Origin of the sequence: Marinobacter sp. EN3 (assembly GCF_000475315.1) — a bacterium.
GTDB classification, from domain to species: domain Bacteria; phylum Pseudomonadota; class Gammaproteobacteria; order Pseudomonadales; family Oleiphilaceae; genus Marinobacter; species Marinobacter nauticus.
In genome coordinates this window covers 1-57,671 of record NZ_AXCC01000012.1, presented here as the reverse complement: position 1 = coordinate 57,671, position 57,671 = coordinate 1, and the positions used below count along the sequence as shown (strand labels likewise).

The 57,671-nt window shown below is 58.5% G+C and carries 49 protein-coding genes (1 of these 49 running past the window's edge); 22 read left to right on the top strand and 27 right to left on the bottom strand.

The window, feature by feature from the left end; translation table 11 throughout:
- A protein-coding gene (locus Q675_RS24210) for an acyl-CoA synthetase (RefSeq protein ID WP_014420961.1) crosses the window boundary here: on the bottom strand, positions 1–427 show its 5' portion. It extends 1,202 nt beyond the left edge of the window; the window shows 427 of its 1,629 coding nt (coding positions 1–427); its start codon is at positions 425–427; its stop codon lies off the left edge, out of view.
- Positions 428–575: 148 nt separating this feature from the next.
- Here Q675_RS24210 and Q675_RS24205 point away from each other — a divergent pair, with 148 nt between their 5' ends.
- Together Q675_RS24205 and Q675_RS24200 are read left to right on the top strand one after the other, a co-directional pair.
- Entirely contained in the window at positions 576–2,087 is a 1,512-nt protein-coding gene (locus Q675_RS24205) for a PAS domain S-box protein (RefSeq protein WP_023010769.1), read from the top strand.
- Positions 2,087–2,737: a response regulator transcription factor gene (locus tag Q675_RS24200; RefSeq protein WP_023010768.1), complete on the top strand. Its 651-nt coding sequence runs from the start codon at positions 2,087–2,089 to the stop codon at positions 2,735–2,737. Before Q675_RS24205 ends, Q675_RS24200 begins: the two co-directional genes overlap by 1 nt.
- Here the strand turns inward: Q675_RS24200 and Q675_RS24195 are convergent.
- Complete coding sequence (locus Q675_RS24195) at positions 2,725–4,140, bottom strand: PLP-dependent aminotransferase family protein (protein WP_023010767.1); 1,416 nt, start codon at positions 4,138–4,140, stop codon at positions 2,725–2,727. The two genes, Q675_RS24200 and Q675_RS24195, sit on opposite strands and share 13 nt — an antisense overlap.
- Positions 4,141–4,345: 205 nt before the next feature.
- Here Q675_RS24195 and Q675_RS24190 point away from each other — a divergent pair, with 205 nt between their 5' ends.
- From Q675_RS24190 to Q675_RS24180, 3 genes are read left to right on the top strand one after another with little or no spacing between them, the layout of a single operon-like run.
- The gene (locus Q675_RS24190) at positions 4,346–4,651 is read left to right on the top strand and encodes a hypothetical protein (RefSeq protein ID WP_023010766.1); all 306 of its coding nucleotides are present in this window, start codon (positions 4,346–4,348) and stop codon (positions 4,649–4,651) included.
- Positions 4,648–5,457: a PhzF family phenazine biosynthesis protein gene (locus tag Q675_RS24185; protein ID WP_023010765.1), complete on the top strand. Its 810-nt coding sequence runs from the start codon at positions 4,648–4,650 to the stop codon at positions 5,455–5,457. The genes Q675_RS24190 and Q675_RS24185 overlap by 4 nt, the downstream gene beginning before the upstream one ends.
- A gap of 45 nt (positions 5,458–5,502) precedes the next feature.
- Complete coding sequence (locus Q675_RS24180; RefSeq protein WP_023010764.1) at positions 5,503–6,693, top strand: NAD(P)/FAD-dependent oxidoreductase; 1,191 nt, start codon at positions 5,503–5,505, stop codon at positions 6,691–6,693.
- 6 nt (positions 6,694–6,699) lie between these two features.
- Here Q675_RS24180 and Q675_RS24175 read toward each other — a convergent pair whose 3' ends face one another.
- From Q675_RS24175 to Q675_RS24165, 3 genes are all read right to left on the bottom strand, one after another.
- Positions 6,700–8,151 (bottom strand): phospholipase D family protein, encoded by a 1,452-nt coding sequence (locus Q675_RS24175; RefSeq protein ID WP_023009338.1) that lies wholly within the window; start codon positions 8,149–8,151, stop codon positions 6,700–6,702.
- A gap of 109 nt (positions 8,152–8,260) precedes the next feature.
- Positions 8,261–9,199: a universal stress protein gene (locus tag Q675_RS24170; protein WP_023009339.1), complete on the bottom strand. Its 939-nt coding sequence runs from the start codon at positions 9,197–9,199 to the stop codon at positions 8,261–8,263.
- 1 nt (position 9,200) lies between these two features.
- Positions 9,201–10,688: a SulP family inorganic anion transporter gene (locus Q675_RS24165; protein ID WP_011785574.1), complete on the bottom strand. Its 1,488-nt coding sequence runs from the start codon at positions 10,686–10,688 to the stop codon at positions 9,201–9,203.
- Between the two features lie 169 nt (positions 10,689–10,857).
- On the opposite strand from Q675_RS24165, the gene Q675_RS24160 reads away from it, so the two are divergent.
- Positions 10,858–12,138 carry an MgtC/SapB family protein gene (locus Q675_RS24160; RefSeq protein WP_022990968.1) on the top strand — a complete coding sequence of 427 codons (1,281 nt, stop codon included), beginning with the start codon at positions 10,858–10,860 and terminating at the stop codon, positions 12,136–12,138.
- Between the two features lie 4 nt (positions 12,139–12,142).
- Here the strand turns inward: Q675_RS24160 and alkB are convergent, their stop codons facing one another.
- The gene (gene alkB / locus Q675_RS24155; protein WP_023010763.1) at positions 12,143–12,793 is read right to left on the bottom strand and encodes a DNA oxidative demethylase AlkB; all 651 of its coding nucleotides are present in this window, start codon (positions 12,791–12,793) and stop codon (positions 12,143–12,145) included.
- 90 nt (positions 12,794–12,883) lie between these two features.
- Between alkB and Q675_RS24150 the strand changes: the two genes are divergently transcribed.
- Both Q675_RS24150 and djlA read left to right on the top strand, forming a co-directional pair.
- Positions 12,884–15,700, top strand: coding sequence for an HD domain-containing phosphohydrolase (locus tag Q675_RS24150; RefSeq protein ID WP_031211107.1), 2,817 nt, complete (start codon positions 12,884–12,886; stop codon positions 15,698–15,700).
- A 49-nt stretch (positions 15,701–15,749) separates the two neighbouring features.
- Positions 15,750–16,532, top strand: a complete 783-nt coding sequence (djlA, locus tag Q675_RS24145; RefSeq protein ID WP_023010761.1) for a co-chaperone DjlA — start codon at positions 15,750–15,752, stop codon at positions 16,530–16,532.
- A 9-nt stretch (positions 16,533–16,541) separates the two neighbouring features.
- Here the strand turns inward: djlA and Q675_RS24140 are convergent, their stop codons facing one another.
- A complete protein-coding gene (locus Q675_RS24140) occupies positions 16,542–17,150 on the bottom strand; it encodes a methyltransferase family protein (RefSeq protein ID WP_023010760.1) in 609 nt (202 codons plus the stop codon).
- A gap of 188 nt (positions 17,151–17,338) precedes the next feature.
- Between Q675_RS24140 and Q675_RS24135 the strand changes: the two genes are divergently transcribed.
- The gene (locus Q675_RS24135; protein ID WP_023010759.1) at positions 17,339–18,784 is read left to right on the top strand and encodes an amidase; all 1,446 of its coding nucleotides are present in this window, start codon (positions 17,339–17,341) and stop codon (positions 18,782–18,784) included.
- On the opposite strand, the gene Q675_RS24130 is transcribed toward Q675_RS24135, so the two are convergent.
- Positions 18,775–20,649, bottom strand: a complete 1,875-nt coding sequence (locus Q675_RS24130; protein ID WP_023010758.1) for a diguanylate cyclase — start codon at positions 20,647–20,649, stop codon at positions 18,775–18,777. The genes Q675_RS24135 and Q675_RS24130 overlap by 10 nt on opposite strands.
- A 151-nt stretch (positions 20,650–20,800) precedes the next feature.
- Positions 20,801–21,529 (bottom strand): pseudouridine synthase, encoded by a 729-nt coding sequence (locus tag Q675_RS24125; protein WP_023010757.1) that lies wholly within the window; start codon positions 21,527–21,529, stop codon positions 20,801–20,803.
- Positions 21,530–21,621: 92 nt separating this feature from the next.
- Between Q675_RS24125 and Q675_RS24120 the strand changes: the two genes are divergently transcribed.
- Positions 21,622–23,247, top strand: coding sequence for a methyl-accepting chemotaxis protein (locus Q675_RS24120; RefSeq protein WP_023010756.1), 1,626 nt, complete (start codon positions 21,622–21,624; stop codon positions 23,245–23,247).
- Here Q675_RS24120 and Q675_RS24115 read toward each other — a convergent pair.
- Entirely contained in the window at positions 23,241–26,330 is a 3,090-nt protein-coding gene (locus Q675_RS24115; protein ID WP_023010755.1) for an efflux RND transporter permease subunit, read from the bottom strand. The genes Q675_RS24120 and Q675_RS24115 overlap by 7 nt on opposite strands.
- Positions 26,331–26,335: 5 nt before the next feature.
- Positions 26,336–27,418, bottom strand: a complete 1,083-nt coding sequence (locus Q675_RS24110; RefSeq protein ID WP_031211103.1) for an efflux RND transporter periplasmic adaptor subunit — start codon at positions 27,416–27,418, stop codon at positions 26,336–26,338.
- 332 nt (positions 27,419–27,750) lie between these two features.
- On the opposite strand from Q675_RS24110, the gene ilvG reads away from it, so the two are divergent.
- From ilvG to ilvD, 3 genes are read left to right on the top strand one after another with little or no spacing between them, the layout of a single operon-like run.
- Positions 27,751–29,448 carry an acetolactate synthase 2 catalytic subunit gene (gene ilvG, locus Q675_RS24105; protein WP_023010753.1) on the top strand — a complete coding sequence of 566 codons (1,698 nt, stop codon included), beginning with the start codon at positions 27,751–27,753 and terminating at the stop codon, positions 29,446–29,448.
- Positions 29,445–29,723 (top strand): ACT domain-containing protein, encoded by a 279-nt coding sequence (locus tag Q675_RS24100; RefSeq protein ID WP_011785586.1) that lies wholly within the window; start codon positions 29,445–29,447, stop codon positions 29,721–29,723. The genes ilvG and Q675_RS24100 overlap by 4 nt, the downstream gene beginning before the upstream one ends.
- 21 nt (positions 29,724–29,744) lie before the next feature.
- Positions 29,745–31,421, top strand: coding sequence for a dihydroxy-acid dehydratase (gene ilvD, locus Q675_RS24095; RefSeq protein ID WP_023009351.1), 1,677 nt, complete (start codon positions 29,745–29,747; stop codon positions 31,419–31,421).
- 135 nt (positions 31,422–31,556) lie between these two features.
- On the opposite strand, the gene cynS is transcribed toward ilvD, so the two are convergent.
- From cynS to Q675_RS24075, 4 genes are read right to left on the bottom strand one after another with little or no spacing between them, the layout of a single operon-like run.
- Positions 31,557–32,000 carry a cyanase gene (gene cynS, locus Q675_RS24090; protein WP_023010752.1) on the bottom strand — a complete coding sequence of 148 codons (444 nt, stop codon included), beginning with the start codon at positions 31,998–32,000 and terminating at the stop codon, positions 31,557–31,559.
- Positions 32,001–32,027: 27 nt separating this feature from the next.
- Positions 32,028–32,936, bottom strand: coding sequence for an ABC transporter ATP-binding protein (locus tag Q675_RS24085; protein ID WP_023010751.1), 909 nt, complete (start codon positions 32,934–32,936; stop codon positions 32,028–32,030).
- Between the two features lie 55 nt (positions 32,937–32,991).
- Positions 32,992–33,819, bottom strand: coding sequence for a nitrate ABC transporter permease (ntrB, locus tag Q675_RS24080; RefSeq protein ID WP_014420936.1), 828 nt, complete (start codon positions 33,817–33,819; stop codon positions 32,992–32,994).
- A 2-nt stretch (positions 33,820–33,821) separates the two neighbouring features.
- Positions 33,822–35,243 carry an ABC transporter substrate-binding protein gene (locus Q675_RS24075; RefSeq protein WP_023010750.1) on the bottom strand — a complete coding sequence of 474 codons (1,422 nt, stop codon included), beginning with the start codon at positions 35,241–35,243 and terminating at the stop codon, positions 33,822–33,824.
- 301 nt (positions 35,244–35,544) lie between these two features.
- Between Q675_RS24075 and Q675_RS24070 the strand changes: the two genes are divergently transcribed.
- Positions 35,545–37,461, top strand: a complete 1,917-nt coding sequence (locus Q675_RS24070; RefSeq protein ID WP_023010749.1) for a sigma 54-interacting transcriptional regulator — start codon at positions 35,545–35,547, stop codon at positions 37,459–37,461.
- A 56-nt stretch (positions 37,462–37,517) separates the two neighbouring features.
- Here Q675_RS24070 and Q675_RS24065 read toward each other — a convergent pair whose 3' ends face one another.
- From Q675_RS24065 to Q675_RS24055, 3 genes are all read right to left on the bottom strand, one after another.
- The gene (locus tag Q675_RS24065; RefSeq protein ID WP_023010748.1) at positions 37,518–38,699 is read right to left on the bottom strand and encodes a thiolase family protein; all 1,182 of its coding nucleotides are present in this window, start codon (positions 38,697–38,699) and stop codon (positions 37,518–37,520) included.
- Positions 38,700–38,891: 192 nt separating this feature from the next.
- Complete coding sequence (locus Q675_RS24060) at positions 38,892–40,040, bottom strand: acyl-CoA dehydrogenase family protein (RefSeq protein ID WP_023010747.1); 1,149 nt, start codon at positions 40,038–40,040, stop codon at positions 38,892–38,894.
- Positions 40,041–40,117: 77 nt separating this feature from the next.
- A complete protein-coding gene (locus Q675_RS24055) occupies positions 40,118–40,879 on the bottom strand; it encodes a 3-hydroxyacyl-CoA dehydrogenase (protein ID WP_023010746.1) in 762 nt (253 codons plus the stop codon).
- Positions 40,880–40,996: 117 nt separating this feature from the next.
- Between Q675_RS24055 and Q675_RS24050 the strand changes: the two genes are divergently transcribed.
- The 7 genes from Q675_RS24050 (at position 40,997) to Q675_RS24020 (ending at position 49,880) form a co-directional block, all read left to right on the top strand.
- Positions 40,997–41,440 (top strand): MerR family transcriptional regulator, encoded by a 444-nt coding sequence (locus tag Q675_RS24050; protein WP_023010745.1) that lies wholly within the window; start codon positions 40,997–40,999, stop codon positions 41,438–41,440.
- Between the two features lie 51 nt (positions 41,441–41,491).
- Complete coding sequence (locus Q675_RS24045) at positions 41,492–42,658, top strand: isovaleryl-CoA dehydrogenase (RefSeq protein ID WP_014420930.1); 1,167 nt, start codon at positions 41,492–41,494, stop codon at positions 42,656–42,658.
- Positions 42,659–42,828: 170 nt separating this feature from the next.
- Positions 42,829–44,436, top strand: a complete 1,608-nt coding sequence (locus Q675_RS24040) for a carboxyl transferase domain-containing protein (protein ID WP_023010744.1) — start codon at positions 42,829–42,831, stop codon at positions 44,434–44,436.
- A gap of 12 nt (positions 44,437–44,448) precedes the next feature.
- Positions 44,449–45,255, top strand: coding sequence for an enoyl-CoA hydratase-related protein (locus tag Q675_RS24035; protein WP_023010743.1), 807 nt, complete (start codon positions 44,449–44,451; stop codon positions 45,253–45,255).
- A complete protein-coding gene (locus Q675_RS24030) occupies positions 45,255–47,243 on the top strand; it encodes an acetyl/propionyl/methylcrotonyl-CoA carboxylase subunit alpha (protein WP_023010742.1) in 1,989 nt (662 codons plus the stop codon). The genes Q675_RS24035 and Q675_RS24030 overlap by 1 nt, the downstream gene beginning before the upstream one ends.
- Positions 47,243–48,151, top strand: a complete 909-nt coding sequence (locus tag Q675_RS24025) for a hydroxymethylglutaryl-CoA lyase (RefSeq protein WP_022990984.1) — start codon at positions 47,243–47,245, stop codon at positions 48,149–48,151. The genes Q675_RS24030 and Q675_RS24025 overlap by 1 nt, the downstream gene beginning before the upstream one ends.
- 40 nt (positions 48,152–48,191) lie before the next feature.
- On the top strand, positions 48,192–49,880 hold the full coding sequence (locus tag Q675_RS24020) for an AMP-binding protein (protein WP_023010741.1): 1,689 nt from the start codon (positions 48,192–48,194) through the stop codon (positions 49,878–49,880).
- Between the two features lie 60 nt (positions 49,881–49,940).
- Here Q675_RS24020 and Q675_RS24015 read toward each other — a convergent pair whose 3' ends face one another.
- On the bottom strand, positions 49,941–51,206 hold the full coding sequence (locus tag Q675_RS24015; protein WP_023010740.1) for an MFS transporter: 1,266 nt from the start codon (positions 51,204–51,206) through the stop codon (positions 49,941–49,943).
- A 239-nt stretch (positions 51,207–51,445) separates the two neighbouring features.
- Between Q675_RS24015 and Q675_RS24010 the strand changes: the two genes are divergently transcribed.
- Entirely contained in the window at positions 51,446–51,928 is a 483-nt protein-coding gene (locus Q675_RS24010) for a VOC family protein (protein ID WP_022990988.1), read from the top strand.
- A 72-nt stretch (positions 51,929–52,000) separates the two neighbouring features.
- Here Q675_RS24010 and Q675_RS24005 read toward each other — a convergent pair whose 3' ends face one another.
- The 8 genes from Q675_RS24005 to Q675_RS23975 all read right to left on the bottom strand — a co-directional run bounded on the left by Q675_RS24005 (position 52,001) and on the right by Q675_RS23975 (position 57,286).
- Positions 52,001–52,297 carry an antibiotic biosynthesis monooxygenase family protein gene (locus Q675_RS24005; RefSeq protein WP_014420910.1) on the bottom strand — a complete coding sequence of 99 codons (297 nt, stop codon included), beginning with the start codon at positions 52,295–52,297 and terminating at the stop codon, positions 52,001–52,003.
- A gap of 103 nt (positions 52,298–52,400) precedes the next feature.
- Positions 52,401–52,898, bottom strand: a complete 498-nt coding sequence (locus Q675_RS24000) for a PH domain-containing protein (protein WP_023010739.1) — start codon at positions 52,896–52,898, stop codon at positions 52,401–52,403.
- Between the two features lie 195 nt (positions 52,899–53,093).
- Positions 53,094–53,513: a GFA family protein gene (locus Q675_RS38595; protein WP_081698837.1), complete on the bottom strand. Its 420-nt coding sequence runs from the start codon at positions 53,511–53,513 to the stop codon at positions 53,094–53,096.
- A 3-nt stretch (positions 53,514–53,516) separates the two neighbouring features.
- Positions 53,517–53,915, bottom strand: coding sequence for a hypothetical protein (locus Q675_RS23995; RefSeq protein ID WP_227499506.1), 399 nt, complete (start codon positions 53,913–53,915; stop codon positions 53,517–53,519).
- Between the two features lie 47 nt (positions 53,916–53,962).
- A complete protein-coding gene (locus Q675_RS23990; RefSeq protein ID WP_023010736.1) occupies positions 53,963–54,631 on the bottom strand; it encodes a class I SAM-dependent methyltransferase in 669 nt (222 codons plus the stop codon).
- Positions 54,632–54,672: 41 nt separating this feature from the next.
- Positions 54,673–55,581: an alpha/beta fold hydrolase gene (locus tag Q675_RS23985; protein ID WP_227499505.1), complete on the bottom strand. Its 909-nt coding sequence runs from the start codon at positions 55,579–55,581 to the stop codon at positions 54,673–54,675.
- A 69-nt stretch (positions 55,582–55,650) separates the two neighbouring features.
- Complete coding sequence (locus Q675_RS23980) at positions 55,651–56,247, bottom strand: glutathione S-transferase family protein (RefSeq protein WP_023010734.1); 597 nt, start codon at positions 56,245–56,247, stop codon at positions 55,651–55,653.
- A gap of 409 nt (positions 56,248–56,656) precedes the next feature.
- The gene (locus Q675_RS23975) at positions 56,657–57,286 is read right to left on the bottom strand and encodes a LysE family translocator (RefSeq protein ID WP_023010733.1); all 630 of its coding nucleotides are present in this window, start codon (positions 57,284–57,286) and stop codon (positions 56,657–56,659) included.
- Positions 57,287–57,671: the final 385 nt, after the last annotated feature.

Below are 57,671 nucleotides of genomic sequence, written 5' to 3'. Positions count from 1 at the left end.
CCAGCGGCTTATGCTCCAGATGGCGCACCGCATCCTTGATCACCTGACCGAACTCACGGTCGGCAATGACCACCTTGGCCTCGCCATGCTCCAGCATGAAGGCGATGGCTTCGGCATCCAGGCGAACGTTCAGGGTATTGAGCACGGCACCGATCATAGGGATGCCAAAATGGCACTCCACCATGGCCGGAATGTTCGGCAGCATCACGGCAACGGTATCGCCCCGGCCGATTCCACGGCCCTTCAGGGCAGATGCCAGGCGCAGACAACGGTCGTAGGTTTCAGCCCAGGTGCGGCGAATAGCACCGTGAATGATGGCCGGGTAATCCGGATACACACTGGCCGTGCGCTCGATAAAATCTATGGGGGATTGAACAGCGTAGTTCGCGTCCCGGGGCTCTAGGCCCTGGTCAAAAATCGACGTCATTGGCGTGGTCCTCTAACTCGAATGTTGTTCTTATGGCGTATTCAGAAGAATCGCTAAAGCAGCTATACTCAGCATTGCCGAAAATGGTAGACCACAGCAAAATTACTAGAAACTCTACCATGGTATTATGGGAATACTTCTATAATATATGACAAATCCCAACAATCCTCGACAAATCAGTCTCCTGCTGGACAGCGACCCGCAACCCACGCTGATTCTGGCGGCCGACGCAACGGTATCCGACTGTAACCGGGCCACCCGTGAGTTGCTCACTATCAGTAAAGCACCTTCACCGGATACTTTGTTGCCGGTAAACACTCCGGCGCTGGTGCAGGCGGCCATCAGCCAGGGCCGGGCCATTGAAGAGGTGGAGTCACGGTTCAGTGACCGAATCGTCCTGTGGAGCTTTATTCCCTTGCAGGAGGGCACGCAGGTTCTGGTGCGCGGGCGCGATGCCACCAACGACATTCTGGATCAGGAGCGGGCGGTGCGCTCCAACCGGCTTTACCGCCTGATCACCGAAAACACCACCGACCTGATCTCTCGCCATGCCCCGGATGGCCGTTTTATCGACGCCACGCCTGCCTCCTGGCGGCTACTGGGATACTGGCCCGAAGAGCTGCGCGGCAAGGCCCTGGAAGACGTCTTCCAGGGGGAGAATCTGGCCGAGGAGCTGGCACAGACCCGCCACCGGCTGCGGGAAGACGGCTACGCCACTCTCACCCTTGAACTCCATCACCGGGATGGCAGCCGCCGCTGGTTCGAGATTGCCAGCCGGGCCATTCGCGAGACGTACACCGGTGCCGTAGTCGAAGTGATCAGCGTCTCCCGCGATATTACGGCCCGGGTAGAATCGGAAGAGCAGAACCGCCGTCTGGCAGACGAACTGGCCCACACCGCTCGCCTGGCCACCCTGGGCGAGCTCGCCTCGAGCATTGCCCATGAGATGAACCAGCCGCTGGCCTCAATCGTCAATTTCGCCAGCGCCAGTCAGCGTTTTCTCAAGGAAGCCGACAAGCATCCGGACCGTCTCCTGAAAGTGGACGACGGTCTGCAGAAGATCGTGCATCACGCCAACCGGGCCTCGGAGGTCATCAAACGGCTGCGAGCTTTCCTGCGCAAGGGCCAGAAGCGCATGGCACCGGTCTCGCTCAACGCCGTCATCAGCGACGTGGTAAAGCTGTGCCAGTGGGAAGCGGAAAAAAACGGGGTACGGTTGCAGGAGTATCTGGCCGCCGATTCTCCCGTGATTACCGCAGACCCGGTTCTGCTGGAGCAGGTGTTGATCAACCTGATTCGTAACGGCATAGAAGCCAATGTCGAAGCCCGCGGCGAAACCGGTCGGCTGTCCCATATCGTGGTGACCACCTGCATCAACGATCAGCGCGAAACCCTGATCCAGGTCACCGACGAGGGTACGGGCCTGGATGACGAAGGCATACGCCAGATGTTCCAGCCGTTTTTCACCAGCAAACCCAAAGGCCTGGGGCTCGGGCTTTCCATGAGCCGTTCCATTATCGAAGGTTTTGGCGGCTTTCTCGACGCCATACCCGCCGAAACCGGCGGGCTGTCATTGATCTGCCGGTTCCCGCCCAACCATCACCGGCTCGCCCCAAATCGCACCGCAGATTTCGCACATCCGCCAGGAGAAAAACCCTGATGCCAGACACGCACAACACGGTCTACGTGGTCGACGACGACGCCGGCATGCTTGAATCCACCCAGTGGCTACTGGAGTCAGTGGGACTGAAAGTGAAAGCCTACAGCGATGGCCGCCAGTTTCTGGATGCGGTGGAGGACCAGCGGCCTGGCTGCGTGGTTCTGGATATCCGTATGCCGGGGCTGGGAGGATTGAACGTACAGGAAGAGTTGCAGAAACGAGGCCTGGACGTGCCGATCATCTTTGTTTCCGGCCACGCCGACGTGCCCATTGTGGTACGGGCCTTCAAGTCCGGGGCTTTTGACTTCATCGAAAAACCATTCAACGAACAATTGTTGCTGGACAGTGTGCAACAGGCCCTTCAGGACGCCGACGATCCCGCACCAAACGCAACGCCTGCTGCCGGTACCGAAGCATTGATTGCCAGTATGACCCGCCGGGAGAAGGATGTATTCCTGCCCCTGGCCCAGGGTTACACCAGCAAGGAAATTGCCGAGCAACTGGATGTCAGCGTCAAGACCATCGACCTGTACCGGGCCCGGGTAATGAAGCGCCTTGGTGCAGAGCGCCTGCCAGACGTGACCGGCCTGGCCATTGCCGCGGGTCTGTTGAACCCGCTCGAACTCAGGCAGCCCGCTCAGCCGGACTGACGCTGGACTTCGTGGGCCAGGGAGCCAAGTCGTATCACCGCGGTCTCCAGCCGATCCGTCCAGGGATTGCCGCCGTTCAGCCTCAGGCAGTTCTCGAACTTGTTGGTGGTTGAGAACATCAGCCCCGGCGCCACGTTGATGTTTTCGGCCCGGGCTCGCCGATACACTTCGGTACCCGATACGCCATCCGGCAGCTGCACCCAGAGCACAAACCCACCCTGGGGTCGGCTGACCGCCGTACCCTCCGGGAACGACCGGGCCACGGACGATCGCAGCCGCTCGGTTGCCTCCCGGAAGTGTTGCCGGGCACCGCGCAAATATCGGTCGTAACCGCCCTGCTCCAGAAAATGCGCCACCGCCAGCTGTGGTATGGACGAGGTTGCCAGATTCACAAAATATTTGTGCTGGCGGGCACTGGCCATGTGCCGGCCGGGAATCATCCAGCCCAGTCTCAGGCCCGGTGAAATGGTTTTGGAAAAGGAGCTACAGTAGATCACGTTGTCTGCGCGATCAAAGGCCTTGGCAGGCCGCGGTCGTTCACCGGTGTGGTAAAGGTCGCCATAGATATCGTCTTCAATCAACGGCACATTGGCAGCCGCCATCATGGCCACCAGCTGCTGCTTGCGCTCGTCCGTCATCCGGGCACCCATGGGATTACTGTGATTCGGCACCACCACACAGGCTTTCAGCGGCCACTGTTCCAGGGCCAGCTGCAGGCCCTCCAGACTGATGCCATCAGACGGATGGGTTGGAATCTCAATTACCCGGAGCCCCACCACCTCCAGCGCCTGCAGGATTCCCGGAAAGGAAGGCGACTCCACCGCCACAATGTCACCGGGCTGGGTCACAGCCCGCAGGGCCAGAATGATGGCTTCCTGGGCACCGTTGGTGGCGAGCACATCGTCTGGCGAGATCGGCACGCCGAGGGTGGCCATGCGCTGGGCAATCTGCCGGCGGAAGGATTCCTTGCCGGGGAAGGCATAATCCAGGGTTTCCAGGCCCCGCCTGGCAGCCCACAGGGTGCTCTGCTGGATCTGCCGCAACGGCAGGTAATCCGGGTGTGGTATGGCGGTTGCCAACGGCACCATGCGCTTCTGCTCGTCCGCGCACAGATCCAGTGTCATTTCCCGGGCAGACACCGGCAGCGGCTGGCTGCGTTGTTCCGACATTCTGGGTTCCGGCACGTCCCTGGCAGGCAACCTTACGAAATAGCCACTACGCTCCCTGGCCTGCAGATAGCCACGGGCTTCCAGCGTCTGGTGGGCCTGAAGCACTGTGGAAATGCTGACACCAAACTGACGGCTGAGCACCCGAACCCCGGGCAAACGCTCACCCTCCCGGTAAACGCCATCACGGATCAGCCCCTGCAGCTGATCTGCTACCTGGTTATAAAGCACACCCATGGTCTTCTCCCTGTTTGCAGTGGCCAATCGAGGTCTATTGCAGCAGATCCGGCGCCAATTCAAGCAGTACAGATTGGCTACTTTTCGGCCAGCACAGTTCAGATTATAGATCATCTGTACCGATTCAATGCCTGGTTAACTGAATCTGTTATGGCAACACGGATAGGCGAACAATAGAGCCATCCACTGAAGAAGGAGTTTCACCATGGCACAGGTACAGAAAACCCACGAGCGCTTTAATCAACAACCGGACAGATCCAGAGCCAGTCAGAAAGACCTGTTCAACCTTGTCGGAGCAGACGCTACCACAGGCAACGGCCTTCACCTGAAAACCATACAAGGCCTGGCCCGGGAGGGCATCCGGGTAATCCCGGCCGGCCACAACCACTGGATTCTCACCGGCAACCGCCCGCTGCCGGAAGTCCACTGCTACAGTGAGCAGGAATTACAGCGCTTCGCCCATTCGCGAGCCAGACATTATCTGACCAACCCCAACAGGGAGAGCCTATGAACACCACACCGATTTATCAGATCGATGCCTTTACCAACACCCTGTTCGGCGGTAATCCGGCAGCCGTTATGCCGCTGGACCAATGGCTGCCAGACGAGCGGATGCAGGCAATAGCACTGGAGAACAACCTGTCGGAAACCGCGTTTCTGGTGCCGTTGCCAGAGTCTGACCCAGCGGATTTCCACATCCGCTGGTTCACCCCTGCGGTGGAAGTACCGCTGTGCGGCCATGCCACACTGGCCTCGGCGTGGGTGGTGTTCAACCGCCTGAACTGGCCGGCCGACACCGTACGTTTTCACTCCAAAAGTGGTCCATTGGCCGTTACCCGCCGGGCAGAAGGCTGGCTGGAACTGGATTTCCCTAATCTGCCTTTCGAGCACAGGCCAACGCCGGCGCTGATTCTGGAGGCTTTGCCCGGGGCGCCGGCCGAGTCTTTCTACGTGCCTAACGACACCAATTACATGGTGGTGCTGGGCTCCGAAGACGAGGTGCGGACCGCAACTCCGGATAACCGCAAACTGGCCGAGCTGGGCAACCAGGGCCTGATTGTGACCGCCCCGGGAACGGACTGCGATTTTGTCAGCCGCTATTTCGCTCCCGGCGCCGGTATCGACGAGGACCCCGTGACCGGCTCCATCCACAGTGTGTTGGTGCCCTACTGGGCTGAGAAGCTTGGTAAAACCGAACTCAGGGCTCGCCAGGTTTCTGCCCGCGGCGGCGAACTGCGCTGCGAGCTCCGGGGCGAGCGGGTGGCCATTTCTGGCCAGGCAGCCTTCTACATGGAAGGCTCCGTTCACCTGCCGTGAGGCTGGTATACTGCCCGGCGTTCTTCACCAACGGCGGGTAGTATAATGGCAGGTTCATCCTCAGCGTATGACGTAATCATCATCGGCGCTGGCGCAGCAGGGCTGATGTGTGCGGCAACCGCCGGCTACCGGGGCCGGCGTGTGCTGGTACTGGACCATGCCAACAAACCGGGCAAGAAGATCCTGATGTCCGGCGGCGGGCGCTGCAATTTCACCAACCTGAACAGCACACCCACCAACTTCCTCTCGGATAATCCCCATTACTGTATCTCGGCGTTGAAGCGGTACACGCCCCAGGATTTCCTCGAACTGGTGGATCGACACGGCGTCGAGTACGAGGAGAAAGCGCCCGGTCAGTTGTTCTGCCGGGACAGCGCCAGAGACGTCCTCAATGTTCTGCTGACCGAATGTGAATGGGCGGGCGCGGAGATCCGGCTGAAGACCCAGATTCAGAAGGTACGGGAAGCGAACGGTGGCTATCAGGTTATGACTGGCAGCGGCGTGCTGAGCTGCGAATCTCTTGTGGTTGCCTGCGGCGGCCTGTCCATTCCCACCATGGGCGCGACCGGATTCGGCTATGAGCTTGCCAGAACATTCGGGTTGAACATTCTGCCGACCCGGGCCGGGCTGGTGCCCTTTACCCTGCAACCGGAGCTGAAACAGCAACTGGCACCACTCTCGGGCATCAGTTGCCCGGTGGATGCCCACTGCCACAACCAGCACTTCCGCGAGCCCATGCTGGTGACGCACCGGGGACTGAGTGGCCCGGCCATGTTACAGGTGTCCAGCTACTGGCGGCCGGGGGAGGAGGTGCACATCAACCTGTTACCGGGCCAGCCAATTCGGGAGGACCTGCTGGCACTTCGCAAGCAAAAGCCGCAATCCACTCCGGCGCAGTATCTCAACCAGCATCTGCCCAAACGTTTTGCCCAGGCATTTAATGAACTTCAGGGCTGGCATGGCCCACTGCAGGGCTGCAGCAATCAGGACATCGAACAGATTGCCGACACTCTGGGCAACTGGACGGTGAAACCGGCCGGCACCGAGGGTTATCGAACCGCAGAAGTGACCTTGGGCGGAGTTGATACACGCCAACTCTCTTCCAAAACCATGGCGGTTCTGGATCGGCCGAATCTGTTCTTTATTGGCGAAGTGGTGGACGTGACCGGGCACCTGGGTGGTCACAATTTCCAGTGGGCCTGGGCGTCTGGTGTCGCTGCCGGCAACGAGGCCTGAGCGCCGCTACAGGTACTTCTCGATAGGCAGCCAAGACAGCATCCGCGACATGGCCCGGCGCCAGAAACCCACCTCCGGCTCGTGCTGCACCTCCTGCCCCTCTGACCGCCAGACCAGTTCATCCTGGCCATTCAGCTCAACCCGCCAGCTGTTCCGGGGCTCCATGGCGTAACGGATATCGTCCGCCACGGCACCGGCGAGCTCCGGGCTTTTGATCACCAGCACCGTCTCACCATTGAGATAAATGGAACGCAGATTCACGTTAAAGGAACCGATAAACAGGGTTTCCCGATCAAACACCACCGCTTTGGAATGAAGGCTTACCTCACCGCCGTCACAGGCCGCGCTCGCGGCCACCCAACGTTGGCAGGCAGGGGCATCCGGTCGCAATTCGTGCAGCTCAATACCCTGTTCCAGCATCGCCCGGCGCCAGCGGGCATAACCCGAATGATTGGTCACCAGATCATTCGTCGCCAGGGAGTTGGTCAGTGCAGCGACCTCCAGGCGACCGTTGCCAATTCCGTCAACCGCTTTCAGCTGGTTGTCGGTGAGGATCAGATACGCCGATTCAATCAAAATCTCGGAGCGAGCGTCCTCTACCAGTTCATACAGGGTTTGTGCGGTTCGCTGGGGAGCCTCTGCGGGTGCATCCGGGTCTTCGGGAGGCGGATCAAACACCAGTTCGGCGGGTGCAGAAACGGTGTTGGCAAACAAAGTCTCCAGATAGCTTCTTGCCGTTTGCCGGTTTCCTGGTGGCTCGATCTGGTAATGCCGCGAGGCGGCAGATTTAATCAGGACGCTGAGCTTCGGTTGTGCCTGTTCAGGCTTGGGATAAAGCTCTACCAGCGGCAAAGTCCAGGGACTGTCCCAGTAGGCCTCGAAATTGACGGTCATGTCCCCCGCCAACGGCCCCAGCACCAGAACATCGCGATCCCGGAAGTTCAGTGTCGGATGCTGATCGAAGTACTCATCCCCGATGTTCCTGCCCCCGGCAATACCCACAAGACCGTCCACCACAAAGGTTTTGTTGTGCATGCGCCGGTTGATGCGATCAAAGTCAGTGATAAACGAGAGCCAGCGGCCAAAGCCATCCCGGGACCGGGATGGGTTGAAAATACGCACGCGGATATTGGCATGGGCATCCAGGAGGGCGAACAGGGATTCCTTGCCAGCGACGTTTATATCGTCCAGCAGCAGGCGAATCACCACTCCGCGATCCGCGGCCGCAACCAAGCGGCTGGCCAGGTAGCGGCCGCTGTCATCGTCGTTCCAGATGTAATACTGGGCGTCGATGCGCTGGCTGGCAGTCTCGATCAGTGCGGCCCGGGCCAGAAAGGCATCCTGGCCTGTGTTCAGCAGTTTTACCGCCGGCAACCCGGCGCCGACCCGCTCTTCGCTCTGTGCCTGCAGAAAAGCGTCTGGCTCCGAGGCGACCGGTATTGCCAGCCCGTGTTCCATCGGCTTGATCCCTCCTGCACAGCCAGCAAGGACAACCAGGGATATCAGGGGCAATAACCTTCTGATCATCGGCTTCCCCTCTCGGCTGCCTGTGAGCAATGGTTGCTCCTTATCTGAGAATAACCAGCGGCTTGTGCGCGGTTTTCAGCATGGTGGTTGTTGTACTGCCCACCAGAAACTGGCGGATTCGCGAGTGGCCGTAAGCGCCCATCACCAGAATGTCGATGCTGTGCTCTTCCTGATAGGCGTGCAGCGTGGGCTCCACATCGCCAGCGCGGATAGCCAGCGTGATCTCAACACCGAGGCCTTCCAGCATTTTTTCCGCTTTTTTCAGTTGCTCCCAACGATCGGCCGTGTCGGCTCCAACCATCACCAGGTGCAAAGGCATGCCCCGTAACACCGGGCTGGCCGCAATCATCTCAATGCCCTTGAAGGCGGTCGCGGAACCATCAAAGGCCACCATGGCACTTTTCGGCTCGCTGTATTCATCTGGCACCAGTAGAATCGGACGATGCACACTACGGATCACGGTCTCAAGCTGGCTACCGATGTGCACATCGCGATCGGAACTGCTTTCACCGTGCAACCCCATCACAAATAGCCGGGTTTCTTTTTCCAGCGCGGTCAGGGCCTCGGCCAGGTTGTCATGGCGCTGGCGCTTGACCGTCTCGCCAATACCCGCAGTTTTTACCCTGGCCTCTGCTTCGTCCAGCATGTGGTGGCCATGCTCCAGGGCAAGCTTGGAGCGCTTACGGTCCAGCTCCGCCAGCTCATCCAGCAAATGCTCGCGGCTGCCAAGGCCGATGCTGCCAGCCAGATCCGGCTCGGCCGGATACCGTTCTTCATCCAGAACATGCAGCAGCATCAGCGGCGTGTCCATGTGGCGGCTGGCCCAGGAGGCAAAGTCGCACACTGCAGGGGCGGCCCGGGAACCGTCAATACACGCCACAATTCTCAACTTGTCTGCCGTCATAGCTGCCTCGCCTTGCGCCTGATTCTGGCTGTTATTATTGCTGCGAATGTCAGAGTTTTCTTTGGTCTGAGTCATATCAGTGCCCCATCAGCTGGTCAACGGCGTCGGGCTTGTCGTGCACCCCGAAGCGGTCAACGATGGTGGCACTGGCCTCATTCAGGCCAATCACTTCCACATCCGCACCCTCACGGCGGAATTTGATCACTGCCTTGTCCAACGCGCCAACGGCGGTAATGTCCCAGAAGTGCGCGCGGCTGAGGTCTATCACAACATTGTCCACCGCTTCCTTGAAGTCAAAGGATTCCAGGAATTTTTCCGAGGAACTGAAAAACACCTGGCCCACCACGGTATAGCGACGGGTGTCTGTTGCCTCGTCCAGCTCGGAGGTCACCAGCATGTAATGGCCAACCTTGTTGGCGAAGAACAGGGCCGCCAGCAGGACACCGGCCAGCACGCCGAAAGCCAGGTTGTGGGTGGCGACGACCACAATGACCGTAACCAGCATCACGATATTGGTGGACAATGGATGCTCCCTGAGATTACGGATGGAATCCCAGCTAAAGGTACCGATGGAGACCATAATCATCACGGCCACCAGGGCGGCCATCGGAATCTGCACCAGCCACTTGTCGAGCACCAGAACCAGAATCAGCAGAAAGACACCGGCCGTGAGCGTGGATAAACGTGTGCGACCACCGGATTTCACGTTGATGATGGACTGACCGATCATCGCGCAGCCGGCCATGCCGCCCAGTAAGCCGGAACCGATATTGGCAATACCCTGGCCCTTGCACTCGCGGTTACGGTCGCTGGTCGTGTCCGTAAGATCATCGACAATCGTCGCCGTCATCAAGGATTCCAGCAGCCCTACCACGGCAAGACCGAGTGAATAAGGCAGGATGATCATCAGGGTTTCCAGCGTCAGCGGTACGTCTGGCCACAGAAAAATCGGCAAGGTATCCGGCAATTCACCCATATCGCCTACGGTACGAATATCCAGCCCCATAACCATGGAGACAATGGTCAAACCGACGATGCAAACCAGCGGAGACGGAATCAACTTGCCCACAGTGGGTATCAGCGGGAAGAGATAGATAATAGCCAGCCCAGCGGCGGTCATGGCGTAGACATGCCAGGTCACATTGGTGAGTTCCGGCAACTGGGCCATAAAAATCAGGATGGCCAGAGCATTCACGAAACCGGTCACCACTGAACGGGATACAAACCGCATCAAGCCGCCCAGTTTCAGGTAGCCGGCGGCAATCTGGATCACACCGGTCAGCAGGGTTGCCGCCAGCAGGTATTGCAGCCCATGCTCTTTCACCAGCGTCACCATCAGCAGCGCCATGGCGCCGGTGGCCGCCGAGATCATTCCCGGGCGGCCACCTACAAAGGCAATAATCACGGCAATACAGAAGGAGGCATACAAGCCCACTTTCGGGTCAACCCCGGCAATGATAGAGAAGGCAATCGCCTCCGGAATCAGTGCCAGCGCAACCACGGTTCCGGCGAGTAAGTCGCCACGGATGTTCGAAAACCAGTTCTGCTTGAGTGCGTTTGTCATGGTCAGGGGTGTCGCTTTCAATTCCTGGGGATATCAGATCGGGGCCGCGAAGGGTACCAGAAACCGTCCTGAAAGTATGGCCAGACTGGCCATCCAGACAGACCGGGGGTGCCGCCGGGGCCGCTAATTGCCTAGAATGCGTTTAAATAATCTTTGTGGTGACAAGTACATGGACGATGTAGCAAGCCAGTTCCTAAACGCCAACCAGACCACCATCAATCTGGCCGTAGCCTTGCTGCTCGGGGCCATCATTGGCCTGGAGCGGGGCTGGGATGCCCGGGAGCAGAAATCCGGGGAACGCATTGCCGGTATCCGCACCTTCTCACTGGTCGGGCTGTTGGGCGGTATTGCCGCCGTATTGTCGGAGCAGATTACCCCCTGGGCCTTTCCGGTATTGCTACTCAGTGTAGTGGCCATGGGGCTGGTGGCCTACAGCGAGCGCCTGGAACACATCCGCAATTTCAGCATTACCGGCATGGTCGGCATGTTGCTGACCTTCTGTTTCGGCGCTGTTGCCGTGGCGGTGGATCCGGTGATCGCCACCGCTGCTGCGGTGGTCACCGCCATCATTCTGGACAACAAGGAAGAAATCCACGGCTGGGTGCACAAGCTTCAGGCCAGCGAACTCGACGCTGCCCTTAAACTGCTTTTGATCTCGGTGGTGATGCTGCCTCTGCTGCCAAACGAGGCCATGGGCCCGGGTGGCGTGCTCAACCCCCGGGAAATCTGGTGGATGGTGGTGATGATCGCCTCCATCTCATTTGTCGGTTACTTTGCCATCCGGGTGGCCGGAGCCCGCAAAGGCATTCTGTTCACCAGCCTGTTTGCCGGGCTGAGTTCATCTACCGCCCTGAGCCTGCACTTCGCCCGGCAATCGGCGAAAAATCCCGACTTCAGCCCGCAGTTTGCTGCCGGCATCCTGATTGCCTGCGGCACCATGTTCCCCCGGATTCTGGTTTATTGCCTGGTCATCAACAAGGCACTGCTGCCCAGCCTGATCTGGCCGGTCGCCATGATGACCGCCCTCCTCTACGTGCCCGCGCTGATCATTTGGCGCCGCAACGCCCGGCAACTGCAGGTGAGCCAGCCCACCATGAACCAGAACCCGCTGGATCTCTCTTCCGCACTGGTGTTCGGTTTCTTACTGACCGCCATTCTGTTACTGGGGGAATTCCTCAAGAATGCCTTTGGCGATGTCGGCATTTACGCCCTGGCCGCCACCTCTGGCGTGGCGGATGTCGATGCCATCACCCTGTCTCTTACCCGGATGTCCAACGATGGCCTGGGCATGGATGCAGCCGTGCTGGGGATTGTCATCGCGGCAGCGGTGAATAATCTGGTGAAATCGGGCATCGCCTGGAGTATCGGCAACCGACAAACCGGTCTGTTGGTGGCTGGCCCGATGGTGTTATCTCTGGCCGCAGGCCTGTTGGTGGCCTGGCTGCAATAAGGTTTCAGCCAGCCTTACGGAAGGTCAGATTGTAGCGGGCCGAGCCGGTCACCGGGTGTTCACCGGCTTTCAGAGTCAGGACGCCGTGGTAACGCAAACGGGCCGGGCCGCCCCAGACCACCACATCACCATGTTCCAGCAGAATACGCGCGGGGCGGTCGTTGCGCTTGAGTCCACCAAACTGAAACACAATGGGCAGCCCCAGGGACACCGACACAATGGGCCAGGCAAAGTCTTTTTCATTCTTATCCTGATGCAGTCCCATTTTGGCCCCTGGCTGATAGCGATTAATCAGGCAGGCATCCGGGTCAAAGCCGGTAAATCCCGCTTCCTGGGCCGACTTGCGGGCCAATGAGACAAAGCTATCGGGTATAGCCGGCCACCGAAGCCCGGATAACGGATCCTGGGGCTGGTAGCGATACCCTGTCTCGTCAGTCACCCACCCCAGGGGGCCGCAACAGGTCATGGCGGCCGACATCTGATGGCCACCCGGCGTTTTCATATGGCGGAACGGCGCGTGTCGCGTCACCTGATCTATATCTCGCATCAAGGCCTGCTGGAGCTTCACGGCATGGCGCCGTAGCACAACCACACCCTCGTCAAAGGCTTCCACTGTCGGTTGATCATTCAACCCGGAAAACAGATCTGGCGTCATAAGCCACCCGTTTATCTTCTGAAATCAGAATAACGCCCGCAGAGCGTCTACACTTAGAGAACCCTTCATCCGTCGTTGGATCCCGACGCTGTGAGACAGACAAAACCGCCACTCAACAAACAGACCGCCCGGGTATCACTGGCATTCCTGATTGCGTCTGCCATCACCCTGGGAATGCTGATACTGGCCATCACACTGGTGGCCCAGAGTTATCGGGGCATGGAACAGGCCAAGGTCACCGCTGCCGCCGCCACTGCCCGACAGCTGGCTCTCAGCGTGGACGATCGTATCAATGCCATTACCCAACCGCCGGCTACGGCGCTGGCCTTGTTGCGGCACGACCCACTCACCCAGAGTTCCACCCTTGAGCAACGACTGCAACGCCTGCCGGTGATTGCCGATGTGCTCACCAGCAGCGATATTGTCAGTGCGGTATACGCAGGCTATGACAATGGCGATTTTTTCCTGTTCCGTAAGATTCGCAGTTCGGGCTCACTCCAGTTTCCGGACGCCCCCGCAACCAGTCGCTATCTGCTGCAAAGCCTGGAATACCAGGGCAACCTGCGCAAGGGCATCTGGCAATTCTATAACAGCGACCTGGAACTGCTCGAACGCCGCTCGCTGCCGGATTACGACTATGATCCCCGCCAGCGCCCCTGGTATCAGGCAGCCAGGGCCGGAGATTCGCTCCAGCTATCAGCGCCTTATGTGTTTTTCACCACCCAGGAAACCGGGCTGACCCTGTCTCAGAGGGCCGCCAGTATCCCGGGTACCGTGCTGGGTGTTGATGTCACCGTGACCGACCTGGGCTCGCAACTGGCGGAACTAAAACAGACCGCAGGAAGCCGGCTGGCCATTGTCAGCGCTTCCGGGGAACTCCTTGCAGACGCCGACGGTAACACCGAACCCGATGCCGTGATCCGCCAGGTGCTTGAGCCGGGCACCAACCGGGAAATCCGCCGCTTTCGTCAGCAGGGCCGTGACTGGTATGGCATGGCCGAGCAACTTGGAACCCTGCCCGATGAAGCACTCTCCGTAGTTGTCGCCATTCCCTCGGATGAACTGCTGGCCGATGTCTGGGCTGCCCTTGCCCGCCAGACCGCGATCGCCGGCGCCATAGCGCTTCTGCTGTTGATACTTGGCTGGTTTATGGGGCGCCAGGTGGGCAAACCCCTTGAACGCCTGACCGACCGGGTCAGCAGCCTCTCCCGCTTCCGCTTTGACACGCCAATCCGCTCGGAGTCCCATATCCGGGAAGCCTCGGAACTCAGCATTGCCCTGGATGACATGGCCCGCACCATCCGAAGCTTCCAGAACATCGCCACGGTGCTCAACCGGGGCCAGGATCTGAACCAGTTGTTACGCGACATTCTTGATCAGATCATCGCCATCGTCAGCCAGGAACGGGGCGCGATTTACCTGTACAGCAGCCATGAACATAAGCTCGACCTGGCTGTTAACCGCGGACTTGAACTGCCCGCCAGCCTGCCAGCCATCAACCAGGCGGCAGACGATAACGAGATCATTCGACAGCTCAGAAACCACATATCCGGCCACCCGGTGTTTGCCATCCTGCGTAATCGACGCAAGAAACTCATTGGTGCATTGATCATCGAGATGGAAGTGGGCGACCACACCCACCTCAGTGATGACCTGATTGTTTTCGTGGATGAAATTGCCGGCTCCGCCGCAGTTGCCATCGAAACCCGTGAACTGATCGAAAGCCAGCAGGCCCTGCTCGATGGGTTTATCCGCCTGGTGGCCAGCGCCATTGATGCCAAGTCGCCCTACACCGGCGGCCATTGCGAGCGGGTGCCCAAGCTCGCCCAGATGATCACGGAGGTGGCAGAGCAGGCATCGGAAGGGCCTTTTGCCCATTTCCGCATGAACGAAGACGAACGTTACGAATTTCACCTGGCGGCCTGGTTGCACGACTGCGGCAAGATCACCAGCCCGGAATATGTGGTCGACAAAGCCGTAAAGCTGGAAACCATCTACAACCGCATCCACGAAATCCGGGCCCGCTTTGAAATCCTGCACCGGGATGCCGAGGTCCGTTACCTTCAAGCCTGCCTGAATGGAGAAGACCCGACCCAGGCTGCCCGTTACAGAGATGAGGCCCAGGCAAAACTGCAGGCTGACTTTGGCTTCCTGGCAAACGCCAATGTGGGCAGTGAGTCCATGTCGGACGAGGATGTAGCGCGCATTCGCCAGATCGGAGCCCAGACCTGGCAACGCCATTTCAGTGACCGGCTGGGCCTCTCCGGGGATGAGCAGCAAGCCCTGGCGGATTCTCCGGAAGCGGCACTGCCCGCCACAGAGCCACTGCTGGCAGACAAACCCTGGCATATTCGCACCTGGGGCGACCGGGTGCCTCCGGTCCAGCGGGACGACCCGCGCAATCTCTGGGGCTTTGACATGAAGCTGCCTGAGTATGCCTACAACCGGGGAGAACTCCACAATCTGACCATCCAGTACGGCACCCTGACGGAAGAAGAGCGCTTCCGTATCAACGAACACATCGTGCAGACCATCTGCATGCTGGATGCCCTGCCCCTGCCAGACCGTCTGGCCCGTGTGCCCCGGCTGGCCGGCACCCACCACGAGCGTGTGGACGGCAAGGGCTACCCCTTCGGCCTGAGCGGTGAGGACATGAGCATTCCCGAGAAAATCATGGCCGTGGCTGACATCTTCGAGGCGCTGACCGCCGTGGATCGCCCTTACAAGCAGGGCAAGACACTGTCTGAAGCGCTGAACATCATGGATAACATGACCAGACAGGGCCATATAGACCGGGAGGTATTCCTGCTCTTCGTACGCTCCGGAACCTATCGGCGCTACGGTGCCCAGCACCTGAAGGCCGAGCAGATTGATACCGTGGATGAAAGCCTGTTCATGAAGCCCTGACCAAAAACACGTATATTCTCAGGACTGTTTACTCAACGAAGGATAGAGAATGCTGTTCGCAATCATTTTTGGCGGTCTGATCGGTTATGCCTTTGGTCGATTCCCCGGCTTTCTGGTTGGCGCAGCCATTGGTGCGTTCCTGTTCCAGCGCATGAAAAGCCGACTGCTGGGCAAGCTTCAGGGGCTGCAGGCCGGTTTCATTGAATCCGTGTTCGCGGTGATGGGCGCCCTGTGCAAGGCCGATGGCGTGGTCTCACGGGATGAAATCCAGATGGCAGAGGCCATGTTCATTCGCTTTCGCCTGAACGAATCCCAGAAAGCCATGGCCAAGGAAGCGTTCAACCGGGGTAAAGCATCGGACTTCGACCTGGATGCCGAACTCCAGCGCTTCATGCAGGCGTCCGGCCGCCAGCCGGTGCTGTTGCAGATGTTTCTGCAGGTACAGGTGTCTGCGGTTGCCGCAGACGGGCAGGTACATCCGGCCGAGCACGAAATGCTGGTTCGTATCGCCCGTGGGCTGGGGCTGCCGGAAAGTCAGGTCGACCAGCTCGAAGCTATGCTGCGTGGTGCCCATGCCGGCCAGGCGGGCGGTACCCGCAATTATTCCAGCAGCCAGCAGATCAATGATGCCTACAAGGTTCTTGGCGTCTCGCCAGAGGCCTCAGACGCCGAGATCAAGCGCGCTTACCGCAAGCTGATGAGTGAAAACCACCCAGACAAACTCGCCGGACGCGGCTTGCCCGAAAGTATGCGGGAAATGGCGGAAGAACGAACCCGTGAAATCAGCCACGCTTACGACGTGATCAAGGAAGCGCGGAACAAAGCGTCCTGAGCCCGACAGTCAGAACCAGCGGGGCACCCGTTTGCAATAGGCCTCGTACTGTTCATCAAAACGCCTGGCCAGGGCTTTCTCTTCCTCCCTGGCCTGGCGCATGATCACCAGCACGCCAGTCACCAGGCACACCAGCGAAAACACGCTGGGCAACGCCAGAAAGAACCCCAACTGCCCCGTCATCACCGCCAGAAACAGCGGGTTCCGGCTGCGACCAAATGGTCCATCGGTCAGAAGGTGCCCACTGCCATGCTGGTCATCAATGCCGGAACGCCAGTCCTCATGCATGTAGGCCTGCAGATAGTTCACGGCAGTGTAGGAAACCAGCAGAAGCACAGCCCCGGCCAGTAACACCGGCCAGTGGTACAGCAGGGGGAAAACGCCCAACCAGGCGTCCAGATCAACCCAGATCCTGGCCAGGCACATCAGCAGGATCGCAGCCCGGAACAGGTTGAAGATATGACGATGCCACCAGGTGGCCGTCCCGGTCTTGCCATAATTGATGTGTGAGAAGCCCAGTCGCGAATACAGGCCGAGTGTACGGGCGGCAAACTGCAGGCCAATCATCAGGAAAAAGACGCCGAGGAAAACCCGGACAGCTGGCTCGATCAGATCCATTATTCATTCTGGTTCAGTAGGTTGGCAAACAGCTTACTGTGCTTGAGGCTTCATTGAAAGAGACACCGATCAATCCTTTGCTGCCATATTTTGCACCCATTTTGTGACGCCATACCTGAAATGACATATCGTCACGTTTAAGCCTGAGTTATGTTAGTAAGCCTCTGTTTTTGCTTTCAGGAGCCGCCATGAATCAGCCACCCAGTACCCGCTTCCATTGTTTCCGCAACGACGCGATGGCCGACAACGACGCTACTGCACTTGCTGAACGGATTCGTTCAGGCGAGGTTTCGGCGCAGGAAGTGACGGCGGCGGCGATAGAGCGGGCACAGCTGGCGGCGCCGGTGATCAATGGTGTGGTGGCTGAACGTTATCAGCCAGCGCTGACACAGAGCCTGCGACCGGGCGCCCAGACTGGCCCCTTTGCCGGTGTACCTACTTATATCAAGGACAACACAGACGTTGAGGGTTTGCCCACCGGGCACGGGTCACAGGCGGTCACGCCCCGGGTGGCGAAAAGAACCAGCCCTTTTGCCGAACAGATGCTGTCCCAGGGCTATATTTGCCTGGGCAAGTCCACACTGCCGGAATTCGGTTTTAACGCCTCAACGGAGCCCGCCCAGGGAGACCCGACACGCAACCCATGGAACCTGGACTATTCCTGTGGCGCTTCATCCGGCGGTGCTGCCGCCCTGGTCGCAGCCGGCGTGGTGCCCATCGCCCACGCCAATGACGGGGGCGGCTCTATCCGCATACCGGCTGCCTGTTGCGGGCTGGTAGGCCTGAAACCTACACGAGGCCGAGTGGTGGATAACGATGCCGCCCGGGATTTGCCCGTCAACATCATCAGTGATGGTGTCGTCACGCGTTCAGTGCGCGATACCGCCGGCTTCCTGGCGTACGCCGAGTCCTGGTTCAAGAACCGGAAACTACCCGCCATCGGGCATGTGCAGGGCCCCTCTGGCCGACAATTGCGCATTGGCCTGGTCCTGGACTCCATCAACGGCCACCCCACCGACCCGGAAACCCGGCAAACGGTGGAGCAGACGGCCCGCTACCTGGAAAAGCTGGGGCACATTATCGAGCCCATGGATGTGCCGGTCGCCAGCTCATTTCCGGATGACTTTGCGCTTTACTGGGGGATGCTCGCGTTCGGTGTAAAAGCCCGCGGTAAGAAGCTCTATCACCCGGATTTCGACAAATCCCGAGTGGACGGTCTGACCAATGGCCTGGACAAAATGTTCCGCCGCCAGTTCTGGCGCCTGCCCGCTGTCATCTGGCGGCTGAAACGCTCCTGGCACGACTATCAGAGGCACATGAATGATTATGACGCGGTGCTGACCCCCGTCCTGGGACATACCACACCGCCGCTCGGCCATCTAAGCCCCGGCGTACCTTTCGATACCCTGTTCGAACGTCTGACCCGCTATGTGAGTTTTACGCCGCTGGCCAACGCCACTGGTGCTCCGGCTATCGCCTTACCTATGGGGGAAAGCAGTCAGCACCTGCCTATTTCGGTGCAGTTTATGGGTCGGCATGGCGATGAGCGCACGCTGCTCGAGATTGCCTACGCGCTGGAAGCCAACCACCCCTGGCCAACCCTTAACCAGGCAGCCCGGTCAAATCAGGCCTGACAGACTGCGTGGTCCCGCCCGGCCTGGGTATTTGAAATTACCCGGTTACGACCCTCCGCCTTGGCCTGGTAAAGCGCGTCATCGGCGCAGGCAAACAACGCTTTGGTGGCGTCCGCCCGGGCGGGCGCGCAGCTGCAAACACCAATACTGACGGTGAGATGAAGTACCTGATCCGAGACCCGGAAAGCTGTTTTCTGAATCTCCTCGCGGATTCTCTCGGCGACCCGAACAGCTCCGGCTTCCGGGGTGTCCGGCAACAGGACGACAAACTCCTCGCCGCCATACCGGGCGGCCAGATCCTGCGGCCGGGTGACGTGCCGTTTGATGCAGTCGGCGACCATTTTCAGGCAGTCATCGCCCACCAGATGGCCGTAGGTATCGTTAAAGCTCTTGAAGTGATCAATATCTACCACCAGCAGCGACAGCGTCTCCTCAAACCGATAGGCATGGACCACGTCAGCCTGAAACTTTTTGTCAAAGTGCCCCCGGTTTTTGAGTCCGGTAAGGGGATCCGTCGCACTCAGTTCCAGTAGTTGTTCGTTCAGGGATTCCAGGTCACGGGTCCGCTCCTGCACCCTCTCCTCCAACAGAGCATTAGCCTCTTGCTGAACACGCAACGATTTTTCCTGGGCCAGTCGAGCTTTGCGTTCCTCACGCAATAACTTCTGCTGGGCCGCAAACGACTTCTTCTTCTCCCGGTTCAGCCTGTCAGCCAGCGCAAGTGATAACAGAATCACACCAAGGGCCGAGCCAACCTGAGTGGCATTCTCAGTCAGCAGGTTCCTTGGCAGCATGGTAAATTTGCTCAGCGCCAATACGATGCCCCCGAACAGCATAAACACCCAGGCCACCGTGTAATACCGGGCAGCTGGGTCACGCTTCAGCCAGCGGACCACACTCAGCATAAGCATGGTGGAGCATCCCGCAAAGGCAACCAGAATGGTCGGAAGAATCATCAGCCTGTAGGGAATCAGAAGGCCCGCCAGGGCAAGCAGACCGGCCGTCATGATCATCGCCATCGTCCACCGGTTCAGCCACGGGTGGTTTTTTCTTGTCACACTGATGAAGCGAATGCTGAAGGCTCCCCCGAACAGCACCACCAGATTCAGGAACACAATAATGGATTGGTCGTTCCACCAGGTCGCTTCGGGCCAGAGATACTGAAACGCCACACCGTGCAGTGACGCCAGAAAAAGTGGCATCGCCGCAATATAGCCAACGTAGTAGAGAAAACTGCGCTCTCCCACGGCCATGAAGACGAAAAGGTTGTAAAGCATCATCACCAGGACGATGCCGTAATAGATCCCCTCAAACAGGCTACGAGCCTGTTCAGCCGCGTAGAAGGCATCCTGCTCCCAGAGCGTCATGGGCACCTGCATAGAGCTGGTGGTGTCCACCCGAAGATAAACCGTTGTGGACGATTCCGGGGGCAGCACCAGCGGGACTATGAAATTGCGGTGGTGGATCGGCCGGTCGTAAAAAGGACGCTTATCCCCAAGGATCAGCGGTTCAAGCAGTTTCCCGCTGACCTCACGGTAGATCTCAATATGGTCCAGGACAGGGTAACCGATCTCCAGAAAATTACTGGCTTCCGATTTCAGCGTGTTGGTGAGCTTTACCCGAAACCAGTAGATATCCTCGCCATACCCCAGACTGACACTGTCACTACCGTTTCGGGTCCAGGCCTGGTCCGGAAGGTTTCGTATGTCAGCAACCGATGGCGACCCTGTCTCCTTCCAGAAATCGACGAACCGTGAAAGCTCAAGGCGTTTGGAAAAGGGCCCCCACTCTCCGGCATCTGCATGGGCAAAGGAAGGGAGCACCAAATAAAAGAACAGCGTCAGGAAGACAAAAAGCCGTGGCATAGCAGTCTCGGGCGTCAAACGCACTTGTTATTTGTTATAAGCTTACGACTGAGTATGCACCAAGGTAGCGACAACGTCTGCTGAAAGTACTATTTGTCGCAAATTGACATAAAAAGCTACACAAGTTGTCCGATCTGGCTGGCGTCAGCCCTTAACCCGTCACCGTATCCTGTTCAAATATTTCCAGCACAGTTCGGAAGCTCTCCTCGGGAGGGGCAGAAAACCGCAGGACTTCCCCGGTGGCCGGGTGTGAAAGTTCCAGCTCAGTGGCCGCCAACATCAACCGCCCATAGCCGAACCGTTCAGCAAAATACCGGTTGTGCCGGCCGCGCCCGTGATTGGCATCCCCGATAATCGGATGACTAATATGCTTCATGTGCCGCCGGAGCTGATGTTTCCGGCCGGTTTCGGGCTTCAGCTCCACCAGGCTGTAACGACTGGTGGGGTATCGCTCAATAGAGACCGGCAACTCCGTGGTCGCGAGGCAACGGTAGCGAGTCAGGGCCGTCCGGACGGGCTGTTCTTCTCCCTTCAATCGGCGGTCTTCGGGCTCTTCCCGGAGTGGATGATCGATCACGCCCTGTTCCGGCGTCCAGCCTCGAACCAACGCAAGGTAGGTCTTCTTGAATTCGCCCGACATCATTGCAAGCCCCAGTACCCTCGCCGTTGCCTGATCCCTGGCGAACAAAACGATGCCAGAGGTCGGCCGGTCCAGCCGATGCACCGGATAGACATGCGCTCCGCCGTTCATAGAACGGGCGTACTGCAACGCGAATTCCGTCTCATGGCGGTCAATCGGGCTGCGATGCATAAGCAACCCGGCCGGTTTGTGAACCACCAGAAGCTGGGAATCACGATAAATTTCTGTGAGCGGGTTCATAATATAAAATGTCGGCCGATAAACCAGTCAGGCAGCCCGCCAGAGGCCGCCACGATACTCCATTATCCCTAGCATCTTACAGGACCCCGCCCATGCGCTGGTACAACAAAAGCATCCTTAACCGGATCCTTACCATCATCGTGGTCTCCAACCTTCTGATTGCGATTGTTGCAGGCATTTACTTCAACCGATCACTCTCCAGCCAGGATGAATACGAGCACCTGATCAGTGATGAGATTGTCCTGGCCCTGCAAGCGCAAGACATTCTCAGCGATTTCAAGACACAGGTTCAGGAATGGAAGAACGTCCTGATTCGCGGCGCCGACGATGCCCAGCGCGATAAATACTGGCAACGGTTCCAGAAGACCGAGTCCAGTATCCAACAACAGCTGGACCAATTGATCCCAAGAATCGCTGATCAGGAAGCCCGCGCGCTGATGGACCGGTTCAGGGCCGCCCATCAACGGATGGGCAAAGCGTACCGGGCGGGATACCAGGATTTCGTGGCCTCGGGGTACGATCATACCGAGGGCGATGAAGCGGTGACCGGGATTGATCGTGAACCCGCGCAACTGATTGAGCAGGCGGCCAACAAAATTCGTGACGTGGCCGTCTCCCACTCCGGCGAATTGCGGGACAGCGCAACGGAAACCACCTGGCTGATGGGTGGCTTGCTGCTCGCTGCCATCGTGATGGGCACGCTGGCCTGTCTTGGTGTTCTGGTGACATCCGTGGTACGTCCGACCCAGGAGCTGATTGCCAAACTGAGCAGAATTGGTGAGGGCGACCTGACAGACCCGGTAACCCTGAAACGCCCGGACGAGCTGGGTCGACTGGCGGACACCGCCCGAACCCTGCACCGGTTCCTGCGGGAAACCGGCGAAATGATGCAACACAACGCGTCTCAGCTGGCCGACACCGGAGCGATGATTCGGTCCAACGCCGACGCAGTGTCCTCTCAGTCTGACAAAGCGCACCAACGCATTGACCAGATAGCCACGGCGATGAACGAGATGTCAGCCACCGCTCAGGACGTCGCACAGCACGCAAGTTCTGTTGCCAGCCAGGTGGACGAAACCGCCAACCAGACGCGACACGCCGACGAACAGATCAACCAGGCGGTTGCCAGCATGAATCGATTGACCGATCAGATCCGCAGTTCCGCGGCCACCGTTGCTGAACTGGCCAAAAGCGGCCAACAGGTCGGCGACGTCATGCGGGTAATCCGGGAAATTGCCGACCAGACCAATCTACTGGCGCTCAACGCCGCAATAGAGGCTGCCAGAGCTGGAGAAGCCGGGCGGGGGTTTGCGGTCGTTGCCGATGAGGTTCGCAACCTGGCAGCCAAAACTCAGGACGCCACCGTGGAAATAGATGAGATCATTGCCTCCATTCAGAATGGCTCCCGGGACGCCACAGAGTACATGCAGGCCTCTGAGGTGGTCGCCAAAGAGAGCAGCGAATCCGTGGATGCAGTACGAACCACACTGGCAGACATTACCCAGAGGATGATCAAGGTAAACGACGCCACAACGCAGGTGGCCACGGCCGCTGAAGAGCAGACCAGTGTCAGCGAAGACATCAACCGAAATGTCACAGAAGTGGCCGAAATATCCGAAGCCATGCACGATGCCGCAGAGCAGAACCTGCGCACGGTTCCGGAGCTCGAGGCTATGGCCCGGAAGGCCCAGGAGTTGGCTGGGCGAATCCGCTACTGATCACGCTGCGAAATGCGCCGGACCAGCCCCCTGACCCGCTGGCCGGTGCGTTCTCCCAGAACCAGCAAAGCCGGCGTCAGTAATAGAGTGAGCAGCGTCGCAAAGGCCAGGCCGCCTGCAATGGCGCTGGACAGCTGAGTCCACCACTGAGTGGATGGCGCACCCAGTCCCAATGATGGTTCCAGCAGATTCACATTTACCCCCAACACCATGGGGGTAAGCCCAAGGATTGTGGTGATGGCCGTCAGCAACACAGGCCGGAAACGCAGACAACCGGTCTCCAGGGCGGCTTCGTAGGCGGCTTTGCCCTCCCGTTTCATCTGGTTGAAGGTATCGATCAGGATGATGTTGTTGTTCACCACAATACCCGCCAGCGCAATAATGCCCATGCCCACCATCACCACGCCGAAAGACTGACCGGAAAACAGCAAGCCCAGCAGCACTCCGGCGGTGGACAATACAATCGCCGACAGGATCAGAAGGGTCTGGTAAAGAGAATTGAACTGGGTCACCAGAATCAGCAACATCAGGCCAACCGCAACCAAAAAAGCGGAGGTCAGGAAGTTGGCGGCCTGCTGCTGATCCTCGTTTTCGCCGGCAAAGCGCACGCTCACCCCTTCCGGTGGCTCAGGCATCTCAGCCTGCAGGGTCCGCAGCAGCTCGTCCATTCGCCTGCCCGGCGCAATATCCGATTTGATGGTGATCGTGCGCTGGCCATCCACCCGCACGATTGAGCCGGTCTTGTCGCCTGGCTCCAGGTCCACGAATTCCGACAGCGGCACCTGACCGCGAGGGGTGTTCAGTGTCTGGCGCTCCAGGTGATCCAGCTCCCGCCAGTTGTTGGGCACCCGCACCGCAATGTCCACCTCATCGCGAACATCTTCCGGCCGGTAGGTGGCCAGCACCAGGCCATTGGTTACCAGCCGAACCGCACTGCCGATGCTCAACACATCGGTACCGAATCGAGCGGCCGCCTCACGATCCACATTCAGGCGCCACTCGATCCCGGGAAGGCTCCGGTCGTCTTCTATGTCGACAAAACCACCGAGTTCGCGCATGCGGTTCTCAATGCTGTCGACATAGCCATCCAGCTGTGTGCTGTCCATACTGCTGACCTGCAGCTCGATGGGCTTGCCTTCAGCCGGTCCGCCCTCCTGCTTGCGGAACTCCAGTTCAATACCGGCGATATCGGCCGTACGTTCCCGAAAGTCTTCCAGAATATCCGTGGCAGTGCGGCGGGTGTACCAGTCCGTGAACTGGAACTGCAGAACGCCGATCACATCCGGAGCCATCTGAGAGCTGGTGGTCACCATGGAGCGCGCATACAGGGCCTTTACCTCCGGCATATTCTGCAGCCGAGACTCCACTTCACGCACAATGGCATCCCGTTCCCACACCGAAAGATCGCCACGAGCCCGCACCTGAACCTGGGCCGACTCGGGCTCGACACTCGGGAAAAACTCGACACCATGGTTAAAGCGCCCATAGGCGGCGTAGATTACAACAATCACCATCAGGGTGCCGAGCAAGGTCAGGCCCGGGCGCTGCAGAAGAGCGGCCAGCACCTGTCGGTAGCCCCGCATGAAACGCCCTTCACTGGCATCCTTGTGGTGCCGGCGACCACCGCTCACGCCACCCAAAACCGGGAGAAAAACCAGCGCCATGGCCAGCGAAGCAATCAGGCAGATTAACACGGTCATCGGCAGGTATTTCATGAATTCGCCCACCACTCCGGGCCAGAACAGCAGCGGCACGAAGACCGCAAGCGTCGTCGCGGTGGAGGCAATAACCGGCCAGGCCATGCGCGAGGCTGCTTCCACCCAGGCGGCTTTGACCGGCTGCCCGTCCGACAGATTCCGGTCTGCCAGCTCAGACACCACAATGGCGCCATCCACCAGCATGCCCGCCACGAGGATCAGGCTGAACAGCACCACGATATTGAGCGTCAGGCCCATGCTCCAGATCACCAGGATGCCGGTCAGAAACGCCCCGGGGATGGTGAGCCCCACCAGCACAGCTGAGCGTGGGCCCATGGCCGCGATCACCACGATGATTACCAGCACAATGGCAGTCAGCACGTTGTTGAGCAGATCCGAGAGGATATCGCGCACTTCCTCGGACTGGTCCATGATGAAGCGGATATCGAGGGTCTCCGGCAACCGGGGCCGGGCCTCATCAATCAGGGTGCGAATCTGCTCAATGGTTTCAATAATGTTGGCGCCCGAGCGCTTGGAAACTTCCAGTACCAAGGCTGGCTCCCCGTTGATGCGGGCGAAGCCGGTCGGGTCTTTGAAGGTGCGCTGCAGCATGGCCACATCACCGAAGGTAACCACAGTGTCGCCGTCTACCTTAACAGGCATCGACATCACATCTTCGATGGTTTCGATTACTCCCGGCACTTTCAGCGCCATCCGACCATTACCCGTGTCGAGTGAGCCGGCAGCCACCAGCTGGTTGTTCCGGGTAACCAGGGAGGCCAACTGATCAAAATCGATGCCGTAGCTTTCCAGCACCTGGGGATCCACCACGATCTCCAGCAGATCCTCCCTGTCGCCACCAATTTCCACCTCCAGCACTTCGGGAATGGCTTCGATGGCATCCTGAAGTCGGCGCGCAATGGTGATCAGCTCGCGTTCCGACAGCGGACCGGACAGGCCTACCGACAACACCGGAAACAGCGACACGTTGATTTCATTGACCCGGGGTTCGTCGGCTTCCTGGGGTAGCTTGCTGCGGGCGGTATCCACCTTCTCCCGGACATCCTGCAGCGCCTTGTCCGGATCGAAACCGGCGTCGAATTCAAGCATTACCGAGGCATGGCCTTCTGAGGCGGTACCCCGCATTTCCTTGATGCCTTCCAGCGAGCGCAGCTCCTGCTCCATGGGCCGGACCAGCAGGCGCTCACCGTCTTCCGGGCTGATGCCTTCAAGCGTCATCGAGACATAGATCATCGGGATGGTGACGTCCGGATTGGATTCCTTGGGAATCGCCTGGTAGGCCGCCATACCGCCCAACAGCAGGAACAGGAACAACAACAGCGTGGTGCGGCTTCGGTCCATGGCCGCGGCAATCAAAGCTCGCATGACGGTCAGCCCCGCTGGTCTGAGGTATCAACAGGGCGCACCTGCTCACCCGGCGAGACAAATCCGGCCCCCCGGGTAATCAGGCGGATCTCAGGCGGCAAGCCGGCAACCCAGGCACCGTCGGTCGAGACGCTCAGCAGCCGCACGGTCTCAAACACCACTCGATTATCGCCATCGACATACTTCACGCCGGGCCGGCCATCGTCATCCAGCCCCAGATAAGCCGGCGATATGAAGGTGGCCTGTTGTTCCGGCAGTTGAATACTCAGGCTGGCAGAGCCGCCCGCAGCCCGCTTCAATTCAGGATTCTCCACCACCACTTCCACCGCAAAACTTCGGGTGTCCGAATTGGCAGCGCTGGCCACAAAACTGACAACGCCGGCCAGCCGGGAGCCGTCCAGCAGTTGTATATCGACTGCCTGCCCCGGTTGAACCAGCGCCGCCGATTGTTGGGGGATCTGCCCGGTGGCTTTCAGGCGGTCTATCTGTACCAGCTCAAACAGGGGCGTTCCCACCTGCACCAGACTGCCTTCGTCCACTTCGCGACGATTCACAGTGGCATCAAACGGCGCGATGGGCTTGAGGTGATTCAGCGCCAGTTCAGCCGCGGCGAGTTCTGCTCGAGCCGCGGCGAGTTCACTCTGAAGGCGCAGTATTTCAGTTTCGGCGGCCAGATTGCTGGAACGCAGCTTCCGGGCGGCGGCCAGATCCGCTTCCAGTTTGCGAATACTGGCCTGCCAGCGCTGTACCACCGTATCCCGACCATCCGTCGACAAGGTCGCAAGCACCGTACCCGCTTTCACCTGTTGCCCCAGTTGAACCTTCAGTTGCTCAACGGTGCCATCCACCCGGGCACTGACCTGAACCGACTGCCAGGGTTCCAACTGGCCCTGAAGTTTCAGGGCTGGCTGATAAGTCCGGGCGCTGACCGGTGTTACCTCTACCCGAGTTATGGCTACCTGTTCGGAGGCCGGCTCCTCCGGCGCCTCATCACTGGCAACTTTTACCTCACCCGTTGCCATCCAGATAACCAATAACACGATGACCAGAAGGGATAATCCCAGGGAGCTCCATTTTGCTCTTGTCATGCACCACTCGCCGTGAACAGATTCGGTTTGAGAAAGCGGAAAAACCGGCACCGGTTGAATTTCCGGAAATAAGCCCTTGCATCCGCCTGAAAACGTGGGTTAGATTCTACACACATTGTTCAACTCTATTCAGAGCAGATTGTCGATTCCATGAATCTCAACGCAGTTATGGTCCTTGTGAAGCTAGTCCTGGTGGTCGTGGTACCGTCCGGGGGCTTTTGCGTGGACAAGCGGGTGAGATAGCGACAACCTGACAACGACACCAGAAACCCCCGGCACCGCAAGGTCCCGGGGGTTTCTTTTTTGCGGCAAAGAAAAAGGGAAAAACGACCATGAACGGCTCACAGCACATTCTTGCAGCGTTCCACCGCCATAACATCAGCACGGTTTTCGGGTATCCGGGTGGCTGCATCATGCCCCTGTATGACGCGCTGGTGGATGACGTGGGAATGGAGCATGTGCTGTGCCGCCACGAGCAGGCCTGCGCCCTGGCGGCAGACGGTTATGCCAGGGCCAGTGGCCAACTGGGAGTTTGTATTGCCACCTCCGGCCCCGGCGCCACCAACCTGATCACTGGCGTTGCCAATGCCTACATGGATTCCATCCCCCTGCTGGTGATCACCGGGCAGGTCCCCTCCGGATTGATTGGTACCGACGCCTTTCAGGAAACCGACATCCTTGGCATGACCCTGGGCATCGTCAAACACAGCTACCTGGTGGACGACCCCGAAGACCTGCCGGGCATTCTGGAGGAAGCCATCGACCTGGCCCAGGCTGGCCGCCCCGGGCCGGTGTGGATTGATATTCCCAAAGACATTCTGTTGTCCGAGATTAAGGCTTCAGCCCCGGCCTGCACCGAGGCACCGCCAGCGGATTGCCCGGAGATCGGCCCGGCCCTGGCCATGCTGAAATCAGCCAGGCGACCCCTGCTCTACAGCGGTGGCGGTGTGTCTCTGGCCGGAGCCGAAGACCGTTTTCGTACCTTTGCCGAAGTCTCGGGGCTGCCGGGCGTCGTTACCCTCAAAGGCATTGGCAACGCCGGCCGAAACAACCCGAATGATCTGGGCATGCTCGGCATGCACGGTTCCCGGGCGGCCAACAAGGCGGTTGACGAGTGCGACCTCCTGTTCGTGATCGGTGCCCGGCTGGATGACCGAGCCACCGGCAAGCTGGACGGGTTCGCGCCTAATGCCCGGATGATCCATATTGATGCCGATGCCGCCGAGATCAACAAACTGCGGCCGGCAGACCTGTCTCTGCGTGGTGACCTGAACGCCATTCTGGCGGCATTGACCGATGCCATTGCGGCTGAGCCACTGGCTATCGACGCCTGGCAGAAACAATGTCGCACCTGGCATACCACCGGAGGCTTTCGCGCTGCAGATAACGAGGAACCGTTGGCACCCATTACCGGCCCCGCATTCATCCGTCAGCTTTCCGGCATCACCGGCGACGACACTGTCATCGCCTGCGATGTTGGCCAGCATCAGATGTGGGTTGCCCAGTACTACCAGTTCGCCCATCCACGCCACCACCTGACCAGCGGAGGCCTGGGCACCATGGGCTTCGGGCTTCCGGCGGCCATCGGCGCCCAGTTCTCGGACCGAACACGCACCGTCATCAACGTGACCGGTGATGGTTCGTTCATGATGAACGCACAGGAACTGGCCACCATACGGCGCTACAACCTGCCGTTGAAGCTGATCATTCTGGACAACCAGTGCCTGGGCATGGTTCGTCAGCAACAGGAACTGTTCTACAACAACCGCGAAAGCCAGATCGATCTGGATGACAATCCGGACTTTGTCGCTATGGCCCGGGCGTTCGATATCCCGGCCCTGCACATTGAGCGGACCGACCAGATCCGCCGCGGCATCGAGACCATTCTGGCGTACAACGGCCCGATGCTGCTGCATGTTGCCATCAGTCGTGAAGAGAACGTCTGGCCCATCGTCAAAGCCGGCGCCAGCAACAAGGAAATGATTGACGAACCCCGTAAAACGAACAGCCGCAAGGAGCAGGTAGCATGAAGCCGAATCATGAAAGCGCCAGTCAACGATATACCCTGAATTGCCGCATGAACCAGGAAGCGGCAGCTCTGGAGCGGCTGTGCCGGGTGGTGCGGGTACGCGGCTTCCGGATTTCCAGGATGGCCATGGAATCAACTGGCGATACCCTCGACATTGCCCTCACGCTGGAGGGTTCCCGGCCAGTTGCTATGCTTCAATCTCAGCTGGAGAAACTGCATACCGTTGCCGGAGTTGAACTGGTCTCCGATACCATGGCACGGTCGCGATCGGCTTGAAACGACGGAGAGGGATAACGCATGACAACCGATAAACGACGCCGACACTCGGCACCGGTGGTAGACGGAATCAATAAATCCGCCAGCCGGGCCATGCTCCGGGCAGTAGGTTTTACCGACGAGGATTTCCGAAAACCTCAGATTGGCATTGCCTCCACCTGGAGCAACCTCACGCCCTGCAACATGCACATTGACGGCCTGGCCCGGGAGGCCGCCAAGGGTGCCGACGGAGCCGGGGGCAAGAGCCTGATATTCAACACCATCACCATCTCTGATGGCATCGCCAACGGCACCGAGGGCATGAAATATTCTCTGGTGTCGCGCGAGGTGATTGCCGATTCCATTGAGACCGTGGCCGGTTGTGAGGGCTTCGACGGACTGGTCGCCATCGGTGGCTGCGACAAGAATATGCCCGGCTGCATGATGGGCCTGGCCCGGCTGAACCGGCCCTCAGTCTTCGTTTACGGCGGAACCATCATGCCCGGCGAAAACCATACCGACATCATCTCCGTGTTTGAGGCGGTGGGCGCCCATGCCCGCGGTAACATGGAGCTGATCGAAGTCAAACAGATCGAGGAAACCGCGATTCCCGGCCCAGGCTCCTGTGGCGGGATGTACACCGCCAACACCATGGCCTCCGCCATTGAGGCCATGGGCATGAGCCTGCCAGGCAGCTCCGCCCAGAACGCCGTTTCCGACAGCAAACTGGCGGATTGCGAAGCCGCAGGCGCCGCGGTGCTGAAACTGCTCGAAGCCGATATCAAGCCCTCCGACATCATGACCCGGGAAGCGTTCGAGAACGCCATCACCGTGGTGATCGCGCTGGGCGGTTCCACCAACGCCGTGCTTCACCTTCTGGGTATGGCCAGTACGGTGGGAGTGGAGCTGTCACTGGACGATTTCGTACGCATCGGCAAACAGGTACCGGTCCTGGCAGACCTTCGCCCCTCCGGCCACTACATGATGTCCGAGCTGGTGGCCATTGGTGGCATTCAACCGCTAATGAAGATGCTGCTCGACCAGGGGCTGCTGCATGGGGACTGCCTCACGGTGACCGGCAAGACCCTGGCAGAGAACCTCGAGACCGTGGTGCCCTACCCCGAAGGCCAGCAGATCATCCACGCCTTCGACAACCCGATCAAAGCCGACAGTCATCTACGCATTCTCTATGGCAACCTGGCTCCGGAAGGCTCGGTAGCGAAAATCACCGGTAAGGAAGGCACGCATTTTTCCGGTCGAGCCCGAGTGTTTCACTCTGAAGAGGAAGCCCAGGAGCGAATCCTGAATGGCACCGTGGTCGCTGGCGACGTGCTGGTGATTCGATACGAAGGCCCGAAGGGCGGGCCTGGCATGCGGGAAATGCTCAGCCCCACCTCGGCGATTATGGGTAAAGGCCTGGGCAGCGATGTAGCCTTGATTACCGACGGCCGCTTCTCCGGTGGCAGCCATGGTTTTGTGGTTGGCCACATCACACCTGAGGCCGCCGTGGGCGGGCCAATTGCGCTGGTAGAAGACGGCGACACCATTACCATTGATGCCGTGAGCAACTCGATTGTGCTGGAAATCTCTGACGCGGAAATGGAAAAACGGCGCAAAGCCTGGACGCCGCCGGAACCCAGATTTACCCGGGGCGTGCTGGCCAAATATGCCCGTGTGGTGAGCTCTGCATCTACGGGGGCCGTTACCGACTTGCCCTAGTTAGGGTTGGGCTCGCAGCCTTGATGTTATGGGCAGGTACGGCGGGTATGGGGTATTTTTCTTCGGGAAAAATCCACCAGCCACCCCGCAAGCCCGCCCCGCAACCAACAGGCTACAAAGACGGGCACCTCCTAATTACCAGGCCTTATAAGGCAGGAACTTCCCGTTCATGGTAACCACCACCCGGTCGCCCTTCGGATTCTCTTCCTTCTCAATGTCCATGGTGAAGTCAATGGCACTCATGATGCCATCCCCGAACTTCTCGTGAATCAGCGCTTTCATGGTATCGCCATACACGCCTACCACTTCATACAGGCGATAGATCAGCGGATCTTGGGGAACAGCGCCATCCCACGCTTTTTTAGGGCAGACCTGCAGAGCTTCGGCTACCGGCTTGTCGAGGCCGAGGGTTTCGCAGAGGGCGAAAGCCTTATCCTCGGTGAGGCTGTTCATCCCGAGAGCCGCAGAGGTGGTGAACACCGGCGACAGCCCCACTGCCTCGGCAATCGCTTCCCAGGTCATGCCCTTGACAACTTTGGCTTCAAGGATTTTTGCGGTCATCAGTTCTTTGTTCATCATGGTTGGTTCCTCTCTTCACTTTTAACGTCAGGCATTCACCGCACGAGCGGCAGTTTCGGATTCGGTTTCAGGTTCGGCCGCCGCCGGTTCCGGCTGAGCGGTACCTTTGGCAGGCTCGACAACTTTCGGGCTGCCATCTTGTTCCGGCAGGGCCGAGCCGCTTCGGTTGACCAGGAAGTCAACCAGGTAGTCCCGGGTCTTGTGGTATGCCGGGTTCTGGAAAATGGTGGCCCGCGCCCGCGGATGCGGGATGTCCACTTTCACACTCTCGGCGATGCGAGCATTGGGGCCGTTGGACATCAGAAAGATGCGGTCGGACAGGAGAATGGCTTCATCGACATCGTGGGTGATCATGAACACGGTCTGGCGGGTTTCTTCCCAGATCTTCACCAGTTCATCCTGAATCACTCCTCGCGTAAGGGCATCCAGCGCGCCGAAGGGTTCATCCAGCAGCAGGAGTTCCGGCTGGGTAGCGAAGGCCCGGGCGATGCTCACCCGTTGGCGCATGCCACCTGAGAGCTGCGAGGGCTTGCGGTTCATGGCGTGCTCCAGGCCCACCATTTTCAGGTAGCGCTCGCTGTGCTCCCTCACCTTTTCCTTGGACCAGCCGGGCCAACGGGCTTTCACCGCAAATACGATGTTGTTCAGGGCGGTTTTCCAGGGCAGCAGGCTGTAGTTCTGAAACACCACCCCGCGCTCCAGGCCCGGGCCCTTTACTTCCTTGCCGTTCATCACCACGTTGCCGGCACTGGCTTCGTCCAGGCCTGCCAGCACGTTCAGGATGGTGGATTTGCCGCAGCCGGAGTGGCCGATGATGCAGACGAACTCGCCTTTCTCCAGGGCAAAGCGGATATCCTCGAAGACGGTCAGTTCACCGCCCTGGCCATCCGGATAGACTTTGGACAGACCATCTACTTCCAGGAATGGTTTACTCATAACAGGTCTCCGTTCGGAGGGTTGAGGCCGGCATCGTCGGCCGGTGCCGGGCCGCTCATTCTTTGTACTCCACCAGTTTCTGGGCCTTGCCCAGGGCCAGGTCGAGCAGCATGCCCACCACCCCGATCATCAGGATGGAGAAGATCACACTGGCCAGATCCAGGTTGTTCCATTCGTTCCACACGTAGTAGCCAATGCCGGTGCCGCCCACGAGCATTTCCGCCGCCACGATGACCAGCCAGGCAATACCGATGGAGATGCGCATGCCGGTCAGGATGGTGGGCGCGGCCGCCGGCAGAATCACGGTTAACGCGGTTTTGATCGGCCCCAGTTCGTGGGTTCGAGCCACGTTCACCCAATCCTGCCGGACATTGGCCACACCAAAGGCGGTGTTAAGCAGCATCGGCCAGATCGAGCAGATGAAGATCACGAAGATGGCCGAGGCGTCCGAGTCCTGGATGATGAACAGGGCCAGGGGCATCCAGGCCAGCGGCGAAATCGGCCGCAAAACCTGGATGTAGGGGTTCAGGGCCTTGTACATCAGCGGAGACATACCGATCAGGAACCCCAGGGGCAAGGCGATGGCCATGGCCGCCAGGTAGCCGGTAAGTACCCGGTACACCGAATAAGCGAGCTGGATGCCGATACCCTTGTCGTTGGCGCCGGCGTCGTAGAACGGATTCGACAGCTCGGCCCAAGCCAGCTTGATCACCGCTGAAGGTGGCGGTACCCGGGATTCCTGGTCGGCGCCACCCATGAGCATTTCGTATTCGCTCATTCCGGTCTGGGCTTCCGGCGGCTGGGTTGCCATTTCCCATAGCCCCAGGGCCACAATCAGGAACGACACCGACAGCAACGCCGCCCGTATGTTCAGGGAAGCCATGGTTATACCCTCCCGATGGCAAAACTGCGGGCATACTCTTCCGCGCTGTCCGGATCAAAAGTCTTGCCCATGATGGTGTGGGTCTTGTAGGTCTTGTCCGGCGCGCTGTAGCCCATCTCCTCCATGAGCTTGCCGGTCTCACCGGCCAGGTAGACCTGCTCGGCAATGCCCTTGTAATCCACGTCGCCCTCGATGTAGCCCCAGCGCTTCATCTGGGTGAGGATCCACACGCCCATGGAATGCCAGGGGAACGGGTCGAAATCGATGCGAGCCGGCACATTCTTCACCTCGCCCAGGCCGTCCGCGTAGTACCCGGTCAGCACCTGCTGTATTACCGGGACCGGCTGGTTCAGGTAGTTCTTGGGCGCGATGGCTTCGGAAATTTCCTTTCGGTTTTCAGGGTTGTTGGAGTATTGGGTGGCATCAATGATGGCGCGCAGCAGGGCTCCATAGGTATTCGGATTCTGAGTCGCAAACTGCTGGCTGCAGGCGAAGGCGCAGCAGGGGTGGCCTTCCCAGATATCCTTGGTAAGCATGTGAATGAAGCCCACCTTCTCCCACACGGCACGCTGGTTGAACGGGTCCGGTGACAGGTAGCCATCGAGGTTACCGGCACGCAGGTTGGCCACCATCTCGGGTGGCGGAACCACTCGGATCTGCACGTCCTTGTCCGGGTCGATACCGTTCTCGGCCAGGTAGTAACGCAGCAGGAAGTTGTGCATGGAGTATTCGAACGGCACGCCGAACTTGAAGCCCTTCCACTGCTTGGGATCGCGTTTGTCCTTGTGGTCCACGTGCAGCACGATGGCCTGGCCGTTGATGTTCTCCACCGCCGGCATGATGAACGGTTCCGGTGTGGAACCGGCACCCATGGTCATGGCCAGGGGCATTGGGGTGAGCATATGGGACGCGTCGTATTCACCGGCCAGGGACTTGTCCCGGGCCACGGCCCAGCCCGCGGTCTTGGTCACGGTCACGTCCAGGCCGTAGCGTTCATAGAAGCCCATGGGGTGAGCCATGATGATCGGCGTGGCACAGGTAATGGGTACAAAGCCGACGTTCAGTTTGGTCTTCTCAAGCTTGCCGAGGGATTCCTTAACCGCAGCCTTGGCCTTGTCCATGGGGAACACGCTGCCCAGCAGCGCGGCGGCGGTGCCCGCACCCATCATTTTCATGAAGCTGCGGCGGCTGTGGTCGTTGTGGCCGAATACGGAGCGGACAACGGCGCTCTCGATGGCTCGGTCCATCATCTCTTCTGAATTCAGTGGCGCCTCCGATGCGTCCTGCCTGCTGACGGAAGATTTTAGGTCCAGCGAAATTGCCGGGGCGTCCTGGCCGGGCTTACAGTCCGGGCAGCCACAGGTTTTGGCGTGGATCAGCGATTTGTCTCCATCAAACGGATTACCAAGGCTCTTTGTCGTCATGGGGCACTCTCCTGAAGTACGGGTCGTTTATGCACTCTTGCGGTGCAGTAAAGTGGTGGCTCGGCTCCCGGAGAGAATCTGCTCCCGGGCCGACAACACGTTCTGGAGGAGATATCGCAGGGTTTGTGCCAACCCCAAAAAATATTTAACACCTTGTTTTATATTGCTTTTATTTTTCTTCGGTGCTTCCTGCCAATTACGAACTTTCGTAATTAACGATATTTCGTAGCCTCCACTACGAAATTTCAGAGTTGGCACAAGGTTTGTTCTGTCTCTGTCAGGCCAGAGAAAGGACAACCCGATGACAATCAAAGCCGCAATAACATCCACCAGTACCACCAGCTGGATTGACCACCTGCCGGAGGCGGCGCTGCTGGTGGATGCCGGGCGCGATCTCATCATCGCTGCCAACAGCGCCATGGGGCGGCTGGTCGGAACCGACAGACAGTCTCTGATTGGTACTCCCTGTACCCACCTGTTCACCGACCAGCGGCCTCAGCTCATCGCCTTTACCGAGGAAACCCTGTTTCGCAGTCATGGCTGGAGCCGGGATTTCATCCTGCAGCATCGGGATGGGCGCAACGTGGAGCTGGAGATTTCTTCCTCACGGGTGGGTGAAGCCGAATCCCAGAGCCTCCTGCTACTGCTTCGGGACCGGCGCCAGCTGCGCACCTTGCGGGAACGACACGACGCCAACCACTACCACCGGGGTGGCCTGCTGGAATGGCGGCGGGTAGAAGAACTGTTCAAGGACATGGAGCGGGAAAACCAGTTGATCCTGCACGCGGTGGGCGAAGGCATTTACGGGGTGGATGCCGAGGGACGGACGACCTTTGCCAACCCGGCAGCGGAACGCATGCTGGGCTGGCGCATTGACGAGCTGATGGGAAGGGTGATTCACCGGGTGGTGCACCACTCCCACGAGGACGGTAGCATCTTCCCACTGAAAGAATGCCCTATCTATGCCGCGTTTCGGGATGCCAGTGTAAAACGGGTTGGCGAGGACTGGTTCTGGCGCAAGGATGGCACCGGCTTTCCGGTGGAATACACCAGCACGCCCATTATAGACAATGGCCACCCGGTTGGTGCCGTGGTGGTGTTTCGCGATATCTCTGCCCGGCTTGAGACTCAGAAGGAATTGCAAAAAGCACTGGAGGAAGTGGAAACCCTGAAACACCGTCTGGAAATGGAAAACGCCTACCTTCAGGAAGAACTCAGTGCGGAATACCACTTTCACGAAATTTTAGGCCAGAGCGATGCTATCAAAGCCATCGTGCGCAGAATCGGAATGGTCGCCCCAACCGATGCCAACGTGTTGATCACCGGGGAATCCGGTACCGGCAAGGAACTCATTGCCCGGGCCATTCATCAGTCAAGCAGCCGGAGGGATCGCCCCCTGATCCGGGTAAACTGCGCAGCGATTCCCAAGGATCTGTTTGAGAGTGAGTTCTTTGGCCATGTAAAGGGTGCCTTTACCGGAGCCGTCAGTGACCGGGTTGGTCGCTTCGAGCTCGCCGATGGGGGTACCCTTTTTCTGGATGAAGTGGGCGAGATCCCACTGGAGCTCCAGGGCAAGCTGCTGCGGGTCTTGCAGGATCAACAGTTCGAACGCGTGGGGGAAAACCACACCCGAGCCGTGGACGTTCGTGTCATTGCCGCCACCAACCGCGACCTGAAAACCGAGGTCCGGGACAAGAACTTCCGGGAGGATCTGTACTTTCGCCTGAATGTGTTCCCTATTGAGTCGGTGCCGTTGCGCCGACGTATCGAGGACATTCCCATTCTCGCCCAGGAGTTTCTGAACCGGGCGTGCCAGAAATTCAACCGGCCACCGCTGGCACTCCGGGAGCGGGACGTGGAAACGCTCAAAGCTTACCCGTGGCCAGGCAATGTTCGGGAGCTGGAAAACGTTATTGAACGTCAGGTGATCACAGCCGATGGCCGGCTGGATCTGGACCTGCAGGGTCCGGATTCTGTCGCCAGACACACGCTGGAACCCATGCCGCCAGCCAGACATTTCGACGGTGAACTGATGACAGAGCACGAACTCAGGGAGCTTGAGACAAACAACCTGAGACGAGCCCTGAAAATCAGTGGCGGCCGGGTGTTCGGCGACGATGGCGCCGCCGCGCTGCTGGGTGTCAAACCGACCACCCTGTCCTCACGCCTGAAAAAGCTGAAAATCGAACCGCGACAATTCCAGGAACGGGATCTTTAACCCGGCCACCCGCAAGCCCGCCCCTGAGCTGACAGGCTACAGGGGAAATAAGCCGATCAGATCAGTTCAATAGCCACAGCCGTACCCTCACCACCGCCGATGCAGAGCGAAGCCACGCCGCGCTTGAGCCCGCGCTGTTTCAGCGCATTGATCAGGGTGACGATGATTCGGGAGCCGGACGAGCCGATCGGATGCCCCAGCGCGCAGGCACCGCCGTGCACGTTGACCTTCTCCGCAGGAAGCTTCAGCTCATTGATCGCCGCCAGGGTGACCACGGCAAAGGCTTCGTTGATCTCGAACAGATCGACATCGTCCAGCGTCCACCCCGCTTTCTTGAGCACCTTCTCGATGGAGCCGATCGGTGCGATGGTGAATTCGGACGGCAGGCGTGCGTTGGTAGCGTGGGCCACGACCCGGGCCTGCGGGGTCAGGCCCCGGGCATCGGCTTCGGCGGCTGAGGCCAGTACCAGCGCGGAAGCACCATCACTGATGGAGCTGGAGTTGGCGGCGGTGACAGAACCGTCCTTGGCGAACGCGGGTTTGAGGTGTGGAATTTTCTCCGGTTTGGCGTTGCCCGGCTGTTCATCGGTATCCACTTCGGTGTCACCGCCCCGGACCGGGACCGTTACCGATACGATTTCGTCCCGGAACCAGCCGTTTTCGATGGCCGCCAGGGATTTCTGCAGGGAGCCGATGGCGAATTCATCCATGGCCTGGCGGGTGATGTCGAATTTGTCAGCCGTGCGCTGCGCGAAGACGCCCATCAGCCCACCCTCGTAGGCATCCTCCAGACCGTCCAGGAACATGCTGTCGAGTACCTGGCCATGGCCCATGCGCATGCCGGCGCGGGCTTTCGGCAACAGGTACGGTGCCTGGCTCATGTTTTCCATGCCGCCGGCGATCATGATGTTATTGGTGCCAGCTTTGATCTGGTCGTGAGCCATGATGACGGCCTGCATGCCGGAGCCGCACATTTTGTTGATGGTGGTACAACCTGAGCTGTCCGGGATACCAGAGGCCCTTGAGGCCTGGCGAGCTGGTGCCTGGCCCAGACCGCCGGGCAATACGCAGCCCATGATCACTTCCTGGATGTCTGCCGGCTGAAGGCCAGAGCGCTCAATGGCGGCCTTTATGGCGACGGCGCCCAGGTCCGGTGAACGTACCGAGCTCAGGGAGCCCATCATTCCGCCCATGGGGGTTCGGGCGGAGCCTGCTATAACGATGTCATTGTTGTTCATTGAATCTGGTCTCCATGTTGGGAGTCAGGTTCGATCAGGGGGATACCTTTCCGAGACACGCTGTGAATACATCCCTGTACGCTCGACAAAAGCCATCCATGGCTTTTGACGGTCCCGGAAAGGTATCCCCCTGCTCGAACCCCATACATTTCAGTCGCCTTCAAAAAGAATTAGCGCTGGATTCAGGAGGTACTATCTTCCGAGTACCGACCGGGCAATGATTTCCTTCATTACTTCCGACGTGCCGCCATAAATCCGCTGCACCCGGGCATCAATAAAGTTCCTGGAAATCGGGTACTCCGTGGTGTAGCCATAGCCGCCAAACAGCTGCAAACAGCCATCAGCAACACGACACTGCATCTCGGTAGCGCTGTACTTGGCCATGGACGCCGTGGGGGCATCCAATTTGCCCTCTTCGTATTCCCGAATGCACTGGTCCACAAACGCTTTGTTGATGCGGTAATCCGTTTCCATGCGGGCAATTTCGAAGCGTGTGTTCTGCAACTGGCTGAGCTTCTGGCCAAACAGCTCACGCTCCTGGGCATACTGGATCGTCATGTCCAGCGAGCCCCGGGCCGCTGCCACCCCCAGCGCTCCGATCACCAGTCGCTCACGGGGCAGTTCGCGCATCAGGTAAACGAAACCCTGCCCTTCCTCGCCCAGCAACGCCGAGGCAGGTACGCGCATGTCGGAGAAAAACAGCTCGGAGGTATCGCCAGAGTGCTGGCCAATCTTGTCCAGGTTCCGGCCTTTGCTGAATCCTGGCAACGACGTATCCACCAGAAACAGGCTGATCCCTTTGGCTCCGGCTTTGGGATCGGTTTTGGCGGCGACGATCACCATATCGGCGTGTTGGCCGTTGGTGATGAAGGTCTTGGAGCCATTGAGGATGTAGTCGTCGCCGTCTTTTACAGCGCTGGTGCGCATGGCCTGCAAGTCGCTGCCGGCGCCCGGTTCGGTCATGGCAATGGCGCCCACCGCCTCACCTGATACCATCTTCGGCAGCCACTGCTGTTTCTGCTGTTCATTGCCGATATGGCTGAGATAGGGCGCGACAATGTCGGAATGCACCATCACGTTGGTGGAAAGCGCACCAAATCCCAGCCGGGCAAGCTCCTCACCCACCACGACCGAGTACTGGAAGGGTGCGCCGCAGCCGCCGCAGTTTTCCGGCACATCGACGCACAGCATGCCTGCATCGCCCAGAGTGTTCCAAAGCTCCCGTGGCACAATGCCGCTTTTCTCCCAGGCCTCGTAATGCGGGGCCACTTCGGTTTCCAGAGCCTTGTTCACAGACTCCCGGAAAAGAGCCAGTTCTTCCTGATCGACAGGGTTAGTCATATCACTCACCTGTGGTTACCGGTTCGCTTTTGGCGAACACCATTACAGAAACCTGCTTTTGGCAGGTTATATCAATGTCACTTTGGCGCCATCCGCAGGGCACAATCAAGCCGGATGACTTCGCCATTAAGAATCGGGTTGCGCACCATCTGGTCCACCATCATCCCGAATTCTTCCGGTTTACCGAGGCGTTTCGGGAACGGCAGCGTGGCTGCAAGGCTGTCCTGCACTTCCTGGGGCATACCCGCCAGCATTGGTGTCATAAACAGGCCAGGAGCAATGGTATTCACCCGAATCCCTTCACGGGCCAGCTCGCGGGCCGCCTGCAGGGTCAGGGACACCACACCGCCTTTGGATGCGCTGTAAGCCGCCTGGCCAATCTGGCCTTCGTAGGCAGCAACCGAAGCGGTATTGATGATGACACCGCGCTCGCCGTCACCGTTCGGTTCCCGTTGCGCCATATCGGCAGCCGCCAGCCGCAGGATATTGAAAGTGCCGATCAGATTTACCTGGACCACCTTGCTAAAGCTTTCCAGCGGCATCACACCTTCACGGCCCAGAATCTTGGCCGCCGGTGCAATACCCGCGCAGTTCACGGCGACACCGCAGGGGCCGTGAGCCTCTCGCGCAGCAGAGACAGCTGCCTCTGCACTGTCGGCCGAGGTCACATCGCAATGCAGGAAGATACCGCCGAGCTCAGCCGCAACCTTTTCGCCCTGCTCTTTGTTCACATCAAGAATCGCCACCTTGCAGCCAGCCGCCGCCAGAGCACGGGCAGCGCCCTCACCCAGACCGGAGGCACCGCCTGTTACAATTGCCGGCACATTCTGGAATTCCATCGGGTACTCCTTATTAACAATGATCGAAGTCTGATCCGCGGGTATCCATTCGGACCACAAAAACACTTTACGTTTACGTAAACTTTAACTAACCTTGGTGAAAAAAGGAAATCCGTCATGAGCGAAAAACGAACTTTCAGCATCAGCGAGCTTTCCCAGGAGTTCGATGTAACCACCCGGAGCATCCGGTTCTACGAAGACCAGGGGCTGCTCAAGCCCAACCGGCGCGGGCAAACCCGGATCTTCAGCACCAAGGACCGCGTTCGCTTGAAGCTGATTCTCCGGGGCAAGCGCATGGGCTTTTCCCTGGCCGAAACCAAAGAACTGTTCGACCTCTGGGACGAAACGCTGACCGGCAATGAAAAGCAGCTGCTGAAGATGCTGGAAATCCTCAGCGCAAGACGGGAACAGCTGGAACAGCAGAAAGAAGACATCGCCATGGCAGAGATGGAAATGGACACCGCCGAAGCACGGTGCCGCGAGGCCCTGACCGAACTGCAGAAGAAAAAGGAAGAGCAGGGCCTGACGACGAACACCAAAGAAACCGCTGTCAGCAAATAGCACCTGGCAGCCAACGGATACCCGACGTTAAAAACAAAAAGGTAGCAAACGATGAAATCACAGTACTCAGAGCTCAATTTCGGCCTCGGCGAGACCCTGGACATGCTCCGGGAACAGGTGAACAACTTCGCCGCCACCGAAATCGCCCCGCGGGCCGAGGAAATCGACAAAAACAACGAATTCCCCATGGACCTGTGGCGCAAACTGGGCGACATGGGCCTGCTGGGCATTACCGTCAGCGAAGAGTACGGCGGCTCCGACATGGGCTATGTGGCCCACGTCATCGCCATGGAAGAAATCAGCCGCGCCTCGGCCTCCGTTGGCCTCTCTTACGGTGCCCACTCCAACCTGTGCGTGAACCAGATTCACCGCAACGGCACCGAAGAACAAAAGCAGAAATACCTGCCCAAGCTGGTTACCGGTGAACACATCGGCGCCCTGGCCATGTCCGAGCCCAACGCCGGCTCCGACGTAATCTCCATGAAACTCCACGCCCGCGACGAAGGCGACCACTACGTCCTCAACGGCAACAAAATGTGGATCACCAACGGCCCGGACGCACACACTTACGTTATCTACGCCAAGACCGACCCGAAAGGCGGTTCCAAAGGCGTCACCGCCTTTATCGTGGAGCGCGACTACCCGGGCTTCAGTCGCCACCAGAAACTCGACAAACTCGGCATGCGCGGCTCCAACACCTGTGAACTGGTGTTCCAGGACTGCAAAGTTCCCAAAGAAAACGTCCTCGGCGGCGTGGGCAACGGTGCCAAAGTCCTCATGAGCGGCCTCGACTACGAACGCCTCGTCCTCTCCGGCGGCCCGCTGGGCATCATGCAGGCTGCTATGGACGTGGTCGTCCCCTACATCCGCGAGCGCAAACAATTCGGCCAGGCCATCGGTGAATTCGAACTGGTACAGGGCAAAGTCGCCGACATGTACACCTGGATGAACACCGCGAAATCCTACGTCTACATGGTGGCCCAGTCCGCCGACCGCGGCGAAACCACCCGCAAAGACGCCGCCGGCGCCATCCTCTACTCCGCCGAAATGGCCACCAAACTGGCCCTGGACGCCATCCAGCTGCTGGGCGGCAACGGCTACATCAACGAATACCCGACCGGCCGCCTGCTGCGGGACGCGAAACTCTACGAAATCGGCGCTGGAACGTCTGAAATCCGACGGATGCTGATCGGTCGCGAGCTGTTCCTGAACAAGTAACGACGCACAGAATCCAGCTCCAATTGTACGACTAGGGACTGGAGGGGTGTCGTTCCGAAAATTTCGGAGGCCATGGATGGCCGGAGAGAAGCGCACATGGATGTGCTCGTAGCGGTTTTCGGAACGACACCCCTCCAGGCCCGTGCCCCCAACCCGAGGGACCACGGAACATGACGATACTCCAAAGCAAAATCAACCCAAGGTCCGACGAATTCCAGGCCAACCACCAGGCCATGCAACAAGCCGTCGCCGACCTCCGGGAAAAAGTCGAAAAGATCCACCAGGGCGGCGGCCCCGACTACCAGAAGCGCCACACCGACCGAGGCAAACTCCTGCCCCGCGAGCGCATCAACACCCTCATCGACGAAGGCTCCCCCTTCCTCGAAATCGGCCAGTTCGCCGCCTACAACGTCTATAAAGAAGAAGTGCCCGCCGCTGGCGTCATCGCCGGCATCGGCCGCGTCTCCGGCACCGAGTGCATGATTATCGCCAACGACGCCACCGTCAAAGGCGGCACCTACTTCCCGCTGACCGTGAAAAAGCACCTGCGGGCCCAGGAAATCGCCATGGCCAACCGCCTGCCCTGCATCTACCTGGTGGATTCCGGCGGCGCCAACCTGCCCCAACAGGACGAAGTCTTCCCGGACCGCGACCACTTCGGCCGCATTTTCTATAACCAGGCCCGCATGAGCGCAGACGACATCCCACAGATTGCTGTCGTTATGGGCCTGTGTACCGCCGGGGGCGCCTACGTACCCGCTATGGCCGACGAATCCATCATCGTTCGTAACCAGGGCACCATCTTCCTGGCCGGCCCACCGCTGGTAAAAGCGGCCACGGGTGAAGTGGTCAGCGCGGAAGACCTGGGGGGCGCAGACGTGCATTGTAAAATCTCCGGTGTCGCCGACCACTACGCCGAGAATGATGCCCACGGCCTGGCAATCGCCCGGCGCTGCGTGGCCAACCTGAACCGTCGCAAACCAGTACCGGTTGAGGTCCAGAAGCCCCGCGCCCCGCTGTACGATCAGGAAGAAATCTACGGCATCGTCGGCACCGACCTGCGCAAGCAGTTTGATGCGCGCGACGTCATCGCCCGCATCGTCGACGGCTCAGAATTCGACGAATTCAAGCGCTATTACGGCTCCACCCTGGTAACCGGGTTTGCCCACATCCACGGCTACCCCGTGGGCATCATCGCCAACAACGGCATCCTGTTCAGCGAATCCGCTCAGAAAGGCGCGCACTTTATTGAACTGTGTTGCCAACGCAACATACCCCTGCTGTTCCTGCAGAACATTACCGGCTTCATGGTCGGCCAGAAGTACGAAGCCGAGGGCATCGCCAAACACGGCGCCAAGATGGTGATGGCCGTGGCCTGTGCCAACGTGCCCAAGATCACCGTTCTGATTGGCGGTAGCTACGGCGCCGGCAACTACGGCATGTGTGGCCGCGCCTACAGCCCGGACTTCCTTTGGATGTGGCCCAATGCACGCATCTCAGTGATGGGCGGCGAACAGGCCGCCGGCGTACTGGCGCAGGTACGCCGGGAAGGCCTGGAGCGCAAAGGCCAGAGCTGGAGCGCCGAGGAAGAAGCCGAGTTCAAAAGGCCCATTACCGAGACTTACGAACACCAGGGCCATCCCTACTACGCCAGCGCCCGCCTGTGGGATGACGGCGTGATCGACCCGGCCCAGACCCGGGAAGTGGTCGCCCTGAGCTTGTCTGCCACCCTCAACCGGCCCGCCAAGCCCACGCGCTTCGGCGTGTTCCGCATGTAAAGGAGCGCAGTCATGTCACAGCAAGACACAGCGGTTCTGCTGCACCAACGGGGCGATGGCGTCTCGGAAGTGGTGCTGAACCGCCCGGACAAACGCAACGCCTTCGACGACGTGATCATCCAGCAGCTAATTCAGGCACTGGAACACGTGGACCGGGATGAGCAAACGCAGATTGTCATCCTCCGGTCTGAAGGCAAACACTTTTCCGCCGGTGCCGACCTGGGCTGGATGCGCCGCATGGCGGACAACACCCGCCAGGAAAATCTGGACGACTCCCGGGAACTGGCCCGTCTGATGAACACCCTGAACCACCTGTCCAAGCCCGTGATCGGCCTGGTGCAGGGGGCGGCCTTCGGCGGCGCGGTCGGCCTCGCGGCCTGCTGCGACATTGTGCTGGCCACTGAAAAAGCCAGCTTCTGCCTGAGCGAAGTCAAACTCGGCCTGATTCCGGCCGTGATCAGCCCCTATGTGGTGCGAGCCATCGGCGAACGTCAGGCCCGGCGCTATTTCCTGTCGGCGGAAGTCTTCAGTGCACAGGAGGCCCAGCAGTATGGCCTGGTTCACATAGTGTGCGGAGACGAACAGGCCATGCATCGGCGTTGCGACGAGCTGCTGCTGCAACTTGCGCTGAACGGCCCCGAAGCCATGAAAGCAGCCAAAGAACTGGTCTTTGCCGTCAGCCACAAGACCATCACCTCCGAGGTGATTGACGATACCGCGCAGCGCATCGCCGATATTCGTGTGGGCGAAGAAGGCCAGGAAGGACTCAGCGCTTTCCTGAACAAACGAAAGGCCAGTTGGATTCCGGAGACACAATAATGTTTAACAAGATCCTGATAGCCAACCGGGGCGAAATCGCCTGCCGGATCATCCAGACGGCCCATCGAATGGGCATCCGCTGCGTGGCGGTCTATTCCGAAGCCGACGCCAACGCCCGGCACGTCGCCATGGCCGACGAGGCGTTCTACATAGGCCCAGCCCCCAGCTCCGAAAGCTACCTGCGGGCCGACAAGATTATCGAGATTGCCAAAGCAAGCGGCGCCCAGGCCATCCACCCTGGGTACGGTTTTCTGTCTGAAAACACCGATTTCGCGGAAGCCTGCGAGGCCAACGGTATCGTCTTTATCGGGCCGCCCTCTTCCGCCATTGCCGCCATGGGCTCCAAGTCCGCTGCAAAAGCGATCATGGAAAAAGCCGGTGTACCGCTGGTGCCGGGCTACCACGGCAAGGACCAGTCGCCGGACCTGCTGAGGGCTGAAGCCGAAAAATGCGGCTTCCCGCTGCTATTGAAAGCCGTTGCCGGGGGCGGTGGTAAAGGCATGCGTGTGGTCGAGAACATGGTCGAATTCGACGATGCCCTGGCCGCGGCCCAGCGCGAGGCGAAAAACGCCTTCGGCAACCCGGACATGCTGATCGAGCGCTACCTGACCCAGCCACGCCATGTCGAAATCCAGGTGTTCTGCGATCAATCCGGCAACGGCATCTATCTGGCCGAGCGGGACTGCTCCGTGCAGCGCCGGCACCAGAAAGTGCTGGAAGAAGCGCCCGCCCCCGGCCTCAGTGAAGACACCCGCAAAGCCATGGGCGAAGCCGCTGTGCGAGCGGCCCAGGCCATCAACTACGTGGGCGCAGGCACTGTCGAGTTTCTGTACGACGTGGACGGTTCCTTCTTCTTCATGGAAATGAACACCCGCCTGCAGGTAGAACACCCGGTCACCGAAATGGTCACCGGCCAGGATCTGGTGGAATGGCAACTGAAAGTGGCCTGGGGTGAGCCCCTGCCGCTGACCCAGGACCAGGTAAAAACCCGAGGCCACGCCATCGAGGCGCGTATTTACGCCGAAGACCCGGATCAGGACTTCCTGCCCGCTACGGGTACTCTGCGTTATCTGAGCACTCCGGATGAATCCGCCCACGTGCGGGTAGATACCGGCGTGACCGAAGGCGATGAAATCAGCATCCACTATGACCCGATGATCGCCAAACTGATCGTATGGGACGAGACCCGCGAACAGGCGGTCAACCGCATGGTTCAGGCCCTGGAGCACTACCGTATCGCCGGGCTGAAAACCAATATCCGGTTCCTGCACGCGGCGGTGGATGCGCAGCCATTCCGCGAAGCCGAGCTGACCACCAACTTCATTGCCACTCACAACGACCTGCTGTTCCCGAAATCCAGACTGGATCTGGACAAGGCACTGGTGCTTGCCGCTGGATTCATTCTGGAGCAACGCAAATCAGCGGAACCGGTTACCGGCGATCCCTGGTCGCCGTTCGGCCGCAAGAACAGCTGGCGCATGAACTCCGAATACGCCCAGCCTCTCACCCTTCAGGTGGGCGACGATAAACACGAGCTCAAGATCCTGGAACGGGATGACCGCTACCAGGTCTTCGTGGGCGGCAGCGTGTACCACCTGAACGCCAAACTGAATGACGATTACCTGCAGGCGGTGATCAACGGCCACCGGCTAAGCGTGCACGGCAACCTGCACAACGAAGAACTGGTGCTCTTCTACGAGGGCGATACCTTCAAGTGCACCGTATACCGGGAAACCTACGGGTTTGAGGAAATGGCCAGCGAAGGCAGCCTGGCGGCGCCCATGAACGGCTCCGTAGTGGCGATTCAGGCCCAGGTAGGCGACAAGGTAACGGCCGGCCAGACGCTGGTGATCATGGAAGCCATGAAAATGGAACACGCCATCAAGGCACCCGCCGATGGTGTGGTTTCCGAGATTTTCTACGCCGAGGGTGACCAGGTGGCCGAGGGTGCGGAACTCATCGCCATCGACACCGGGGAGGCAGAATAATGGCCTTTCCGAAGCAGGCTCGGTTGGTGGAAATGAGCCCCAGGGACGGGCTTCAGAATGAGCCCGGCGATGTGATCGCCACCGGGGTCAAAACCGGCCTGATCGACCGGCTGGCCGATTGCGGTCTCAGCCACATCGAGGCCGCCAGCTTCGTATCACCCAAATGGGTGCCGCAAATGGGCGACGCGGCCGCAGTGATGGCCGGCATCACCCGTAAACCTGGCGTTCGCTACTCGGCCCTTACCCCGAACCTGAAAGGATTCGAGGGCGCCCTGGCGGCCGGGGCCGACGAAGTGGCGGTATTCGGTGCGGCATCGGAGTCCTTCACCCAAAAGAACATCAACTGCACGATTGCTGAAAGCCTGGAGCGCTTTGCACCGGTGGTTGAAGAAGCCCGCAAACACGGCATTCCCGTGCGCGGTTACGTGTCTACCGTGATGGGCTGCCCGTACGAGGGCGATATCCAACCGGCACAGGTGGCCACCGTGGCCAAGGCCCTGTACGACATGGGCTGCCACGAAATTTCCCTGGGCGACACCATCGGCGTGGGTACGCCCCTGAAAGCCAAGCGCATGCTCGAAGCCGTGGCTGCCCATGTGCCCATGGACAAACTGGCGGCGCATTTCCACGACACCTATGGTCAGGCCCTGGCCAATCTGTACGCAGTACTGGAAGAGGGTGTAAGCGTGATTGACGCCTCTGTAGCCGGTCTGGGCGGCTGCCCTTATGCCAAAGGGGCCTCTGGCAACGTAGCCACCGAAGACGTGCTATACCTGCTTAACGGCCTGGGCATCGATACCGGCGTGGATCTGAACAAGCTGGTGAAAACCGGCGACTGGATCTGCGCGCAACTGAAACGTCATAACGGCTCTAAAGTGGGCCAGGCACTCGGGGGCCTGTGCCAGTAACTTTCCAGCCCTCAACTACAAAAACAATGGAGGCAGAGACATGAGCAAGACTCTCCCAAGTTACACCAGTGGTATCGCAGAAAAGCCACTGCTGGGCATGACCATCGGCGATATGCTGGACCGCACCGCCCAACAGTTTCCCGACAACGAGGCTCTGGTGTGCCTGCACCAGGACATTCGCTGGACTTACCAAGAGTTCGTCGACAAGGTGAACGAGGCGGCCCGGGCGTTCATGGCCATCGGCGTCAAGCGTGGCGACCGCGTGGGCATCTGGTCACCCAACCGTTACGAATGGACCGTTACCCAGTTTGCGACCGCGAAAGTGGGCGCCATTCTGGTAAACATCAACCCGGCCTACGGTGTGCACGAGCTGAAGTACGCCATGAATCTGGCCGGCATCAGCGTTCTGGTTACCGCCGACAGCTTCAAAACCTCCAACTACCGGGAAATGATCTACGAGCTGGCCCCGGAACTGAAACGCAGCGCACCCGGTAAACTCAAAGCTGACAACGTCCCCGATCTTCGGGCGGTCATTAACGTACACCCGGATAACCACGAGGGTATGTGGACCTGGCAGGATTTCCTGGGCTTTGCCGGCGAGGTATCAGAAGCCGATCTTGCCAAGCGCCAGAATGAGTTGCAGTTCGACGACCCCATCAATATCCAGTTCACCTCCGGTACCACCGGCAACGCGAAAGGCGCCACGCTCACCCACCACAACATTCTGAACAACGGCTATTTTGTTGGTGAAAGCCAGCGCCTGACCGAGAACGACCGGCTGGTGATTCCAGTGCCGCTCTACCATTGCTTCGGCATGGTGATGGGCAACCTGGGCTGCATCACCCATGGCACCGCCATGATCTACCCGAGCGAAGGCTTTGACCCGAAAACCGTACTCCAGGCGGTCCACCAGGAAAAAGCCACGGCCTTGTACGGTGTCCCCACCATGTTCATCGCCGAACTGGCCGACCCGGAGTTCGACAGCTACGACCTTTCCACCCTGCGCACCGGCATCATGGCAGGTTCCATCTGCCCCGCCGAAGTCATGAAGAAGGTCAACGGCAAAATGCACATGAAAGAAGTGCAGATTGCCTACGGCATGACGGAAACCAGCCCGGTTTCCACCCAGACCAGTTCCCTCGACCCGTTCGAGAAGCAGGTCACCACCGTGGGCCGCACCCAGCCGCACCTGGAAACCAAGATTGTCGACCCGGGCACCGGCAACGTCATGCCCCGCGGTGAGATTGGCGAACTGTGTACCCGCGGCTACAGCGTAATGCTGAAGTACTGGAACAACGAGGAAAAGACCCGCGAAGCCATCGACGATGCCGGCTGGATGCACACCGGCGACCTGGCGACCATGGACGAGGATGGTTACATCCAGATCGTGGGCCGCATCAAGGACATGGTGATCCGCGGTGGTGAAAACATCTACCCGAAAGAGATCGAAGAGTTCCTCTACACTCACCCGGCCATTGAAGAGGTGCAGGTAACCGGTATTCCGGACGAGAAGTACGGTGAAGAGCTGATTGCCTGGGTGAAACTGCGGCCCGATGCAGACCCGGTAACCGCAGAGGACCTGCAGGCCTTCTGCAAGGGCAAGATCGCCCACTTCAAGATTCCCAAAAACTACAAGTTTGTGGATGCATTCCCGATGACCGCGACCGGGAAGATCCAGAAGTTCAAGATGCGGGAAATCTCGATTGAGGAAATGGGACTGAAGCAATAATCGAATACCGCCCAACCCCAGGAAACCCGGCCAAGGCCGGGTTTCTGCTATCTGTGAAACCTAATGCTTGCTCATACGCTTGTACCGGTAGGGCTCACCCTCTTCATTCTGCAGTTGATAATCGTAGGCGGCCTGGAGCCCGGTTTCGTCTTCCGTCTCGTCCTCCGGTTCCTGCTCCAGATAGCGCGGGTATAGAGGTGAAAACATGGCCACGACAATGCCAATGGCGCAGAAGAACCCAAAGGCATCGGCATAGCCCACCTGCCCCACCAGCATACCGACCACAGGCGAGCCCGCTGCCTGTCCCAGAGACACCGCCATGAATGGCAGCACCGGCCCCATGGACAGCCGCCCCGGCAACAAACGAATCCCTGTCATCAGGTACAGCCCGGTCAGACTCATATAGGCCAGCCCGAACACCAGGGCTGAAAACGCTGCCAGCGGCAGGTTGTCTGGACTGGCAGCCAACAGAGCCAGGCTCGCCGCAAGCATCATCAACATCAATGCCTGGGTGATCGGCGGGTTATTGCGGTCTGCCAGATCGGCAACCACGGCACCACCCAGGCCAGCAACCCCGACGCCCAGCCACAGCCAGGCGGTGGAATCGGAACTCATTTCACCCAGGTTCACCACCAGGTCGGGCGCGAAAATCCAGTAGGCCGCCGAGACAAACCCCATCATGAAGCCAAAGATCGAGAGCCGTAACAGGCGCCACCACTGCAAAGCCGTGATCGCCGGCGGTGGCGCTGCGTTAGATGGCATCACCCGTGAAACTGAAGGCAGGAAAAACCAGGTGGCAAACACCCCGATCAGGGCAAGAACGGCAAAAGACGCGTAGGTATAGCGCCAGGCCCCGGCCAGAAAAAGAACCGTGGGCACCGCGACCATCACCCCCACGCTGGTACCAGCATTCATCACCGAGCTGACCCGGCCATGCATCGAGCGCCGCACCAGTGCCTGCATGGCCGCTGTCAGGGCAGGCATCATCAGGCCCGTGCAGATACCACAGGCAAATACGCCCAGCCCCAGTGACAGGGCACCGGCCGACTGACTGATCAAAGCCAGTCCGACTACCCCAAAAACGCCGGAGGCCATCGCCGTATTCCGGGCGCCGAGACGGTCGGCACACCAGGGCGCCACCACCGACGTCAGTGCAAAACTGATCAGAGGGAGTGCACCGATGATACCGATCACATGGGGCGACAAAGACAGATCCGCACGAATGGGCGGAACAAACAGACCGAAGGCGAAGCGCGCAAGACCGAAGCTGATCGCAATCAACCCCGCGCCCAGTAATGCGAATGCTGTGCTTGAGGGAAACCTCATGCCACCTCCGCTGACTGAAAATCATGGTAAACCATGTATTCAAATGTCAGCGTAGTCGCCAACCTCAGCCAGCGACAACTTTGATTTACTTCCCACCATTCCCCTGCTGAGCTCAAACACTCGGTAAAGGCGCACGCCGCTCGCTTTCTGGATAGTTGCCAATAGCCGTTGTCGATTTCGACCATTCCCAACCGACTAGACTCATAGACACAAACCAAACGTCCAGGAGGGTTATTGCAATGACACATCCGAAAAATACCATTTGCCTCTGGTTCAACGGCCAGGCTGAGGAGGCCGCCCAGTTTTATACCAGCATCTTCCCCGATTCCTCAGTTGGCAGGATATTGCGCGCACCCGGGGACTATCCCGCCGGATCCAGGGGCGACGTCTTAACGGTCGAATTTACGGTGCTTGGCGTTCCCTGTCTTGGGCTCAACGGCGGCCCCGCCTTCCAGCATAACGAGGCCTTTTCTTTCCAGATTGCGACTTGGGATCAGGAAGAAACAGATCGCTATTGGCATGCCATAGTCGATAACGGGGGCGAGGAAAGTGCGTGCGGATGGTGCAAAGACAAGTGGGGACTTTCGTGGCAGATAACCCCCGTGGCCCTTACTGAGGCGATCAATAACCCGGACCCCAGTGTTGCCAAGCGTGCCTTCGACGCCATGATGACCATGGGAAAAATCGATATTGCTGCTATCGAGGCAGCGGTTGGCCCCTGAGAGCCACACCTGGATCAAGTGATGGGAGCAAGAAACGCCACTGGCTGGTCGATTGACGCTTTGCAGCCAGAGCTAACGGGTAAAGTCTTCGACTTCCTCATAGTGCGTCACTGAAACGCGCTCCCCCAGTGCCCGCATGCCCACCATCTGCGCAGGGTTTTCCCCGCTCCAGAATGCTTTCCAGCTTTCCACGGAATCCCATTTCGCGACGGTGAGCACCTCGGTTTTGTCCTCAGGACTGCGGAGCATAAAGCTACCCAGGGCTCCGGGCACGGTTTCATGGATATGGTTGGTGGTGCGAACCCAAACCTTCTTGAAGTCCGCGAAGTTCTCTTCCTTAACTTTCCAACGATAAACAACCCGAATCATACTGCCTCCTGCAGTTCCCTGGAAATCCCGAGGAGCTTATGGTCATTCAGGAGTCCTGAGCGGCCACTGCACAACCTTTTTAAACCCGTCCACGTGGATTTTACTAGACGTCATATCCCATGCTCTCGATCTTATCGAGCAGCAATCCATGGCCGTTTAGATAGATTGAGATTCTAATCGTCCTCCCATGGCGAAAACGAAGAACGTACCAATGCAGATGCTTGTTAAAGCTTATGCTTCTTAACTCGCTCCACGTAAACCGCCGTTTACCCTGCCAAAGGCTTTGAAACGTCAGGGACTCATCATCAAAGCAACCTCTGGTCCAGATCACCTCGGCCCATCCATAAATCGCGAAGGCGCCAAACATCTCCAACATCAGGATGATGGGGATATCCTGACCGCCATGGTCAACAAAAAACAACAACCAGAGCATTCCTGCCGCAATCAGCGTAGACGCCAAGCTGGTCAATATAAGGAACCAACCGAAGAAAAGCTTACCGCCGGTCTCAGCAGTTGATGATCTCTTTGCCGCATTGCTGACGATATAGTAGGTCAGAAAACTACCCACCACGCTGATTACAATCTTAGCCAAGACTTCCATGTTTGCCTTGAATCCAAATAGTTACAGGCGGGAGAACCCTGAGAACACCTTCAGCGGCTCAATGCCCCCCCGAACCTGGAGATGGAATTACCAATTACCTACCCCGCTGTTGCCAAGCCTGCCTTCGACACCATGATGACCATGGGAAAAATCGATGTTGCTGCTATCAAAAAGTTCAGTGGAGGCTAGAACGAGCTACAACATACTATCAAGCGTTTCCAAGCTTTCAGGCCCGCCGGCCAATCGCACACACCGAGCCGATTCTTCTTCCCAGGATGCAGCAGACTCTGTGTGAAGATGAACAGATATCTTCGACGTAAGAGTCTCTCCCAACAAACCAGCAGGAATCCAGACCATCCCGCTGTCCCTCAGACTATTAGGAACCGGACTACCACAGACCGAGCAAAAATCGCTTCTGAACCCACTGGGCTTCTTGTAACTGCGTATACCACTCTCACCGGAAACCCAACGAAAGGCATGCTCATTTACAAAAGTTGCGGCATTCGCCGCCGCTCCAGTGGCTTTTCGGCAGAGCGAACAGTGGCACTGATAAAGGTTTCGGATTTCCTCTGTGATTTCAAACTTTACACTTCCACAGAGACATTCGCCTTTCATAGATCATTCCTTTCGCCAGCTACCCCGTTCCCGGACTAATACCTCATCCCGGTTACGTATAACTTCAAGCAATCCATCCTGATGCACGTAGTACGCGGTATTTCCATTCTCAAACTTATACCCGAGAAAACGGCAGGGAGTATCGCCGTCGGCACAGAGTGTATGCCAGGAACTCCCTTCCAGCATGATGCTATTTCCTGTTGCCTTGCTTGTACCGTGATAGGTCATTTGGTTGCACGAAACCTCGCCTTCAGCGCAGCGAGATTCTATATTGATGATGAACCTCTCTGTTGCCAGCTCCGCCGCCGAGGCAGAAAACGAAAAAAAAGCGATGACAATGAGCTTTTTCATATGCGGCTTAACCCGTTGATTACGAGGGGCATCTCCCAGTTCTGAACTCACAGCATAGTCTTCAGTTATTCATAAAATTGCGGTGTTGCTCTTCTTTTTTATTCCACTACGACCAGAAGAGACAAAGGCAGCTCCGTGGATGGGTGACGAGGCTCGGTTAGTTCTATGATGGAGTAACCGCAGTCCCGGAACAACGCTACCCAGGAGCCGAGCGTGCGAAAGTACCAGGGCATGGATTGCCATGTTCCCGGGAAATCCCGAAAATCCTCATTGCGCCAACCGTCGAGATAGGGGCCGCTCACCAACCAGGGATGCACCGTCTGCATGACCATTCTTCCCCGAGGAGCAAGCAACGGCCGGAGAGCCCGCAATAACCCGGCCACGTCTTCATGGAGGATCGCGAAGTTCACAGACACCACATCAAAGTCGTGGCCTATCTTCCGGGCATCGTCGACAAGCTCAGAATAGGTACAGACGTGGAATCGTCCTCCCCCAAGGGACCGGGCCGCTTCAATCAACCCGGGGGAGCCGTCCACCCCGACGCAATCAACACCATGACTGGCGAGCGCCCGTACCAGCCAACCTTCTCCGCACCCCAAGTCAAGCACCCGCCTCGGATGTTGGGCGAGCACGGCGTTGACCATGGCCTGGTCAGTCACCAGGCGGCGACTCTCTATATCGCCGTCGCGGACCGCCGAGGTCCAGAGTTCGGCATTCGTTATCCAGCTTTGCGCCAACTCGGATGGTTTATTGGAGCGGTTGCTCATTCAGAATTCCCGCGTGCCACCAAGCATGCCCTGCCCGGCAGTTAAATGGGTTTACTGCCCTTTTCCTCGATCGAATCAATGGCCTGTTTCAAAAGCTCATTGAACGCCTCAGGCCTTTCCAACATCGGGAAATGGCCAGCATCCTCAATGTACATAAGCTGGTAATCATCAATGTGTTTTCTATTCTCTTCCACCGCTGTCGGCCATAACCTGGCGTTTATCGAGATGACGGGCACCCTGACTTCATCAAACGCAGTGGCCGCTTCGCCAGTGACATATCGCCCGAGATAGTTTCGGAAAGCGTTCAAGGCAATGGCCTTTGGCGCAGAAGACATATCTTCTTTCACCCAGGAAACCAATGGCTCATCGGCACCTTCAGGAAACATAGGTGCGACAAAATCCTTTACCGCCGTCGTAAAGTCAGCCTCAAAGGGCTGAGCCATTTCATCAACGACACTTTGGGGAATTCGCTCCGCAACGTTCTGTAAGGTATCAACCCCTATCACACCAACAACTCTGGCCGGCATCAATCTGGCTGCTTCGGCAATCACCGCACCGCCCATCGAATGCCCTACAAGAATGGCACGTTCAATGCGCTCTTGATCGACAATGGCCTTCACATCGTGAGCGAAAGCCACCATCGAATAATCAGAGCGGCCAACCGATGAGTGCCCATGGCCCGCCAGATCAACCGTAATCACCTGATAATCGCCGGCAAACGCCGGTATTTGTTGCTGCCAGTAGCGTCCATCACAACTCCAGCCGTGGATAAACACCAGAGCCGTTTTTCCACTCCCGACCACGTCATAAGCGATTCGTTCTGAGTCAGAAGACAGGGCAACCTTGTGCCTGACAGGTATCTGGTGAGAGGCACAGCCTGTCAGCAGGAGGAAAGACAACAAAACCAACACTATCGATTTATGCATAAACAATCCCTTTGGTTCATACAAGGCTGTTGTTAAGCGCCCGACGCGGGCATCCGGTTCACTGGATTGGACAGCTCAGAAAAGCCAATGGCCTCAGGCCATCGGCTTGAAATTCGGCAACGAAGCCACCCGTTTCAGCCATGCCAGAATCGCCGGATAGTCTGCCAGTTCAAAGCCGCCCTCGTGAGCTACGTGGGTGTAGGCATAAAGCGAGATGTCTGCCGTGGTCGCATGCTCCCCTGTGAGATAAGGGGTTTTCTGAAGCTGCTGCTCCATCACTCGCAACGCTTTGTGGCCGCCGGCTTGCTTCGACGCATATTCCGCAGCTCTGTCATCAGGCAGCCCAAGGTACTTATTGATGAAGCGGGCTACCGCGATATAAGGCTCATGGCTGTATTGTTCGAAAAACTGCCACTGCAGGATAAGCGCTTGAGCCAACCCGCCCTCAGGGTATAGCGCCGATCCGCCTGCCAGGAAGTTGATAATGGCGTTGGACTCGGAAAGCGTCTCGCCCTCATCGAGCTCCAGCAGAGGTATTTTGCCATTGGGGTTCTTTCGCAAGAACTCGTCGGACCTGGTGTCGCCAGCCAGAATATCGACCTCAATCCACTCGTGGTCGATGTTCAGGAGGTTGCACACCAGCTGAACTTTGTAGCAGTTGCCGGATTTGGCATCACCGTAAATTTTCATCTGCTCTCCTTACCGCGCCCCACAGGAGCACCCGATGTATGCTCCAGTCCGGAACGAACTACAATAACTTGTTAAGTGATTCCAGGCTGTCAGGCCCGCCATCCAGTAGCTTTGCGGCATAACGAGCAGTGGCATTGATAGAAGTTTCGAATCTCCTCCTCAATTGCGAACTTCACGTTTCCGCAGAGACACTCACCTTTCATCAATCGCTCCTTTGGCACTTTAGGCTGGGCTCATTCGGCAGCCGATTGACCCCAGAGGAATCTCAGGATATTTCAGCCATGGCGGCAGCATCTCAAACTCCATTGCACTGCTCCTTTGTTCCCGAAAAACTCCGCATATCGCCCGGGCTTTGAGACATACCGCAGAGCCAGCGAAGGTGCGTCCGACAATAGCCATTTATTTGCGTCTACACGGCTGGACGCTTGGCTAGCAACGCCCACACACCAGCTGACGAAAGCAGAGCTCCACCAGCAAAATTAAACCTACGCTGCGCTTTGGTCGATACAAGCAGCCGGCGAGCAGACGATGCGAAAACCGTATAGAGCGTGGCATTGATTGTCGCCAAAGCTACAAAGGTGACTGCAAGCAACCACATTTGGAGTACCCCGTTTTCGCCCGGCGTAATGAATTGCGGTAAAAAGGCCATGAAGAAAACAATCCCCTTTGGATTGAGCGCAGTTACCAGATACGTGTTGGTGAACAACTTCAAGTGCGAGGCGTCAGACGTGGGCTCCGCCATTGCAGTGGGTGAAAATCCTGCCCTGAACAATTTGATACCAAGATAGAGCAGGTACATACCACCTGCTACTTTTACGGCTGTGAACCAAAAAGCAGATACAACAAGCAACGCCCCTAAACCCACGAGCGAAGCAAACAGCGCGGTGGAGTCACCAAGTGCAACGGCCGCTACCAGAGGAACATTGGCTCGACGACCATGGGTTACTGAATAGCTGATGACGGCCAGAATCGTCGGGCCAGGAATCACCAATAGAACAACCGATGCGACGACAAACGCCATCCATGATTCGATCGCCATGAATCTTTCTCCTGAAAACTAACGCCTGAAGGCAGCGCCCTTTCCATGGCGCCGAAGGAGCTATGGAAAGGGCGTCCGGCGGAGGCCGCAGTCCCGAACGAACTACAACAATTTGTTAGGGCTTAGTCTGCGCCTCGATTGATGTAGAAGAACTTCAGAGAACACATTGTCGCAGACGCCCCTAAGAAAAGCGTGATTGCAACGAGCAATGGTTTAATGGCATCGCTTGAGCCAAAGATCAGCAATAGACCCGAAATGACTCCAATCAGCACTGAACATAGGGCAACTGCCAGTGAGATCCTATTGATAAGATCGAGCACGCTCGATGAACCAGACATGAAAATCCCCATGTAATGTGGAATAATGTTAATGGCCAATTAAAATG

What these genes read in the sequence shown, in the direction of transcription:
- Q675_RS23975 (WP_023010733.1), bottom strand. Translation starts at nt 57,286, where the DNA reads ATGGCGATCGAATCATGGATGGCGTTTGTCGTCGCATCGGTTGTTCTA.
- Q675_RS24015 (WP_023010740.1), bottom strand. Translation starts at nt 51,206, where the DNA reads ATGAGGTTTCCCTCAAGCACAGCATTCGCATTACTGGGCGCGGGGTTG.
- Q675_RS24030 (WP_023010742.1), top strand. Translation starts at nt 45,255, where the DNA reads ATGTTTAACAAGATCCTGATAGCCAACCGGGGCGAAATCGCCTGCCGG.
- ilvD (WP_023009351.1), top strand. Translation starts at nt 29,745, where the DNA reads ATGACAACCGATAAACGACGCCGACACTCGGCACCGGTGGTAGACGGA.
- Q675_RS24050 (WP_023010745.1), top strand. Translation starts at nt 40,997, where the DNA reads ATGAGCGAAAAACGAACTTTCAGCATCAGCGAGCTTTCCCAGGAGTTC.
- Q675_RS24035 (WP_023010743.1), top strand. Translation starts at nt 44,449, where the DNA reads ATGTCACAGCAAGACACAGCGGTTCTGCTGCACCAACGGGGCGATGGC.
- Q675_RS24165 (WP_011785574.1), bottom strand. Translation starts at nt 10,688, where the DNA reads ATGACAAACGCACTCAAGCAGAACTGGTTTTCGAACATCCGTGGCGAC.
- alkB (WP_023010763.1), bottom strand. Translation starts at nt 12,793, where the DNA reads ATGACGCCAGATCTGTTTTCCGGGTTGAATGATCAACCGACAGTGGAA.
- Q675_RS24045 (WP_014420930.1), top strand. Translation starts at nt 41,492, where the DNA reads ATGAAATCACAGTACTCAGAGCTCAATTTCGGCCTCGGCGAGACCCTG.
- Q675_RS24185 (WP_023010765.1), top strand. Translation starts at nt 4,648, where the DNA reads ATGAACACCACACCGATTTATCAGATCGATGCCTTTACCAACACCCTG.
- Q675_RS24120 (WP_023010756.1), top strand. Translation starts at nt 21,622, where the DNA reads ATGCGCTGGTACAACAAAAGCATCCTTAACCGGATCCTTACCATCATC.
- Q675_RS24060 (WP_023010747.1), bottom strand. Translation starts at nt 40,040, where the DNA reads ATGACTAACCCTGTCGATCAGGAAGAACTGGCTCTTTTCCGGGAGTCT.
- Q675_RS24160 (WP_022990968.1), top strand. Translation starts at nt 10,858, where the DNA reads ATGGACGATGTAGCAAGCCAGTTCCTAAACGCCAACCAGACCACCATC.
- Q675_RS24110 (WP_031211103.1), bottom strand. Translation starts at nt 27,418, where the DNA reads ATGACAAGAGCAAAATGGAGCTCCCTGGGATTATCCCTTCTGGTCATC.
- cynS (WP_023010752.1), bottom strand. Translation starts at nt 32,000, where the DNA reads ATGATGAACAAAGAACTGATGACCGCAAAAATCCTTGAAGCCAAAGTT.
- Q675_RS24040 (WP_023010744.1), top strand. Translation starts at nt 42,829, where the DNA reads ATGACGATACTCCAAAGCAAAATCAACCCAAGGTCCGACGAATTCCAG.
- Q675_RS24170 (WP_023009339.1), bottom strand. Translation starts at nt 9,199, where the DNA reads ATGACTCAGACCAAAGAAAACTCTGACATTCGCAGCAATAATAACAGC.
- ntrB (WP_014420936.1), bottom strand. Translation starts at nt 33,819, where the DNA reads ATGGCTTCCCTGAACATACGGGCGGCGTTGCTGTCGGTGTCGTTCCTG.
- djlA (WP_023010761.1), top strand. Translation starts at nt 15,750, where the DNA reads ATGCTGTTCGCAATCATTTTTGGCGGTCTGATCGGTTATGCCTTTGGT.
- Q675_RS24180 (WP_023010764.1), top strand. Translation starts at nt 5,503, where the DNA reads ATGGCAGGTTCATCCTCAGCGTATGACGTAATCATCATCGGCGCTGGC.
- Q675_RS24190 (WP_023010766.1), top strand. Translation starts at nt 4,346, where the DNA reads ATGGCACAGGTACAGAAAACCCACGAGCGCTTTAATCAACAACCGGAC.
- Q675_RS24130 (WP_023010758.1), bottom strand. Translation starts at nt 20,649, where the DNA reads ATGCCACGGCTTTTTGTCTTCCTGACGCTGTTCTTTTATTTGGTGCTC.
- ilvG (WP_023010753.1), top strand. Translation starts at nt 27,751, where the DNA reads ATGAACGGCTCACAGCACATTCTTGCAGCGTTCCACCGCCATAACATC.
- Q675_RS24175 (WP_023009338.1), bottom strand. Translation starts at nt 8,151, where the DNA reads ATGGAACACGGGCTGGCAATACCGGTCGCCTCGGAGCCAGACGCTTTT.
- Q675_RS24070 (WP_023010749.1), top strand. Translation starts at nt 35,545, where the DNA reads ATGACAATCAAAGCCGCAATAACATCCACCAGTACCACCAGCTGGATT.
- Q675_RS24010 (WP_022990988.1), top strand. Translation starts at nt 51,446, where the DNA reads ATGACACATCCGAAAAATACCATTTGCCTCTGGTTCAACGGCCAGGCT.
- Q675_RS24125 (WP_023010757.1), bottom strand. Translation starts at nt 21,529, where the DNA reads ATGAACCCGCTCACAGAAATTTATCGTGATTCCCAGCTTCTGGTGGTT.
- Q675_RS24205 (WP_023010769.1), top strand. Translation starts at nt 576, where the DNA reads ATGACAAATCCCAACAATCCTCGACAAATCAGTCTCCTGCTGGACAGC.
- Q675_RS24000 (WP_023010739.1), bottom strand. Translation starts at nt 52,898, where the DNA reads ATGGAAGTCTTGGCTAAGATTGTAATCAGCGTGGTGGGTAGTTTTCTG.
- Q675_RS23980 (WP_023010734.1), bottom strand. Translation starts at nt 56,247, where the DNA reads ATGAAAATTTACGGTGATGCCAAATCCGGCAACTGCTACAAAGTTCAG.
- Q675_RS24025 (WP_022990984.1), top strand. Translation starts at nt 47,243, where the DNA reads ATGGCCTTTCCGAAGCAGGCTCGGTTGGTGGAAATGAGCCCCAGGGAC.
- Q675_RS24200 (WP_023010768.1), top strand. Translation starts at nt 2,087, where the DNA reads ATGCCAGACACGCACAACACGGTCTACGTGGTCGACGACGACGCCGGC.
- Q675_RS24135 (WP_023010759.1), top strand. Translation starts at nt 17,339, where the DNA reads ATGAATCAGCCACCCAGTACCCGCTTCCATTGTTTCCGCAACGACGCG.
- Q675_RS23990 (WP_023010736.1), bottom strand. Translation starts at nt 54,631, where the DNA reads ATGAGCAACCGCTCCAATAAACCATCCGAGTTGGCGCAAAGCTGGATA.
- Q675_RS24195 (WP_023010767.1), bottom strand. Translation starts at nt 4,140, where the DNA reads ATGGGTGTGCTTTATAACCAGGTAGCAGATCAGCTGCAGGGGCTGATC.
- Q675_RS24140 (WP_023010760.1), bottom strand. Translation starts at nt 17,150, where the DNA reads ATGGATCTGATCGAGCCAGCTGTCCGGGTTTTCCTCGGCGTCTTTTTC.
- Q675_RS24100 (WP_011785586.1), top strand. Translation starts at nt 29,445, where the DNA reads ATGAAGCCGAATCATGAAAGCGCCAGTCAACGATATACCCTGAATTGC.
- Q675_RS24005 (WP_014420910.1), bottom strand. Translation starts at nt 52,297, where the DNA reads ATGATTCGGGTTGTTTATCGTTGGAAAGTTAAGGAAGAGAACTTCGCG.
- Q675_RS24085 (WP_023010751.1), bottom strand. Translation starts at nt 32,936, where the DNA reads ATGAGTAAACCATTCCTGGAAGTAGATGGTCTGTCCAAAGTCTATCCG.
- Q675_RS24065 (WP_023010748.1), bottom strand. Translation starts at nt 38,699, where the DNA reads ATGAACAACAATGACATCGTTATAGCAGGCTCCGCCCGAACCCCCATG.
- Q675_RS24020 (WP_023010741.1), top strand. Translation starts at nt 48,192, where the DNA reads ATGAGCAAGACTCTCCCAAGTTACACCAGTGGTATCGCAGAAAAGCCA.
- Q675_RS38595 (WP_081698837.1), bottom strand. Translation starts at nt 53,513, where the DNA reads ATGAAAGGCGAATGTCTCTGTGGAAGTGTAAAGTTTGAAATCACAGAG.
- Q675_RS24115 (WP_023010755.1), bottom strand. Translation starts at nt 26,330, where the DNA reads ATGCGAGCTTTGATTGCCGCGGCCATGGACCGAAGCCGCACCACGCTG.
- Q675_RS24075 (WP_023010750.1), bottom strand. Translation starts at nt 35,243, where the DNA reads ATGACGACAAAGAGCCTTGGTAATCCGTTTGATGGAGACAAATCGCTG.
- Q675_RS24055 (WP_023010746.1), bottom strand. Translation starts at nt 40,879, where the DNA reads ATGGAATTCCAGAATGTGCCGGCAATTGTAACAGGCGGTGCCTCCGGT.